The organism is Pseudomonas sp. P5_152, from assembly GCF_033989915.1.
Classification (GTDB): domain Bacteria; phylum Pseudomonadota; class Gammaproteobacteria; order Pseudomonadales; family Pseudomonadaceae; genus Aquipseudomonas.
In genome coordinates this window covers 1,152,908-1,210,578 of sequence record NZ_JASFAH010000002.1, presented here as the reverse complement: position 1 = coordinate 1,210,578, position 57,671 = coordinate 1,152,908, and the positions used below count along the sequence as shown (strand labels likewise).

At 61.9% G+C, this 57,671-nt stretch carries 40 protein-coding genes and 1 other RNA gene (2 of these 41 running past the window's edge); 27 read left to right on the top strand and 14 right to left on the bottom strand.

All coding sequences use genetic code 11. The features are described from left to right. The 4 genes from QMK50_RS05215 to QMK50_RS05200 form a co-directional block, all read right to left on the bottom strand. Window positions 1-1,116, bottom strand: partial view of a bifunctional protein-serine/threonine kinase/phosphatase gene (locus QMK50_RS05215; RefSeq protein ID WP_320332694.1) — the 5' portion only. 555 nt of this gene lie to the left of the window's left edge; the window shows 1,116 of its 1,671 coding nt (coding positions 1-1,116); the start codon lies at window positions 1,114-1,116; the stop codon falls past the left edge of the window. A 7-nt stretch (window positions 1,117-1,123) separates the two neighbouring features. Continuing rightward, window positions 1,124-2,335: a nitrate/nitrite transporter gene (locus QMK50_RS05210; RefSeq protein WP_320332693.1), complete on the bottom strand. Its 1,212-nt coding sequence runs from the start codon at window positions 2,333-2,335 to the stop codon at window positions 1,124-1,126. A gap of 485 nt (window positions 2,336-2,820) precedes the next feature. Then, window positions 2,821-3,396 carry an ANTAR domain-containing response regulator gene (locus tag QMK50_RS05205; RefSeq protein WP_095165467.1) on the bottom strand — a complete coding sequence of 192 codons (576 nt, stop codon included), beginning with the start codon at window positions 3,394-3,396 and terminating at the stop codon, window positions 2,821-2,823. Between the two features lie 15 nt (window positions 3,397-3,411). Further along, on the bottom strand, window positions 3,412-4,623 hold the full coding sequence (locus tag QMK50_RS05200) for a CmpA/NrtA family ABC transporter substrate-binding protein (RefSeq protein ID WP_320332692.1): 1,212 nt from the start codon (window positions 4,621-4,623) through the stop codon (window positions 3,412-3,414). Between the two features lie 231 nt (window positions 4,624-4,854). On the opposite strand from QMK50_RS05200, the gene QMK50_RS05195 reads away from it, so the two are divergent. Beyond that, window positions 4,855-5,874, top strand: a complete 1,020-nt coding sequence (locus QMK50_RS05195; RefSeq protein WP_095165464.1) for a quinone-dependent dihydroorotate dehydrogenase — start codon at window positions 4,855-4,857, stop codon at window positions 5,872-5,874. Window positions 5,875-6,023: 149 nt separating this feature from the next. Here QMK50_RS05195 and rmf read toward each other — a convergent pair whose 3' ends face one another. Further along, a complete protein-coding gene (gene rmf / locus QMK50_RS05190) occupies window positions 6,024-6,239 on the bottom strand; it encodes a ribosome modulation factor (protein WP_003223300.1) in 216 nt (71 codons plus the stop codon). A gap of 546 nt (window positions 6,240-6,785) precedes the next feature. On the opposite strand from rmf, the gene rlmKL reads away from it, so the two are divergent. Together rlmKL and QMK50_RS05180 are read left to right on the top strand one after the other, a co-directional pair. Beyond that, entirely contained in the window at window positions 6,786-9,056 is a 2,271-nt protein-coding gene (gene rlmKL / locus QMK50_RS05185; RefSeq protein WP_320332691.1) for a bifunctional 23S rRNA (guanine(2069)-N(7))-methyltransferase RlmK/23S rRNA (guanine(2445)-N(2))-methyltransferase RlmL, read from the top strand. 135 nt (window positions 9,057-9,191) lie between these two features. Beyond that, window positions 9,192-11,591 carry a diguanylate cyclase gene (locus QMK50_RS05180; protein WP_320332690.1) on the top strand — a complete coding sequence of 800 codons (2,400 nt, stop codon included), beginning with the start codon at window positions 9,192-9,194 and terminating at the stop codon, window positions 11,589-11,591. Window positions 11,592-11,637: 46 nt separating this feature from the next. Here QMK50_RS05180 and dacB read toward each other — a convergent pair whose 3' ends face one another. Together dacB and QMK50_RS05170 are read right to left on the bottom strand one after the other, a co-directional pair. Continuing rightward, window positions 11,638-13,098, bottom strand: a complete 1,461-nt coding sequence (dacB, locus tag QMK50_RS05175) for a D-alanyl-D-alanine carboxypeptidase/D-alanyl-D-alanine-endopeptidase (RefSeq protein WP_095165459.1) — start codon at window positions 13,096-13,098, stop codon at window positions 11,638-11,640. A gap of 326 nt (window positions 13,099-13,424) precedes the next feature. Beyond that, window positions 13,425-13,769, bottom strand: a complete 345-nt coding sequence (locus tag QMK50_RS05170; protein ID WP_095165457.1) for a YggL family protein — start codon at window positions 13,767-13,769, stop codon at window positions 13,425-13,427. Window positions 13,770-15,129: 1,360 nt separating this feature from the next. Here QMK50_RS05170 and QMK50_RS05165 point away from each other — a divergent pair. The 13 genes from QMK50_RS05165 to QMK50_RS05105 all read left to right on the top strand — a co-directional run bounded on the left by QMK50_RS05165 (window position 15,130) and on the right by QMK50_RS05105 (window position 32,443). Beyond that, window positions 15,130-16,440 carry a UDP-glucose/GDP-mannose dehydrogenase family protein gene (locus QMK50_RS05165; RefSeq protein ID WP_320332689.1) on the top strand — a complete coding sequence of 437 codons (1,311 nt, stop codon included), beginning with the start codon at window positions 15,130-15,132 and terminating at the stop codon, window positions 16,438-16,440. 89 nt (window positions 16,441-16,529) lie between these two features. After that, complete coding sequence (locus QMK50_RS05160) at window positions 16,530-18,011, top strand: glycosyltransferase family 2 protein (RefSeq protein ID WP_320332688.1); 1,482 nt, start codon at window positions 16,530-16,532, stop codon at window positions 18,009-18,011. Between the two features lie 64 nt (window positions 18,012-18,075). Further along, window positions 18,076-19,251 carry an alginate biosynthesis protein Alg44 gene (locus QMK50_RS05155; protein ID WP_320332687.1) on the top strand — a complete coding sequence of 392 codons (1,176 nt, stop codon included), beginning with the start codon at window positions 18,076-18,078 and terminating at the stop codon, window positions 19,249-19,251. After that, on the top strand, window positions 19,248-20,633 hold the full coding sequence (locus QMK50_RS05150; protein WP_320332686.1) for an alginate biosynthesis protein AlgK: 1,386 nt from the start codon (window positions 19,248-19,250) through the stop codon (window positions 20,631-20,633). Before QMK50_RS05155 ends, QMK50_RS05150 begins: the two co-directional genes overlap by 4 nt. Beyond that, window positions 20,630-22,063 (top strand): alginate export family protein, encoded by a 1,434-nt coding sequence (locus QMK50_RS05145; protein WP_413787290.1) that lies wholly within the window; start codon window positions 20,630-20,632, stop codon window positions 22,061-22,063. Before QMK50_RS05150 ends, QMK50_RS05145 begins: the two co-directional genes overlap by 4 nt. 36 nt (window positions 22,064-22,099) lie before the next feature. Beyond that, window positions 22,100-23,659, top strand: a complete 1,560-nt coding sequence (gene algG, locus QMK50_RS05140) for a mannuronan 5-epimerase AlgG (protein ID WP_095165645.1) — start codon at window positions 22,100-22,102, stop codon at window positions 23,657-23,659. 11 nt (window positions 23,660-23,670) lie between these two features. Next, on the top strand, window positions 23,671-25,083 hold the full coding sequence (locus tag QMK50_RS05135) for an alginate O-acetyltransferase (protein WP_320332685.1): 1,413 nt from the start codon (window positions 23,671-23,673) through the stop codon (window positions 25,081-25,083). Between the two features lie 82 nt (window positions 25,084-25,165). Continuing rightward, window positions 25,166-26,650, top strand: coding sequence for an MBOAT family protein (locus QMK50_RS05130; protein ID WP_320332684.1), 1,485 nt, complete (start codon window positions 25,166-25,168; stop codon window positions 26,648-26,650). Between the two features lie 12 nt (window positions 26,651-26,662). Continuing rightward, a complete protein-coding gene (locus QMK50_RS05125; RefSeq protein ID WP_320332683.1) occupies window positions 26,663-27,838 on the top strand; it encodes an alginate O-acetyltransferase in 1,176 nt (391 codons plus the stop codon). A gap of 10 nt (window positions 27,839-27,848) precedes the next feature. Further along, entirely contained in the window at window positions 27,849-28,496 is a 648-nt protein-coding gene (locus QMK50_RS05120) for an alginate O-acetyltransferase AlgF (protein ID WP_320332682.1), read from the top strand. Window positions 28,497-28,505: 9 nt separating this feature from the next. Further along, entirely contained in the window at window positions 28,506-29,612 is a 1,107-nt protein-coding gene (locus tag QMK50_RS05115; RefSeq protein WP_320332681.1) for a mannuronate-specific alginate lyase, read from the top strand. A gap of 94 nt (window positions 29,613-29,706) precedes the next feature. Next, entirely contained in the window at window positions 29,707-31,164 is a 1,458-nt protein-coding gene (locus QMK50_RS05110) for a mannose-1-phosphate guanylyltransferase/mannose-6-phosphate isomerase (RefSeq protein WP_320332680.1), read from the top strand. Between the two features lie 457 nt (window positions 31,165-31,621). Then, window positions 31,622-32,443, top strand: a complete 822-nt coding sequence (locus QMK50_RS05105; protein ID WP_159997092.1) for a MinD/ParA family protein — start codon at window positions 31,622-31,624, stop codon at window positions 32,441-32,443. A gap of 130 nt (window positions 32,444-32,573) precedes the next feature. Here the strand turns inward: QMK50_RS05105 and QMK50_RS05100 are convergent, their stop codons facing one another. Continuing rightward, window positions 32,574-33,764: a benzoate/H(+) symporter BenE family transporter gene (locus QMK50_RS05100; RefSeq protein WP_095165439.1), complete on the bottom strand. Its 1,191-nt coding sequence runs from the start codon at window positions 33,762-33,764 to the stop codon at window positions 32,574-32,576. A 246-nt stretch (window positions 33,765-34,010) separates the two neighbouring features. Between QMK50_RS05100 and QMK50_RS05095 the strand changes: the two genes are divergently transcribed. Then, the gene (locus tag QMK50_RS05095; RefSeq protein WP_095165437.1) at window positions 34,011-34,775 is read left to right on the top strand and encodes a GntR family transcriptional regulator; all 765 of its coding nucleotides are present in this window, start codon (window positions 34,011-34,013) and stop codon (window positions 34,773-34,775) included. A gap of 175 nt (window positions 34,776-34,950) precedes the next feature. Here the strand turns inward: QMK50_RS05095 and guaD are convergent, their stop codons facing one another. The 4 genes from guaD to xdhA all read right to left on the bottom strand — a co-directional run bounded on the left by guaD (window position 34,951) and on the right by xdhA (window position 41,088). Next, on the bottom strand, window positions 34,951-36,255 hold the full coding sequence (gene guaD, locus QMK50_RS05090; protein WP_095165436.1) for a guanine deaminase: 1,305 nt from the start codon (window positions 36,253-36,255) through the stop codon (window positions 34,951-34,953). Between the two features lie 8 nt (window positions 36,256-36,263). Beyond that, window positions 36,264-37,106, bottom strand: a complete 843-nt coding sequence (gene xdhC, locus QMK50_RS05085) for a xanthine dehydrogenase accessory protein XdhC (RefSeq protein WP_320332679.1) — start codon at window positions 37,104-37,106, stop codon at window positions 36,264-36,266. Between the two features lie 135 nt (window positions 37,107-37,241). Continuing rightward, window positions 37,242-39,641, bottom strand: coding sequence for a xanthine dehydrogenase molybdopterin binding subunit (gene xdhB, locus QMK50_RS05080; protein WP_320332678.1), 2,400 nt, complete (start codon window positions 39,639-39,641; stop codon window positions 37,242-37,244). Further along, a complete protein-coding gene (gene xdhA, locus QMK50_RS05075) occupies window positions 39,634-41,088 on the bottom strand; it encodes a xanthine dehydrogenase small subunit (RefSeq protein WP_159997088.1) in 1,455 nt (484 codons plus the stop codon). The genes xdhB and xdhA overlap by 8 nt, the downstream gene beginning before the upstream one ends. Window positions 41,089-41,355: 267 nt before the next feature. Between xdhA and QMK50_RS05070 the strand changes: the two genes are divergently transcribed. From QMK50_RS05070 to ffs, 6 genes are all read left to right on the top strand, one after another. Further along, window positions 41,356-42,015 (top strand): GntR family transcriptional regulator, encoded by a 660-nt coding sequence (locus QMK50_RS05070; protein ID WP_159997086.1) that lies wholly within the window; start codon window positions 41,356-41,358, stop codon window positions 42,013-42,015. Window positions 42,016-42,017: 2 nt separating this feature from the next. After that, window positions 42,018-45,506, top strand: coding sequence for a chromosome segregation protein SMC (gene smc / locus QMK50_RS05065; protein ID WP_159997084.1), 3,489 nt, complete (start codon window positions 42,018-42,020; stop codon window positions 45,504-45,506). A 256-nt stretch (window positions 45,507-45,762) separates the two neighbouring features. Further along, window positions 45,763-46,617, top strand: a complete 855-nt coding sequence (gene zipA, locus QMK50_RS05060) for a cell division protein ZipA (RefSeq protein ID WP_095165425.1) — start codon at window positions 45,763-45,765, stop codon at window positions 46,615-46,617. A gap of 128 nt (window positions 46,618-46,745) precedes the next feature. Beyond that, window positions 46,746-49,103: an NAD-dependent DNA ligase LigA gene (gene ligA, locus QMK50_RS05055; RefSeq protein ID WP_320332677.1), complete on the top strand. Its 2,358-nt coding sequence runs from the start codon at window positions 46,746-46,748 to the stop codon at window positions 49,101-49,103. Window positions 49,104-49,250: 147 nt separating this feature from the next. Next, the gene (locus QMK50_RS05050) at window positions 49,251-50,417 is read left to right on the top strand and encodes a putative zinc-binding peptidase (protein WP_320334494.1); all 1,167 of its coding nucleotides are present in this window, start codon (window positions 49,251-49,253) and stop codon (window positions 50,415-50,417) included. 293 nt (window positions 50,418-50,710) lie between these two features. After that, window positions 50,711-50,807, top strand: an RNA gene (gene ffs / locus QMK50_RS05045) — signal recognition particle sRNA small type. A gap of 236 nt (window positions 50,808-51,043) precedes the next feature. On the opposite strand, the gene QMK50_RS05040 is transcribed toward ffs, so the two are convergent. Then, window positions 51,044-51,358, bottom strand: a complete 315-nt coding sequence (locus QMK50_RS05040; RefSeq protein WP_095165396.1) for a helix-turn-helix domain-containing protein — start codon at window positions 51,356-51,358, stop codon at window positions 51,044-51,046. Window positions 51,359-51,845: 487 nt separating this feature from the next. On the opposite strand from QMK50_RS05040, the gene QMK50_RS05035 reads away from it, so the two are divergent. Next, window positions 51,846-53,546 carry a putative bifunctional diguanylate cyclase/phosphodiesterase gene (locus tag QMK50_RS05035; RefSeq protein WP_320332676.1) on the top strand — a complete coding sequence of 567 codons (1,701 nt, stop codon included), beginning with the start codon at window positions 51,846-51,848 and terminating at the stop codon, window positions 53,544-53,546. Window positions 53,547-53,548: 2 nt separating this feature from the next. Here QMK50_RS05035 and QMK50_RS05030 read toward each other — a convergent pair whose 3' ends face one another. Further along, window positions 53,549-54,298, bottom strand: a complete 750-nt coding sequence (locus QMK50_RS05030) for a transporter substrate-binding domain-containing protein (RefSeq protein WP_320332675.1) — start codon at window positions 54,296-54,298, stop codon at window positions 53,549-53,551. 145 nt (window positions 54,299-54,443) lie between these two features. Between QMK50_RS05030 and dnaX the strand changes: the two genes are divergently transcribed. The 3 genes from dnaX to QMK50_RS05015 form a co-directional block, all read left to right on the top strand. After that, on the top strand, window positions 54,444-56,519 hold the full coding sequence (dnaX, locus tag QMK50_RS05025; RefSeq protein ID WP_320332674.1) for a DNA polymerase III subunit gamma/tau: 2,076 nt from the start codon (window positions 54,444-54,446) through the stop codon (window positions 56,517-56,519). Between the two features lie 68 nt (window positions 56,520-56,587). Next, window positions 56,588-56,926, top strand: coding sequence for a YbaB/EbfC family nucleoid-associated protein (locus tag QMK50_RS05020; RefSeq protein ID WP_008028561.1), 339 nt, complete (start codon window positions 56,588-56,590; stop codon window positions 56,924-56,926). Between the two features lie 267 nt (window positions 56,927-57,193). After that, on the top strand, window positions 57,194-57,671 hold the 5' portion of the coding sequence (locus tag QMK50_RS05015) for an NADP-dependent oxidoreductase (RefSeq protein ID WP_320332673.1). The gene runs 557 nt beyond the window's last position; 478 of the gene's 1,035 nt are visible here — the first part of the coding sequence; the start codon lies at window positions 57,194-57,196; its stop codon lies off the right edge, out of view.

The window sequence follows — 57,671 nt, the reverse complement described above, 5'->3', positions numbered from 1 at the left end:
CAGGCCCACCGCGCGCAACAGGCGCTCTGCCAGTGCCTGCCATTGCGCCAGCGGCAGGGGACCGTTCTGGGCGAAGGCCTGGGCAAGGGTCTGCCCCGGGTATTCGCGCATCAGGTAATACAGGTGCTGACGCTGGGTAGCCGGATGGACCTCGGGAAAACTGCGCCCGGCGACGCGCTTGAGAAACCACTCCTCCGACAGCAGGGCCTGGGCGGCCTGGCTGTCGTCGCTCAACTGCGCCGGCAAGGTTTTCAGCAGCCATGGTTGCTGCTGGTTGTCGTGGACCCGATAGATCAGTGACTGTTGGCTTTGCCCCAGCAGCTTCTCGACCTGCCAGCCTTCGAAGCGCTGGCCGGGCTTGAGGGGAGGCGGCAAGGGCCATTGCTGCAGGTGGATCAGCGCGTCGCCGATGCTCGCCTCGCCGAGGGCGTCGACCCGCACCAACAGCGCGCTGGCATTGTCCTGGCTGCCGGCCAGGTGCGCGGCATTGACCAGGGTCTGTGCCGCGCTGTGCAGGTCCGGTTGATCGCGCAGAATCGCGGCAATCGTGGTGTCGCCCAAGGTTGCCCAGACGCCATCGCTAAGCAGCACGAAGCACTCGCCGGCGCGCAACTCGCCATCGAGAAAATCCAGCACCAGGTGTTGGTCCAGGCCCAGGGCGCGTTTGAGCACATGCTGCATGCCCGGTTGCTCCCAGACGTGGTCCTCGCTGATGCGTTGCAATTGCTCGGCGTGCCAGCGATACACCCGGCAATCGCCGACGTGGGCCAGGGTGAAGCGTTGTCCGCGCAGCACCAGCGCGCTGACGGTGGTGAGCAGCGGCAAGCCGCCACCGTTGGCCTGCAGCCAGCGGTTTTGCGCCAGTAGCAGGCGGTCCAGGGACTGCGCCACGCCCCAGGTCTGCGGGGTGGCGTAGTAGTCCAGCGCCAGCGCCTGCAAGGTGGTACGTGCCGCCAGACCGCCATCGGCGCATTGGCTGACGCCATCGGCGATGGCGAACAGACACCCCTTGCTCGCGGCCAGTTCTGCGGCGGGAGTGACCAGGCGCAGGGCGTCCTGGTTTTCCTCGCGCGGGCCGATGGCGCTGGCTTCGGCAAAGCTCAATTGCAGGCTCATCGACGCCTCAGACCCGCGCGGCGGTCACGGCTGCCGAACCCCAGGTGGTTCTCCAGCGGCGCTTGACCCCGTGCAGGCCGAACCACGCCAGGACGCCCAGGCTGGCGAACAGCCACAAGGCCAGTTGATAACTGCCGGTGCTCTGCTTGATCGCCCCCATGCCGGCGGCGAGGGCAAACCCGCCGATACCGCCCGCCATGCCGATCAACCCGGTCATCACGCCGATTTCCCGGCGAAAACGCTGGGGCACCAACTGGAACACCGCGCCATTACCGGCGCCAAGGCCAAGCATGGTGCAGACGAACAGCGCCAGTGCCGCGTACGAGCCGGGCAGGTTGAAGCCGACGGCGGCAATGCACACGATCGCGACGCCGTACATCAGCAGCAGGGTGCGGATCCCGCCGAAGCGATCGGCCAGGGCGCCACCCAGTGGGCGCATCAGGCTGCCGCCAAACACGCAGGCGGCGGTGTAGTAGCCGGCAGTCACCGGGCTCAGGCCGTACTGGTCGTTGAAGTAGCCGGGCAGGGCACTGGCCAGGCCGATGAAACCGCCAAAGGTCACGCAGTAGAAGAACATGAACCACCAGCTGTCGCGATCACCGAGGGCCTTGAAGTAGTCGCTCATGGATTTGGCCTTGGGCCGTTGCGGCGCGTTTTTCGCCAGCCAGGCGAAGACGATCAAGGTCAGGATCAGCGGGATCAGGGCGAAACCGAATACGTTGCTCCAGCCAAACGCGGCTGCCAGCACCGGCGCGATCAGCGCGGCGAGCACGGTGCCCGAGTTGCCCGCACCGGCAATGCCCATGGCTTTGCCCTGGTGCTGCGGCGGGTACCACTGCGAGGCCAGGGGCAGGGCGACGGCAAACGAAGCCCCGGCCATGCCCAGGAACACCCCTAGCAGCAGGGCTTGTTCGTAGCTGTGGATGCCCAGCTTCCAGGCGCCAAACAGCGCGCAGATGACGATGACCTGGCCGATCAGGCCGGCGGTCTTGGGCGACAGGCGGTCTGCGAGCAGGCCCATGACAAAACGCAGCAAGGCCCCGGCGAGGATCGGCGTGGCCACCACCAGCCCGCGCTGTTGGGTGGTCAGGTGCAGGTCGGCGGCAATTTGCACCGCCAGGGGGCCCAACAGGTACCAGACCATGAAGCTCAGGTCGAAATACAGGAATGCCGAGAACAGGGTCGGGGTATGACCGGATTTCCAGAAGCTTGAATTCATCGCGCACCTCAGCGGTTAAGAGTCTCGAAGGAAGTCGTGAGCTTGGCGGTGGCGCGCCGCGACGGCCGCACCACCGGCCCCGGGCTGTGGGGCCAAAACGAAAAAACGCCGCAACCCGCTGCGCTTGCGCGAAAGGGGTGTGCGACGTCGTTGTCGTAGGTGGGGCAACCGCCGTTGGTTACCTGTACCGATTACTTAGCGATATCTGTGCCAACAAGTACGAGCGAGGTAAACCACTGTAGGGGCGGGTGCCCGCTTGCGGCTTGCTCGCGATGGTCGTCAACGATGACGCGCCAAGCCTGATTCAGCGCGGCGTCCTTACGTCCTTCGCGAGCAAGCTCGCTCCTACAGGTTTTGGTGGGTGCATGGGGGATCTGCGAGCGAGGTAAGCCACTGTAGGGGCGGGTGCCCGCTTGCGGTGCCCGCTTGCGGCCTGCTCGCGATGGTCGTCAACGATGATGCGCCAAGCCTGACTCAGCGCGCGTTCATTCCAGCAGTTCACTCATGGCAATGATCTGCTCGGCCACCTGGATCAGTTTCTGCTGGCGGCTCATGGCCTGGCGGCGCATCAGGGTGTAGGCCTGTTCTTCGTTGCAGGCCTTCATTTTCATCAGTAGACCCTTGGCCAATTCGATGCGCTTGCGCTCGGCCAGTTGCTGGTCACGGGCAAACAGTTGGGCGCGCAGGGCCTGGTCGCTTTCAAAGCGCGCCATGGCCACATCCAGGATCGGCTGCAGGCGGGCGGCATGGATGCCTTCGACGATGTAGGCACTGACGCCGGACTTGATCGCCTGGCGCATCACGCCGGGGTCATGTTCGTCGGTGAACATCACGATGGGCCGTGGCTGGTCGCGGCTGACCAGCACCACTTGTTCCAGCACATCGCGGCTGGGTGACTCGGTATCGATCAGGATCACGTCCGGGCGCACCGTTTCGACGCGCGCGGGCAGGTCGATGGTCAGGCCGGATTCGTCGATCACCTCAAACCCGGCTTCAGTCAGGGCGGACTTCAGGCGCCCGACTTTTTTGGCGGTGTCGTTGATCAGCAGGATTCGCAACATGCTCATGCTCTCCTGTCAGGGCTGGGCGCGCAGGGTGGGGGCGTCGGTCATGGCGTGCAGGCTGAAACTGCGGGCATAGGCCGCCGGGTCCGCACCGTCCCAGATCTTGCCGTCGATCAGTTGGCTGCTGCGCATCTCATGGCTGTCCGCGGTCATGCCCAGGGCCCCGGCCGCGTCGCGGTACAGGCCCAGTTGCTGGACCTGGCGTGCCACGCCCAGGTAATCCGGATCGTCGCGCAGCAAGCCCCAGCGGCGGAATTGGGTCATGAACCACATGCCGTCGCTCAAGTAGGGCATGTTCACCTCGCCATGGCCGTGAAAACGCAACGGGTGCGGGTCCTGCCAGCGATTGCCGAGCCCGTCGGCGTAATCGCCCAGCAAGCGCGGTGCAATGTTGTCCACCGGGGTGTCGAGGTAGTCGGCGGCGCTGAGCAACTGTGCGGTGCTGCGGCGGTTTTCCGGGCTTTGTTCGATGAACCGGCTGGCTTCCAGGATCGCCATCACCAGCGCCCGGGCGGTATTGGGGTATTGCTCGACGAAGGCGCGAGTGCAGCCGAGGACTTTTTCCGGGTGGTCAGGCCAGATGGCCTGGCTCGTCGCCAGGGTAAAGCCGAGGTTCTGTTGCACCGCACTGGCGCTCCAGGGTTCGCCTACGCAAAACCCGTCGATCCGCCCGGCCTGCAGATGCGCGACCATCTGCGGCGGTGGCACCACCACGCTGGTGACATCCTGCAGCGGATGAATACCCTGGCTGGCCAGCCAGTAATACAACCACATGGCGTGGGTGCCGGTGGGGAAGGTCTGGGCGAAGGTGAGTTTTGGGCGAGTTTGGTGCACGTGCCGATCCAGCGCCTCAGGACTGGTCACGCCCAGGCTTTGCAGGCCGTGGGAAAGGTTGATGCTCTGCCCGTTCTGATTCAGCCCCATGAGTACGGCCATGTCGGTGGCGGCCACGCCGCCGATGCCCAGGTGTACCGCGTACACCAGGCCATAGAGGCTATGAGCGGCGTCCAGCTCTCCGCTGACCAGCTTGTCCCGCAGGTTGGCCCAGGACGATTGGCGCTTGAGGTTCAAGGTCAGGCCATAAGGCTGGGCAAAGCCCTGGGTGGCGGCAACGACCACCGAGGCGCAATCGCTCAGGGCCATGAAGCCCAGGTTGATCGAGGTCTTTTCCGGCGCGTCGCTGCCGTTGACCCAGGCCAGCGGGCCGACTGATGGTTCGTTCATCGAGAGTGCACCTTGCAAAAAAAAGCGTCGCCCCGGGCCCCTGTGCAAGCCAAGTCGGATGACGACGCCATGGTCTTTCGACTCATCCCGGCGCTGGCATGAGTATGGATAAGGTTCACGGTGCAAGGCATATGCCATTGCCGAGGGATTTGTACATGTACCTCGCCTGCGACCCCGATGCCCGGCTATAATCGCCGCCTTATTTCGCCGCCGACCGAGTCAAGCCCGCCCATGTATACCCTGGCCCGCCAACTGCTGTTCAAACTCTCCCCGGAAACCTCCCACGATCTGTCCCTGGACTTGATCGGCGCGGGCGGACGCCTGGGCCTGAACGGCTTGCTGTGCAAGGCACCGGCCCATGTGCCGGTGAATGTCATGGGCCTGGACTTCCCCAACCCGGTCGGCCTGGCTGCAGGCCTGGACAAGAACGGCGCGGCCATCGACGGTTTTGCCCAACTCGGTTTTGGTTTTGTCGAAATCGGCACGATCACCCCGCGCCCGCAACCGGGTAATCCAAAACCACGGATTTTCCGCTTGCCGCAAGCCGAAGCGATCATCAACCGCATGGGGTTCAACAACCTCGGCGTCGATCATTTGCTGGCCCGGGTCGCGGCGGCCAAGTACAAGGGCGTGCTGGGGATCAACATCGGCAAGAATTTCGATACCCCGGTCGAGCGTGCGGTCGACGATTACCTGATCTGCCTGGACAAGGTCTACGCCCACGCCAGCTATGTCACGGTCAACGTCAGCTCCCCCAATACCCCGGGGCTGCGCAGCCTGCAGTTTGGTGATTCGCTCAAGCAACTGCTCGCCGACCTGGCCACGCGCCGCGCCGAGTTGGCCCTGCGACACGGCAAGCATGTACCCCTGGCGATCAAGATCGCCCCGGACATGACGGACGAAGAAACCGCGCAGGTGGCGCAGGCGCTGATCGAGACCGGCATGGACGCGGTCATCGCCACCAACACCACCCTGAGCCGCGTGGGCGTCGAAGGCATGGAACACGGTGACGAGATGGGCGGCTTGTCGGGCGCTCCGGTGCGCGAGAAGAGCACCCACACGGTCAAGGTGCTGGCGGCGGAACTGGCTGGGCGCTTGCCGATCATCGCCGCGGGCGGGATTACCGAAGGACGGCACGCGGCTGAGAAAATCGCCGCGGGTGCCAGCCTGGTGCAGATCTACTCGGGCTTCATCTACAAGGGCCCGGCGCTGATCCGTGAATCGGTCGACGCCATCGCTGCTTTGCGCTAATACCGCGCCGAACGCAGGCTGTGCCAGTTGCAGAGCAATAAAAAAGGGCCCCTCAAGGGGGCCCCTGGGCCGAAGCCCGCCGTCCGGAGAGGACGTGCATGGTTAAGTCGTTACGTAATCAAGTTGTCGTGTCGGAGTGTGTGCCCTGTTTAGCCGACGGCGTGAAGTTCGTTGAGTCTATGGATTCCCGCAGTGCCGGTCATACCGTCCCAGTTGTCGCCGCGTCCTTCTCGCCAGCCGTTAATCCAGGCTTGGCGTACCGACGGTAGAGTAAATGGGCAAAGCTCACGGGATTTGCCACCAACGCCATATTGATATCCGCGCAAAAATGCTCTTTCCAACGGATCACGCTTAAGTCTTCTCATAGGGTGTTTCCCTCACTTGTTGACTGTATGTGTCGCGTCGACCTCTATCGAGGTCAGGCAGAAAACGCTCTGCCAATGGCGGCTCGCTGCCGGCGTGGCGAGCCAAGGTGTTGACGTCATTGCGGCGTCAACCTGTGTTGAGTTCTAACCAATGCGTCACATCGAGGGAATGATCGTTTTGTCATAAGGACGTAACGATAAAGATGTTAAGGCCATAAGAAACATCGAGGGTTTTGCCGGGTGGTTGGCCAAACCCCGCTATGATCAGGCTCTCAAAGAATGATGAGGCTAATGCTTCCAGCCTCATGTCCAACCGATGCACTCAGTTACTATTCGACGAAGGGTCGAGTTATGACATTTTGTTGCATCGAATTTTTTATCTGCCCGGGCATCTAAGCTCATTCCAGCCGGTTGGCTGGAATAGCCGCCAGGGTGGGACGGCACACCTTCGTGCCACGCGAGCGCTCTTTTAGAAAAGCGCTTGATTGAAAACCGAGCGGTCAATGCGTTGCCCGTTCACTTATTGCTAAAGGCCCTGGAATTCCCATGTCGGATCGTTACGAACTTTTCCTCACTTGCCCAAAAGGCCTTGAAGGCCTGCTCATCGAGGAAGCCGTCGGGCTTGGCCTTGAGGAAGCGCGCGAGCACACCTCGGCTGTGCGCGGCATGGCCACCATGGAAACCGCTTATCGCCTGTGCCTGTGGTCGCGCCTGGCAAACCGCGTGCTGTTTGTCCTCAAGCGCTTCCCGATGAAGGACGCCGAAGACCTCTACCACGGCGTGCTGGATATCGAGTGGCAAGACCACATGCTGGCGGATGGCACCCTGGCGGTGGAATTCAGCGGCCACGGTTCTGGCATCGACAATACCCACTTCGGCGCCCTGAAGGTCAAGGATGCGATTGTCGACAAACTGCGCACGCCAACGGGCGAACGTCCGTCGATCGACAAGCTCAACCCGGACCTGCGCATTCACCTGCGCCTGGACCGTGGCGAAGCGATCCTGTCCCTGGACCTGTCCGGGCACAGCCTGCACCAGCGCGGCTATCGCCTGCAGCAAGGTGCCGCCCCGCTGAAGGAAAACCTCGCGGCGGCGATCCTGATCCGTTCCGGCTGGCCACGCATTGCAGCCGAGGGCGGCGCCCTCGCTGACCCGATGTGCGGTGTCGGTACCTTCCTGGTCGAGGCGGCGATGATTGCCGCTGACATGGCACCCAACCTGCGTCGTGAGCAATGGGGCTTCACTGCCTGGCTCGGCCACGTGCCGGCGCTGTGGAAAAAACTCCATGAAGAAGCCAGCGCACGTGCCGCTGCCGGCCTGGCCAAGCCACCGCTGTGGATCCGCGGTTACGAAGCCGATCCGCGCCTGATCCAGCCAGGTCGCAACAACGTCGAGCGTGCGGGCCTGAGCGAGTGGATCAAGATCTACCAGGGCGAAGTGGCCACCTTCGAGCCGCGCCCGGACCAGAACCAGAAAGGCCTGGTGATCTGCAACCCTCCGTACGGCGAGCGCCTGGGCGACGAGGCGAGCCTGCTCTACCTCTACCAGAACCTCGGCGAGCGCCTGCGCCAGGCCTGCTTGAACTGGGAGGCGGCGGTGTTCACCGGCGCGCCTGACCTGGGCAAGCGCATGGGCATTCGCAGCCACAAGCAATATGCCTTCTGGAACGGCGCCTTGCCGTGCAAGCTGCTGCTGATCAAAGTGCTGCCCGACCAGTTCGTCACCGGCGAGCGCCGGACACCCGAGCAGCGTCAGGCCGAGCGGGAACAGGCGATCTACGATCAGGCACCGGTCGAGCCGCAAGAGCGCCAATACAACAAGAATGGCAATCCGATCAAACCCGCCCCGGCCCCGGCACCCGTGGTCGAGCAGGCGCGCCTGAGCGAGGGTGGGCAGATGTTTGCCAACCGTCTGCAGAAGAACCTCAAGGCCCTGGGCAAGTGGGTCAAGCGCGAAGGGATCGACTGCTACCGCGTGTACGATGCCGACATGCCTGAGTACTCGATGGCCATCGACCTGTACCACGACTGGGTGCATGTGCAGGAATACGCTGCACCGAAGTCGATCGACCCGGAAAAAGCCTCGGCGCGGATGTTCGATGCCCTGGCTGCCATTCCCCAGGCCTTGAACATCGACAAGAGCCGTGTGGTGGTCAAGCGTCGCGAGCGCCAGAGCGGGACCAAGCAGTACGAGCGCCAGAGTGCCCAGGGCAAATTTGTCGAAGTCAATGAAGGCGGGGTCAAACTGCTGGTCAACCTGACCGACTACCTCGACACCGGGCTGTTTCTCGATCACCGTCCAATGCGCATGCGCATCCAGAAAGAGGCGGCCGGCAAACGTTTCCTCAACCTGTACTGCTACACCGCGACCGCCAGCGTGCATGCGGCCAAGGGTGGCGCGCGCAGCACCACCAGCGTCGACCTGTCCAAGACCTACCTGGACTGGGCGCGCCGCAACCTGTCGCTCAACGGTTTCTCCGACAAGAACCGCCTGGAGCAGGGCGATGTCATGGCCTGGCTGGAAGCCAACCGTGATGAGTTCGACATGATCTTCATCGATCCGCCGACCTTCTCCAACTCCAAGCGCATGGAAGGCATTTTCGACGTCCAGCGTGACCACGTGCAGTTGCTCGACCTGGCCATGGCGCGCCTGGCGCCGGGCGGGGTGTTGTACTTCTCCAACAACTTCCGCAAGTTCCAGCTCGAAGACAACCTCACGGCGCGCTATGCCGTCGAGGAAATCACCGCGCAAACCATCGACCCGGACTTTGCCCGTAACGGCAAGATCCACCGCGCCTGGAAAATCATGGCGCGCTAAGGTTCGACGGGTCCCATAGAGCCTTGATGCGTCTCGGCTCTATGGGTGTTCGGCTGGCAAAGCTAATGGCGAATAGCTATAACTTCAGACAAGGCCCAGGTGACGCCGAAGCTCGCTGGCGTTTGAGTTTTGCTTATGCCGTTGCATGCCGCACGACCAAAAATCCTGGGCTTCATCAATGAAGATGTCTCGGCCTGGCTGGTAGCACTGCTGGCGTTGTTGGCCGGTGGCGTGCTCACGGGCCTGCTCGCCTGGACGGCCCTCAATGCCCACCAGCAACAGGTGGCGCAGCGTTTTCAGTTGCTGGCCAGTGAACGCAAGAGCCGGATCGCCGAGCGTTTCGCCGATCAGGAACAGCGCCTCGATAGCCTGCGACGTTTTTTCCTCAACTCCACTGCGGTTTCCCGCGAAGAGTTCGACGGCTACACCCATCCCTTGTTGCAACGCACCCTGGCCTATGGCTGGGCGCCGTTGATCGCCGGCGACCAGCGCGTGGCCTTCGAGCGCGAGGTACGACAGCAAGGCCTCGACGATTTTTCCATTCTCGACCTCGATCCTGCGGGCGGCACGCACGTGGCCCAGTGGCGCGCCCAGTACGCTCCGCTGTTGTACAAGCAGACTTCAGGCATCCAGGGCGCACCCCTGGGCGTGGACTTGCTGGCCCAGCCCGCACGCCAGGCAACCCTGGACAAGGCCCGCGAGCTGGGGGTGATGGTGGTGTCGCAACCGCTGCAGTTGCCAGGTGTCGCCGCCGAGTTCGCCAGCGGTGTGTTGCTGGCAGCGCCCGTCCTGCGCCAGGCCGCAACTGCCGATGGCAGTCCTGCGCTGCGCGGGTATGTGCTGGCGGTGCTCAGTATCGGGCAGTTGGTGGCCGACGGGTTTACCCAGCAGAACCAGGACAACCTGGTGGTGGAGATCGCGGGGCGCAGCCTCGACCAGCAACCAGAGCGGCTTTACCAATCGGCCAACGCGCCGGCGCACCAGCCGCTGTACGAGCGTTCGCTCTTGCGCCTGGGGGATCGCATCTACGATCTGGAGATCCGCACCAGCGCCGCCTTCGAGCAAGCCAACCGTTCGGCCATCACCAGTCTGGTGATCATGGGCGGGTTGTTGAGCCTGCTGCTCAGCGCCTTGCTCTATATCCTGGTCAGCCAGCGCCAGCGCGCCTTGTCCCTGGTGGAGCAGCGCACCCGGGAACTGCGGGACCGCGAGCAGGAATTGCGCGCAGCCCACGCGCAATTGCGCGGAGTGCTCGATGCCGCGACCGAGGTGGCGGTGATTGTCACCGACTTGCGTGGCGTGATCACCACCTTCAACGCCGGTGCCGAACACATGCTCGGTTATCCCGGCAGCGAGGTGCTGGGGCATGCCACCCTGGAAAGCCTGCATCTGCCCCGGGAACTGGAAGAGCGGGCGGCCGAGTTGAGCCTGCGCTATGGCAAGCCGGTGCCGGCGTGCCAGGCGATGCTGGTGCCGGACGCCAAGGAACTCGCACGTGAGCCCCGGGAGTGGACGCTGGTGCGCCGCGATGGCAGCCATCTGCTGGTGAACATGCTCGCCACCGCAGTGCTCGATGACCTGGGGTTGTGGGTCGGGCACCTGGCGATCTGCATTGACATCACCGAGCGCAAGCGTGTGCACGAAGCCCTGGCGGCACGCGACCTGTTGCTGAAAAAACTCAGCGCCCACGTACCGGGTGGCATCTATCAATTCAAGATGGCGGCGGACGGGCGCTTCAGTGTGATCTACGCCAGCGACGGCATTCGCGATATCTACGAGCTCGATCCGCAGGCGTTGCTGGAGAACGCCGAGGTGATTTTCGAGCGTATCCATCCGCTGGATGTGAGTCGGGTTCGGGCCTCGATCCGTACTTCCTCGCAACGGCTGAGCCCCTGGCGGGAAGAGTACCGGGTGCTGCTGCCAGTGCGTGGCCTGCGCTGGGTCAGGGGCGAAGCCACGCCGGAAGAATTGCCCGGTGGTGGGGTGCTGTGGCATGGCTACATCTCGGACGTTTCCGACATGAAGCGAGTCGAGGAGGAGTTGCGGGCCCTGTCGGTGACCGATGCCCTGACCGGGATCCACAACCGGCGCTACTTTCAGGAGCGCCTGACCCTGGAAATGGCCCGGGTGTCGCGGGGCAATGGTGAATTGGCGGTGATCATGCTGGACATCGATCACTTCAAGCGAATCAACGACCGCTACGGCCATGCCGCGGGCGACCGGGTGTTGCAGGCGGTGTGCCAGCGGATTGCCCACCGTCTGCGCTGTACCGATGTGTTCTGTCGCCTGGGGGGCGAGGAGTTCATGGTGCTGTGCCCGGACACCGACGGCCAGCATGCGTATCACTTGGCGGTCGAACTCTGGCAAAGCCTGCGCACCACACCCATCGACGGCCTGGGCACGGTGACCGGCAGTTTTGGGATTGCCAGTTGGCGCCCGGGGGAGGGCGCCGATGCCTTGCTGCTGCGCGCAGACTCGGGGGTGTATGCGGCCAAGCAGGCGGGCCGGGATCGGGTGGTCGAGGAGTTGCCGTAGTTGTCGACGGCTGCGCACCCTGCGGCGCGCAGCCTTGACTCGTGGCCTAGAGGACCGACGCGGTGGCTGCCAGTTTTGGCTGGCGATACAGGTCCAGCAACACTTGATCGAGTACCGACGAAGCACCAAAGGGCGCCTTGTCGTTGAGGATCGCGACCACGGCCCAGGTGTTGCCATTGTTGTCGCGGCTGAAGCCGGCAATCGCCCGGACGGTGTTCAGGGTGCCCGTCTTGACGTGGGCTTCACCGCGCATCGCCGTGGTTTTCAGGCGTTTGCGCATGGTGCCGTCCATGCCGGCAATTGGCATCGAGCTGACGAATTCGGCCGAGTACGGGCTTCTCCAGGCGGCCTGCAGCATGCTTGCCATCTCACGGGCGCTGACGCGCTCGGCACGGGACAGGCCGGAACCGTTCTCCATCACCAGATGCGGCGCAGTGATGCCTTTTTTCGCCAGCCACTGGCGTACGACCCGTTGGGCAGCCATGGCGTCGTCGCTGTCGGCGCCAGTGCGGAATTTCGCGCCCAGGCTGAGGAACAATTGCTGGGCCATGGTGTTGTTACTGTATTTGTTGATGTCGCGGATGATCTCCGCCAGGTCCGGAGAGAATGCCCGGGCCAGGACCTTGGCGTCCTTGGGCACCGCGCCTTGGCGATCCTTGCCCTGGATGCTGCCGCCCAGTTCCTGCCAGATCGCCCGTACGGCGCCGGCGGTGTAGGTGGCGTGGTCGAGTAGCGAAAGGTAGGTCTGCGAGCTGCAGCCGTCGCCCAGTTGGCCGGCCACGGTCACGGTGACGCTGCCGTCGGCCTGGGTTACCGGGTTGTAGCGCACGCCGCCGGCGCACTGTTTGGAGTTGACGGCCTTGACCTGGTTTTCGATGCGGATGCTGGCAATCGGCGGTTCGACCGATACCAGGACCCGGCCCGAATCATTACGGGCCACGAAGCGCAGGGCCTTGAGGTTGACCATGGCCGCGTCGGGCTTGACCAGGAACGGCTTGTTGTCGTCATTGCCGTCATCGTTGAACTGCGGCAATTGCGGTTGATTGAAGAAGCTGCGGTCCAGCACCAGGTCGCCGGTGACTTGCTGCACGCCATTGGCCCGCAGGTCGCGCATCAGCAACCAGAGTTTTTCCATGTTCAGTTTCGGGTCGCCACCGCCCTTGAGGTACAGGTTGCCGCGCAGGATGCCGCCGCTAAGGGTGCCGTCGGTGTAGAACTCGGTTTTCCACTGGTGGTTGGGGCCGAGCATTTCCAGGGCCGCGTAGGTCGTCACCAGTTTCATGGTGGACGCCGGGTTGACCGAGACGTCGGCGTTGAACACGGTCGGGGTGCCCGGGCCGTTCAGGGGGATCATCACCAGCGACAACGCACTGTCGGGCAGCTTGCTGGCCTTGAGGGCTTTTTCGACGTTGGGGGTGAGGGCGGTATTGACGGGTGCAGCAGAAACGGTAAAGGCCAGGGGGATAAGCAGGCCGGCCAGCAACAATGGACGCAAAGATCTGATCATATGAAATAAAACCCTACAGCCGAGGGGAAAAAAGATGAGGGCATGAAGATAAATTCCCTCAGTGGTCACGAAATTGTCGGCATTATGCCCAAGGTATAGCGCTTTGTGCCGCAAGCAGGTGACCTAATCGGCTATTTTTTTTAGCGGAACCAAGGCGGGCGCCCAGAGAGTTACTTATGAGGATCGTTCCCCATGCTTGATCACGGACAGTGAGGGGGCTGAATAGGGGAGAGATTTCGGGGCAGGGAGGACTCAAATCGACGATAAGGGTTCTTTTCTTGAACCAGAATCAAAAAGGGCCATCACGATGGATGGCCCTTTGAACATCAAGCTACCGGATTGATCGGCTTTTCCGGGTACCAGACGTCCAGCAACGGGCTGACGGTGACTTCAGTCAGTTCGCTGCGGCCTTTGAGCCAGGCTTCTACAGCAGCACGCTGCTCTTCGGAAACCGAGCCACGCTTCTGCAGGCAAACCAGACCGTAGTCGTCGCCGCCAACATAGCCCAGGCCGTTGGCTTCCATCGCTTCTTTCAAAAACGCGTCGAGGAATGCATCGATTGCCTCGTCAGCCAAATCTTCCTTGAAGTCCAGGTTCAGCTCGAAGCCCAATTCCTGGAACTCGTCTACACAGAGCTTTTTACGCAGACGCTGGGAGCGGTTAGTGGCCATGAAACAATCCTCTTGAGTAATAACGCCGCGCATCTTATCAGCTACGCGGCACCTCTGCCTGATTGAGTGAGGCGCTGGCCACGCGAAGCAGTTGCTCCCTCGCATTTTAGCTCCGCCATTTTCGAGGATGGCCGGTTGCTGGTGGCGCAGATGTTCATGGTCACCAGCACCAAGACCGCGTTGGCGAGGGCTTTCGAGATGAGTTATGGAGCGCAACTCAATTCGGTCCTGATTCTGTGCGTGCATTCGATTTAGCTCCCGCAAGGAATGCCGGGGGGAGAATACTCGATTCTGCGGTTTGTACTGTCCGCGGACTCACCTATCAACGTTGTCGATCGAAGTATCTGCGCCGATAGCGGCATTCCCACGTACCGCGAAAAAAACTGTCTGGAGTCTGGGCGGGAAACGATCCAAGGGATTTAGAGATGAGTGTAGATAATAAAAATCGTTTGGGAACAATGACATCTGTCTCGGAGGTTCGTAGCGTGCGCGAGCCTTCAATCGCTGCAGCACTTACCTATCTTTTAACAAAGTGCTTAATCAGCATCCTGGTCTGCATCGAAAGGCGTTAATTGCCCTGTCTGAATCGCCCCGCATTACCAGATACAGCTATTTACCGGTATTGGCTGAAAGTATCAAAGTTGCTGCCGATTAGTATGTCGCAAGCACGAGAGCATTCCAGCACCGATACAGAAGTCTGTGCCCGGACAATGAGCAGCCTGTAAGCCTCAGCCTCGTTGGCGGCTTGTCTCAGCCCTGCAGCGATGCGCATCAACTCGACAGCCGAGCATTTCACGTCGCAGGCGAGCCCTTGAAGGGTTGACGAAAGGGCGGCGCCATAAAAATAGCATCGAGCGTCATATTTTAGTCGTCATTAATATGGCGATAAACTTGCAGCGCTTAAACGGTTTATCTGCCGTAAATATATTGTCGTCATAAAGCTGACAACTAACTTTGTCTTATTATTCAACTCCCTTGCTGCCGTTGTTTTGGCGCCATTAAGTCAAAATCATTATTTGTGGTTTATTTTTAATTGCACTATTGCTTTGCGTTGTCCAAGTGCTCACCATGTGTCCGGCTTGGAGCTACGGACCAAGGGTTTCGTAGCTTTGGGAATGCTGTACTCACTGTTCTATCGTCTGTCTTGTGCTTGCTAGTGCCGTTGTTTGTTATGACGGCAAGTGGCTTTCGCGTGGGTTTTCGCAAGGGATATTGAAGTTTCTAAAGTTGATTTATATAGGGCGCTGCCAATAGCTGCCGCCCTACTGGTTACAGGTCGTGGATTCAAGTTGCCTGTAAGTGGATATGGGAATGTTATAGGGACATTCCATGACCTTAAGTTGCAAGGAGCGTTCGTAGCATGCGAATCAGCATATTTGGTCTGGGTTACGTCGGCGCGGTATGTGCCGGATGCTTGTCGGCAAGAGGGCATCAGATCATCGGGGTCGATGTTCAGGCTCTCAAGATCGATATGATCAACAGTGGCAAATCGCCCATTGTCGAGCCGGGTCTGGGCGAGTTGCTGCAGCAAGGGGTCGCCAGCGGCATGCTGCGTGGCACCCTGGATGTTCGCGAGGCCGTCCTCGAAACCGATATTTCCTTCCTCGCACCGCCGACGCCGAGCAAGCGCAACGGCGACCTCGATGTGTCCTACATCGAAGAGGTGTGCCGGCAGATCGGCCAGGTTCTACCGCTCAAGACCACCCGTCACACGGTAGTGGTACGCAGCACGGTGCTACCGGGCACTCTGCGCAATGTGGTGATTCCGACCCTGGAACAGTATTCCGGGCTCAAGGCCGGCGTCGACTTCGGCGTGGCGGTGAACCCCGAGTTTCTGCGCGAGAGCACCGCGATCAAGGACTACGACTTTCCGGCGATGACGGTGATCGGCGAGCTGGACAGCACCTCTGGCGACCTGCTGGAAGAGATCTACCGCGAGCTGGATGCGCCGGTCATCCGCAAGACCATCGAAATCGCGGAGATGATCAAGTACACCTGCAACGTCTGGCACGCGGCCAAGGTCACCTTCGCCAACGAGATCGGCAACATCGCCAAGGCGGTCGGCGTCGACGGCCGCGAGGTGATGGAGGTGATCTGCCAGGATCGCAAGCTCAACCTGTCCAGTTACTACATGCGCCCGGGCTTCGCCTTCGGCGGCTCCTGCCTGCCCAAGGATGTGCGCGCGTTGAGCTACCGCGCCGGTCAGTTGGACGTCGAGTCGCCGCTGATCGAGTCGCTGATGCGCAGCAACTCCGCGCAGGTGCGCAAAGCTTTCGACATCATCGCCAGTTACGACAAGCGCAAGGTCGCGCTGCTGGGGCTGTCCTTCAAGGCCGGTACCGACGACCTGCGTGAAAGCCCGCTGGTGGAGCTGGCCGAGATGCTCATCGGCAAGGGCTTCGACCTCAGCATCTACGACAGCAACGTCGAGTATGCCCGTGTTCACGGCGCCAACCGCGACTACATCGAGTCGAAGATTCCCCATGTTTCGTCGTTGCTGCGATCCAATTTCGACGAAGTGGTCGCCAATGCCGACGTGATCGTCCTGGGCAACGGCGATGAAGCCTTCGCGCCCCTGGTAGAACGGGCTTTCGCCGACAAGAAGGTCTTCGACCTGGTGGGGTTTATGCGCCAGTCCAGCGGTGGCGGGTTAGAGGGTATCTGCTGGTAGAGCCATTGCAGTGATGCTCGTGGGGCGCCCTGACAACAAGCACGGCGCTCCTGTTGCCATATTGTTGATAAGTCATACAGGTCCGAGACATGGATGTTTTTCAGAGTCGCCTGCGCACCGCCGCAGGGTGGTTACTGCTGGTAATCACGCTCATGGGGATGGCAATGCTGCTGCCGCGCAGCACATTCGACCCGGAGTCCGTCGATTTCATTCTTCTGCTGGGTGTTATTGGCATCTGGCGTTATTCCATGGGCGCCGTGCATTTCGTGCGGGGGATGATCTTCCTCTATCTGGTGTTCCCCTGGTATCGGCGCAAAATGCGACAGCTGGGTGAGCAAGCGGCCCCGTCCCACGTGTTCCTGTTGGTCACCAGCTTTCGCATCGAGGCGCTGACCACCGCTCAGGTCTACCAATCGGTGATCCGCGAGGCCATCGCCTGCGGCTACCCGACCACCGTGGTGTGTTCCATCGTCGAGCGTTCGGACGAGCTGTTGATCGAGAGCCTGTGGCGGCAGATGAACCCACCGCAGCGGGTCAGTCTGGACTTCGTGCGCATCGCCGGAACCGGCAAGCGCGATGGCCTGGCCCACGGTTTTCGCGCCATTTCCCGGCACCTGCCTGACGACGATTCGGTGGTGGCGGTGATCGATGGCGATACCGTACTGGAGCAGGGCGTAGTGAAGAAAACCGTGCCCTGGTTCAAGCTTTTCCCCAATGTCGGTGGCCTGACCACCAACGAGTTCTGCGAAGTGCGCGGCAGCTACATCATGAGCGAGTGGCACAAGCTGCGCTTCGCCCAGCGCCACCTCAACATGTGCTCCATGGCGCTCTCCAAGCGTGTGTTGACCATGACCGGGCGCATGTCGGTATTCCGCACCAGCGTGGTGACCAATCCCGGCTTCATCGCTGACGTCGAGACAGATCACCTGGAACACTGGCGCCTCGGACGCTTCCGCTTCCTCACTGGCGACGACAAGTCCAGTTGGTACAGCCTGATGCGCCTGGGCTACGACACTTTCTATGTGCCGGACGCGTCCATCAACACCGTTGAGCACCCGCCGGAAAAAAGCTTCATCAAGGCCAGTCGCAAGCTGATGTTCCGCTGGTACGGCAACAACCTGCGGCAGAACTCCCGCGCCCTGGGCCTTGGCCCGAATCGTTTGGGCTGGTTCACCTGCCTGGTGCTGGCCGACCAGCGCGTATCCATGTGGACCAGCCTGCTGGGGCCCACCGTGGCGATCATCGCCAGCCTCAAGTACGGCTTCGCCTTCCTGATGGTGTACCTGCTGTGGATCGGCCTCACTCGCCTGGCGCTGACGCTGCTGCTGCTGGCCTCCGGGCACAAGGTGGGGCCGGCCTATCCGCTGATCCTCTATTACAACCAGATCATGGGCGCGCTGGTGAAGGTGTACGTCTTCTTCCGCCTCGACCGGCAGTCCTGGACCCGCCAGGACACCAAGCTTAATCGCGACCTGGCGAGCTTTTCGCGCTGGTTCAACACCTGGTCTTCGCGCGCTATGACCTTCTCCGCGGGCAGCGTCTTTCTTGCCCTGCTGATGTTCGTGGTGTGATCGGCGAAAAGGACCCAAATACCTTGAAGCCAGGTTCAACTTACTAATTTGAAAGGAAAAAATTATGAGTGCAGTGATCAGCCCGGTGGGCAACGCCAATATGGTGCATGAGTCCGAGGCGCAGCGTCAGCATGCGCGCCTGAAGCTGCCGGCGAAGATCCGGTTCCAAGGCCAGCAGGGGGGCGTCCAGGAAGTCGAACTGATAGACCTGTCCGCTGGCGGTTTCAGCTTCGAGCAGGGCAGCCAGTCGGTCGTCGAGGGCAAGCTCTATCGCGGCAAGCTGATGTTCAAGGTGGAGGGCATCGGCTTCGCCATGGATGTCGAGTTCCAGGTGCGTTCCATCATCGGCGGCAAGCGCGTTGGCTGTGAATTTCACAACCTGCGTCCACGCGAGATGTCGGCGCTGCGCTACATCATCAGCTCCTTCATCGGCGGCGAGCTGGTGAATGTCGGTGGCCTGATCAGCATTCTCCAGCGCGAGAACTTCACCAAGGCCCGTGGCGGCAAGGGCAATGAAAGGCTCAGCCTGCTCGGCCGCCTGCGCGCCATGGGTTTAACCCTGGTGATGCTGCTCGTTGGCCTGGGCGCCTTCGCCTATGTGCTGTACCAGTTCTACGACATCTACTTCGTCACTCACGCTGACTCGGCCCAGGTCAGCGTGCCCGGCACGCAGGTCGCGATGCCGCGCGAAGGGACTGTGCAAAGCCTGGTCACCGTTGGTAGCACGGTCAGCAAGGGGGCACCGGTGGCGACCTTTACGGCGAACATGCTGGATGCCCTGAAGGGCGCCCTGCCGGAATCGGAGATGACCCCGGACAACCTGGAGCGCCTGTTCAACAAACGCTTCCAGGGCACCCTGACCAGCCCTTGTGACTGCAAAGTGGTCAGCCAACTGGTGGGTGATGGCCAGGTGGCACCCAAGGGCACTCCGGTGTTCATGCTGGCGCCGGTGGACAGCGTCGCGACCGTCGAAGCACGCTTCCCTTACCGCGCTTTCAACAAGCTGCAACCAGGCACTCCGTTGACCTTCCTGGTGGGTGGCGAAACCACTGAACGCAGCGGCCGGATCACCAGCATCGCCCTGCAGGACGGCGGCCTGGCTTCGGACATCCGCGTACACATCCAGCCAGACGAGCCGCTTGCCAGCGATCTGGCCAAGCGTCCGGTGGACGTGCGCATTCGCCCGTTGAACGGCGTCTTCGCCAATAACAGCCTGAACAGCCTGGTGTTCGAAAAATGAAGAGCACCGGACTAGCATGCGGGCTGCTGAGCTCGCTCAGCCTCGGTCTGCTGGCCGGTTGCGTGGCGTTGCCCGACCTGCAGTTGGCCAAGACGGCCAAGGGCAGTGGTGACCTCGCGACCGCGGAACAGAATTACCGCGTCCTCGCCAGCGAAGGTTACGTCGAGGCCCAGATCGGTCTCGCCGACCTGCTGATACGCAGTCCTTTGATCGAGCAGCGGATGCAGGGCGAGACGCTGTACCGCCAGGCCCTCGATCGCTCTCCGGCGGCGCCAGCGCGGCTGGGTAAATGGCTGGCGAGCAAGCCGCAGGCGAGTCCTGCGGAGCGCCGGGAGGCCGAGCAGCTGCTGCGCCAGAGCCTGGCGGCCGGCGACAACAGCGCATTGCTGCCACTGGTGCAGCTGCAACTGCAGGATCCGCAAAAGCTTGCCAGTGGCGAGCTGGAACGCGAGCTGGAGCAATGGCAGGCGCAAGGCATCAGCGAAGCCCGGCTCGGCAAGGTGCTCCTGTACCGTGTGCGCGGCAACTACGAGCAGAAGCTGGACGAGATCGAAGCAATCTGTGAGGGCTGGCTGGACCAGGCCAGCGAATGCTATGTCGAACTGGCCGAGATCTTCCAGCGGCGTGGCAACAAAGACCGCCAGCAGCAGTTGCTGGCGCGGCTGGACTCGGCCTACCAGGCCGGCCTGGTGTCGCCTGAACGTGTGATGAGCGTTGCCAAGGTCCTGGCCGACAGCAGCCTGGGCGAAGCTGATCCAAAGGCTGCCCAGGTGCTCTACACGCGTATTGCGCCGGCCTACCCGGATGCCTGGTGCGGTTTGGCCGAACTGGTCCTGCGCTTCCCCGACCTGGGGGATGGGGCCGTACTCACCGGATACCTGAACAAGGGTATCGAGGCGGGTTCCAGCCGCGCGGCACTGATGCTCGGGCAGCTGTACCTCAAGGGCCAAGTCGTACCGGCCGATCCGCGGGCGGCGGAGCAGTACCTACTGCAGGCCGCGCCCGGCCACCTCAAAGCGCACCTGCTGCTGGGCCGGTTGTACCGGGATGGCGCGCTGGGCGACATCGAGCCGGAAAAGGCGCTGGAGCATCTGCTGATTGCCGCCCGTGCGGGCGACCCAAGCGCCAACATCGCGCTGGCCCAGCTGTTTGGCGAGGGCAAGGGCGTGCGGATCAACGCCGTCTACAGCTACACCTTCGCCACGCTCGCGTCGCGTCAGGGCGTGGCCCAGGGGCAGATCCTGATGGAGCGCCTGGCGCCGAGGCTGCAGGCGCAGGACTACCAGCAGGTGGAGAGCCTGCTGGCCCGTGAAATCGAGGCTCGCGGTGGCCAGCAGGTCACCGCCAGGAATCAAGCTGATCAAGCGCAGGAAGTGCTATGACTTCGAAATACCGTCCAGTCACCACGCTGGCCTGCATGGCCGGATTGCTGGCCAGCTCCGTCGTCCTTGGGGCGCAGCCGCAACCCGGCTTGTCTTATGGCGCCAATCTCAAACTCACCGCGCAGTCGATCGATGACCTCGATCTGGGTACCCGCGACGGTGGCGACTTCAATGGCGTCGGTCTCAGCGTGCGGCCCTGGGTCTACAACCGTCAGGGCGACTGGAGCGCCTTCGCGCTCGGCGAGGCGTTCCTCGCCACCGACACCATCGAGTCGGACACCAGCGAATCCGACACCTTCGACCCCAACGACGCCCGCGAGCGAGAGGACCAGTTCCTCGCCATGCACGAGTTCTGGGTCGACTATGGCGGTCTGAGCGCTTATCCGGGAGAGTCCTTGCGACTCGGTCGGCAGAAGATCCGCAGTGCCGACGGCCTGTGGTGGGACAGCAATATCGAAGCCTTGCGCTGGAATTTCGAGACAACCCTGCTCAGTGCCCACGTCGGCATTGCCGAACGTTTCAGTGACTACCGCACGGACCTGGATGAACTGGCGCCCGAGGACGAGGATCGCCTGCACCTGCTCGCCGACCTGTCCTGGCAGTGGCAGCCGGGTCACTGGGCCGGAGTGAAGCTCCATCACAGCGATGATGGCGGCAACCTGCCGGGGGTGGGTGAGTCGGTGGACCAGATGAGCAAGACCACGACCGGCGACCTCACCTGGTTGGGGGCTGAACTCAATGGCGATTTCTACAACGAGCGCAGCAACCTGCCGCTCAATTACTGGGTCGCCGCCACGTGGCTGACCGGTAATGTCGACACCTTGCGCACCAACACCGTCAACGGCCGGCGCCAGGCCAACGGCCAGGTCAGCCAGGATGTCGATGCCTGGGCGGTCGACCTTGGCCTGCGCTGGAACATCGACCAGAACTGGCGCGTCGGTACCACCTACATGCGTGCCAGCGGCGGCTCCGACGGCGACGACTCCGAGCAGTTCCAACAGACCGGGCTGGAGAGCAACCGCTCCAAATTCACCGGCACCGGCAGTGCCATCAACCGCTTCGGCGAAGCCTATCGCGGTGAGATGAACAACCTGCAGGCGGCCAGCGTGTTCAGTGGCTGGCAGTTGGCCGAGGACTACGACGCCAGCCTGGTTTACCACCGCTTCTGGCGGGTGGATGACCAGGCCGACAGCAGCAGCGGCCTGAAGGCCCAGTTGGTGCCTGGCGAGAAGGATATCGGGCAAGAAGTCGACCTGGTGGTGACGCGCTACCTGAACCGTGGGCAGATACCGGCCGGGATGGAGTGGCTGAGGGCATCCTCCGCGCTGGTCCGCTTCCGGGGCGGGCTCTTCTTTCCGGGCGATGCCTTCGGCAAAGGCACGGATTCGAGTATGCACCGCGCATTCGTTGATTTTGTCTGGCGCTACTGAATGCCGCCTGCCGAGCTGACCATGGAGTTGGACGCTATGTATTTACACACAAGAAACAGGCACCGCTGGGTCGCCGGCATGGTCCTCGCGGCTAGCCTCGCGTGGGCGCTCGTGGCACCGGCCGGGGAAGACGCCGCACCCGCTTACCAGGTCTCGAGCATTCCCGTCGAGTCGCTGCTGATCGAGCCGCCGAAGCTGCCCGATCTGTCGCCCTATACGGCCGAGGCGGCCAATGCCCGGATCGTTCGCAAGCCCGCTGGCAACGTGGTGCTCAAGCGCATGATCGGCCCGAACCAATTGGTGGAGTTCACCGGTGGCGACGAGCGTCTGCGTGAGTGGGTCAAGCGCCAGGGTGAAATGCCCCAGGCGATTTTCATCGAGGGTGGTTATGTCACGCTGAAGGATCTCGCCCGCAGCCTGCCGAAGAAGTATTTCGAGGAAACCGAGCCGGGTATCTACATCGCTCGCCTGCCGATCGTCGTCAGCCAGGGCGCGACCCTGCACGTTGGTGCCGAAACCCGCGACTTGCGCCTATCCAGCGAGCGCGGCGCGTTCCTGATCAACGACGGCAAGCTGTTCATCATGTACACCCGCCTTACCGCCTGGAGCGAGACGGAAAACCAGCAGGACTGGTTCAAGAAGAAGGGCAAGTTCCGCCCCTTCCTCAACGCTTGGGGCGGTACCGAGACCTACATCGTCAACTCGGTGGTATCGAGTCTTGGCTACACCGCGAGCAAGTCCTACGGCGTATCCATCTCCCAGTACAGCCCGGCGATGCATCCGACCATGCAGCGCGACCATCCCAGCGGCTGGCTGATTGACTCGATGTTCGACGACATGTGGTACGGCTTCTACTGCTACGAAGCCTATGACGTGGTACTCAAGGGCAATACCTACCGCAACAACCTGGTCTACGGTATCGACCCGCACGACCGCTCGCGACGCTTGATCATCGCCGAGAACACCGCCTATGGCACCCGCGAGAAGCACGGCATCATCGTCTCCCGCGAGGTGAACGACAGCTGGATCTTCAACAACCGCTCCTACGAGAACACCCTCTCCGGGATCGTGGTCGACCGCTCCAGCGTCAATAACGTGCTGGCCAACAACGAGGTTTATCGCAACGGCTCCGATGGCATCACCATCTACGAGAGCGGCGACAACCTGTTGTGGGGCAACCGGGCGTTCAACAACGCGCGGCACGGCATTCGTGTGCGCAACAGCGCCAATGTCGGGCTCTATGAAAACCTCGCAGTGGCCAACGGCCTGCTCGGCATCTACGGGCACGTCAAAGACCTCGTCGGCACACCCCGCGACCTGATACTCGACCCCTTCGACATGAACCTCTCCATGACCGTGGTTGGCGGTCGCCTGATCGGTAACCAGTCGGGCGCCATCTCCGTCGTGTCGCCGCAAAGCGTGAAGCTCTACGGTGTGGAAATGCTGATGCCGACCCAGCCCAGTGGCATCGGCATATTCGGTGCGCTTGCCAAGGAGCAGAGCCGAATCATCGACCTGCTGGTGCGACAGAAGCAGGCCGTGCTGGTCCTGCCGCTCGACAAGTTGGCGCAACTTCAAGTGAGTGACAAACAATGAAACGGAGTTCAATGGGCCGCTTAGCCCAAGGGTGGCTGGCGTGCGCCTCGGTTGCGACGCTCTTCACCAGTTCCCTGAGCCTGGCCGCCGAGGCGCCCGTCTACGAGATCGAGCGCTGCTGCCAGATCTGCCCGCAGGCGCTGCAAGACAGCAGCTACACCGGTGATCTGGGCGATTTCAGCCGACTGGCGCAGGGGCAGGAAGATTGGCTGTTTCGCAGCAAGATCGACTTGATGACCAACATCGGCACCACGCCCGAAGGTTTCAAGTTGCTGGAAGATCTGCGTGATGCATTGAAAGCCAGGGGCGTGGAACTGGTGATGGTCTACCTGCCACCGCGGGGCCTGCTCGTCACTGAAATGCTCAACCCGCAGGAGCGCAGCAGCTTCAATGCCGAACTGTCGCGCAGCAATTACCTGGCGACCATCGAGCGCCTGCGCAGCCTGGGTATTCGCGTGCCGGATCTCACCGCACTGCTGGACCTGCCGGCCGACGTGCGCAGCAAATTTTTCTTCAAACGCGATAACCACTGGACGCCGCAAGGCGCTGAGTTGACCGCGCAATTGCTGGCCGCCGAGCTCAGGAAGTCGAAGGTCTTCGAGGGGATTGCGCGCAAGGAATTTGCCACGCGCATCGAGGGCAGCCTGTACAAGGCGGGCTCTCTCAACCAGGCATTCGGCAAAATCTGTGGCAGCGGGTACGCCAATGAATATTTCACCCGCGCCGTGACCGAGCCCAAAGAAGAGAGCACCGAGCTGTTTGGTGATACCGAGCGGCCCGACGTGGTGCTGGTCGGCACCAGTTTCAGTTCCGCACAGTACAACTTCGACGGCTTCCTCAAACAGTACGCCAACGTCGACGTGGATAACCGCTCGGTGACAGGCGGGGGCTTCCACAGTGCCATGCTGCAGTACCTCGGCACCCAGGACTTCCAGGACAAACCGCCCAAGGTACTGATCTGGGAGGTCAACAGCTATTACGACCTGGCCATGGCGACGTTCTATCGCCAGGCCATGCCCCTGCTGGATAACGGTTGCCGGAATGTAACGGCGCAAATAGACCAGAAGCTGACCCTGCGGCCAGGCAAGAACGAGGTGCTGGTCAACACTGGGGTCAAGCCGATCCGCAGTGAGGACGCCGTCGTCGAGATCCAGTTCAGCAAGCCCGAGATCAGCGATTTGCGCAGTACCGTCTGGTACATGAGCGGCTCGAGGGAAAACCTGTTGATCAGCCGGTCGCGGGAAGTCGAGTCGAACGGCCGCTTTGTTTTCCGCTTGCGTGAGGACGCCGAGTGGGCGGGGCAGACGCTGCTCTCCCTGGAAATCGATATGCCGGCAGACATGCCCCCGGGGCTGCAGGTCGAGGCGAAGATCTGCCGCAGGGCGGACAAACCCGCAAGCGTGATGCAAGCCAAGGCCGATTGACCTGATTGAGCCATGCGCCGGGCTGCACCTGGCGCATGGACTCCTTAGGGCAACGACGATAATTCAAAAGGAGATTGAGAGCGTGGTTTTTTCTTCCAACGTGTTCCTGTTCCTGTTCCTGCCGATTTTCCTCGGCTTGTACTACCTGGTCGGAACGCGCTATCGAAACCTGCTGTTGCTGGTCGCTAGCTACATCTTCTATGCCTGGTGGCGCATCGACTTCCTGGTCCTGTTCGCTGTCGTGACAGTGTTCAACTACTGGATTGGCCTGCGCATCGGCGCGGCCGGAGTGCGCACGAAAACTGCGCAGAAATGGCTGCTCCTCGGCGTGGTGGTGGACCTCGGCGTACTCGGCTATTTCAAGTACGCCAATTTCGGCGTCGACAGCCTCAACGCCATCATCACCTCGTTCGGCATGGAGCCCTTTGTGCTCACGCACATCCTGCTGCCGATCGGGATCTCTTTCTACATCTTCGAGTCCATCAGCTACATCATCGACGTCTACCGCGGCGACACCCCAGCCACCCATAACCTGGTGGACTTCGCCGCCTTTGTGGCGATCTTCCCGCACCTGATTGCCGGCCCGGTACTGCGTTTTCGCGACCTGGTGGACCAGTTCAACCACCGTACCCATACGGTGGACAAGTTCGCCGAGGGCTGTACGCGCTTCATGCAAGGCTTCATCAAGAAGGTCTTCATCGCAGACAGCATCGCGCCCATCGCCGACCATTGCTTCGCGCTTTCCGACCCCACCACTGGCGACGCCTGGCTGGGTGCGCTGGCCTATACCGCGCAACTGTATTTCGACTTTTCCGGCTACAGCGACATGGCCATCGGCCTGGGCCTGATGATGGGCTTCCGCTTCATGGAAAACTTCAAGCAGCCGTACATCAGCCAATCCATTACCGAGTTCTGGCGACGCTGGCACATCAGCCTTTCCACCTGGCTGCGCGACTACCTGTACATCAGCCTGGGCGGCAACCGCGGAACCGCTTTCCAGACCTACCGTAACCTGTTCCTGACCATGCTGTTGGGCGGTCTGTGGCATGGCGCCAACTTCACCTACATCCTCTGGGGCGCCTGGCACGGCGTCTGGTTGGCCATTGAGCGTTTCTGGGGCGTGAACGCCGCGCCACGGGTGCTCAACCCGCTGAAGTGGGCCTTCACCTTCATGCTGGTGGTGATCGGCTGGGTGATTTTCCGCGCCGAGAACCTCGACGTGGCCTGGCGCATGTACGTTGCCATGTTCAGCTTCGCCGACTGGCGGCTCTCCGAGCTCAACCACGCTCAGCTCACCAGCCTGCAGATCGCCACCCTGGTGCTGGCTTATGTCGTGCTGGCCATCTTCGGCATCCGTCAGTTCTACGCCCAGCCGCTGGCCGGTGGAGCCAAGGACCGCGCCAGCGAAGACCACGGCATGATGATCAACGCTAACGGCGCAGCCGCCGTGGCGCGCCTGCGGATAGGCGCCGTGGCCTTCCACGCTGCCGTGCTCCTGCTGTTCGCCGTCTCGGTGCTGAAGCTCTCGGCGCAAAGCTTTTCGCCCTTCCTGTACTTTCAGTTCTGAGGGGAACCGACTATGAACAGAACCCTGAACCTGCTCTACAGCGTGCTCTTCTGCAGCCTGCTGCTGGCGCTCTGCCTGTGGTCCCTGCGCGCGGTATTCGGCTTCTCCGCAGCCAGTGAAACCAGTGTGCTGGACGGCAAACTGGCGCTGGCCTTCGAGAAGCACTACGACGCCCAGTTCCCGGTCAAGCAACTGGGCACCAATCTCTGGGCGCTGGCGGACTACACGCTTTTCGGCGAAGGCCGCCAGGGCGTGGTCATCGGCCAGGACGGCTGGCTGTTCTCGGACGAGGAGTTCAAGCCGGCGAGCAAACCCGATCAGTTGCAGGACAATTGGCGGTTGGTGAACGCCGTACGGGCCGAGTTCGAGCGTCGTGGGGTGACGCTGGTGCTGGCGCTCCTGCCAGCCAAGGCTCGACTCTATCCGGAGCATCTGGATGACGAGCGACCCGTGCTGACTCAGCAGAGCCTGTACCCGAAGGTCCTCGACATGATGCGCCAAGCCGGGTTGAGCGGGCCGGATCTGTTGCCTGCGCTGCAGCAGGCGAAGGCGCAGGAGCCAGTGTTCCTGCGTACCGACAGCCACTGGACCCCCTTCGGCGCAGAGGTCGCGGCCAGGAGTCTGGCCGAGCATCTGGCGCGGCAGGGTATCTGGCAGCGTGGCGACCAGACCTTCGTCACCGAGGCTGTCGCCAGCCGGGAGCACAAAGGCGACCTGTTGAGCTTCCTGCCCCTGGAGCCGTACTTCGCCGACCTGCAACTACCGGCCGAGCACCTGCGCCCGCGTCTGACCCGGGCCGCCGAGGGACAGGAGGCGAGCGCCGAGGATCAGTTGTTCGTCGACGCCTTGCCATCGATCGCGCTGGTCGGGACCAGCTACAGCGCCAACCCGGACTGGAACTTCGCCGGTGCGCTGAAACAGGCCCTGGGCAGCGACCTGCTCAATTACGCCGAGGAGGGCAAGGGCCCACTGGTGCCCATGCTGAACCTGCTGCAGCAGGGGGATAAAGAGCTCGCCGGGCTGCGCCTGGTGATCTGGGAGTTCCCCGAGCGCTATCTGATGCTACCCAGCGATCTGTCCGGATTCGACGCGGCCTGGCTCGCCCGGCTGCACAACGGCGAGGAGCCGGTCAGCCGCGCGCTGCACACCGCCACCTCGACCTCCACTGAGCCCGTCCTGCAATTCTAGGAGTACCTGTATGCCCCTTTTTTCCTCGATGTCCTACACCCTGCGCTTGGGCAGCCTGCTGCTGGGCCTGTCCGCCCCGTGGGTGATGGCTGACGAAGCGGCGCTCTACGGTCCGGCGGCACCGCATGGCTCGGCTTTCGTACGCGGCTTCAACGCCGCTAACAGCAGTTTTGACGCCAACCTCGGCCCTGTCCGCATCAATGACCTGGGCGCCAAAAGCAGCAGCGATTTCGCCTTCCTGCCGGCCGGTAAATACACCGTCAGCGCAGATAGCAAGAGCCTGGCGGTGAAGCTCGACGCCGAGCGCTATTACACACTGGTGCAGATGCCGGATGGGGCGCTGGAGCTGGTGGAGGAGCCGCCGTTCAAGAATCGCCAGAAGTCCCTGCTGCGCCTGCAGAATCTATCCGACACCGCCCTGTCGATTAAAACCGCCGACGGTCGTACCGAGGTCATCCGCCCGGTCTCGGCTAACGCCCGTGGCGAGCGCGAGATCAACCCGGTCAAGGTGCGCCTGACGCTGTTCGCTGGCGACCGCAAGATTCGTGACCTCGACCCGCTGGTGCTGGAGCGTGGTGAGGTGGTCAGCCTGTTCGTCACCGGTTCCGCCGACAAGTTGTCTCCGGCCTGGGTCAAGCGTCCGGTTGCGACCAACTGAGGAATGGCTATGAAACCCTGGCAGATCTGTTCGCGGATGGCGCTCACCGGCCTGGCCCTGTTGCTGGCCGGCGGCTGCAGCAAGCCCCTGGAACGCAACGCCGGCGCCAGCCTCGTGCCGCCCAGCGGCTACTACCTGGCCGCTCCGTCCCCCAAGGACAAGGTGGCGGCCTGTCCCGAGGTACCCGCGCCCTATTCGGGCGACCTGCTGTTCCCGAGCAAGTACGAAGGTTCGGACTCGGCCAGGGACAAGCTCAACCCGCAGGCCGCCGCGCGCTACAAGCGGCTGACCGGCGATGTGCGTACGCTGGAAAGCGGGGTGAGCAAGCTGGTCGGCAAGTATCTGGAGGATGGCCGTCAGGAATACGCCGACTGCGCCCTGACCTGGTTGAGCACATGGGCCGAAGCCGACGCGCTGCTCAGCCGAACCTACAACCACACCGGCAAGTCGGTGCGCAAATGGGCGCTGGGCAGCCTGTCTTCCGCCTATCTACGGCTGCAGTTCTCCCGCTCAGAACCCTTGCGTGGACATGAGGCCGAAACTCGCGCCATCGAACAGTGGTTCGCCCAGCTCGCCGACCAGGTGGTGCACGATTGGAACGAGCAACCGCGTGAGCGGCGCAACAACCACCAGTACTGGGCTGCCTGGGCGGTGATGGCAAGCGCCGTGGTGCTCGACCGCCAGGACCTGTTCGACTGGGCGGTCGAGCAGTACCGCCATGGTATGGAGCAGGTCGACGCCGAAGGCTACCTGCCGCTGGAGCTGTCCCGGCAGACCCGGGCGCTTGCCTACCACAACTACAGCCTGGGGCCGCTGGTAATGATCGCGGCATTCGCCGAGGCCAACGGGCTGGATCTGCGTGGCGACAACGGTGGTGCCCTGCAGCGGCTCGCCCAGCGGGTCGAAAGTGGTGTGCACAACCCGCGCCTTTTCGAGGCCCGGTCCGGCTACCCGCAGGAACTGCAGGATATGCAGGAGGACGGCAAGTTCGCCTGGCTGGAGCCCTACTGCGCACTTTATCGCTGCTCGGCCGAGACCGATTCGTGGCGGCGCTCTCTGGAGCCGCTGGAAACCTATCGGCTAGGAGGGGATATCACCCAGTTGTTCAACCCTTGATCGCATCGATGCATTCACTCTCCCGGTAGTCCGAGGCAGGGCCTCGGCGGGGACAAGTATTAATTTGAAATGGAACTTTAATGAGGCTTCTCCCATGATTCCGGTAATTCTTTCTGGTGGTAGTGGTTCGCGCTTGTGGCCCCTTTCGCGCAAGCAGTATCCAAAGCAGTTCCTCGCCCTGACCGGCGAGCATTCGCTGTTCCAGCAGACCCTGCAGCGCCTGGACTTCGAAGGTATGCAGAGCCCGCTGATCGTGTGCAACCTTGAGCACCGCTTTATCGTCAACGAGCAACTGGAGCGGATCGGCGTCGAGGGGCACTCGACACTGCTCGAACCCTTCGGCCGCAATACCGCGCCGGCCGTGGCTATGGCCGCCTTGCAACTGCTGGCCGAGGGCCGCGACGAACTGATGCTGGTGCTGCCCGCTGACCATGTGATCGAGGACCAAGCGGCGCTGCGCGAGGCACTGGAAGTGGCGCGCGCGGTGGCCGAGGAAGGGGAGATGGTGTTGTTCGGCATCCCGGTCGAGCGTCCCGAGACCGGCTTCGGCTACATCAAGGCGACCCGTGCAGGTGACGCCGGCGGGATGCATCCCGGCGTCTACCGGGTCAGCCACTTCGTCGAGAAGCCCAATGCAGAACTGGCCCGCGAGCTCGTCCGCACGGGTGGCTATTACTGGAACAGCGGCATGTTCCTGTTCCGTGCCAGCCGTTATCTGGACGAGTTGCTCAAGCATGCGCCGGGCATCTACGACGCTTGTGCGCTGGCCCTGGAACGCAGCCACCGCACCGGCAATGTCATAACCATCGATAGCGGCACCTTCGAGTGCTGCCCGGACAACTCCATCGACTACGCGGTGATGGAGAAGACCACCCGCGCTTGCGTGGTGCCGCTCGCCGCCGGCTGGAGCGACGTGGGCAACTGGTCCTCTCTGTCGGACGTGCATGAGAAGGACGAGGCCGGCAACGTGCTCAAGGGCGATGTGATGATCCACGACAGCCGCAATAGCTTCGTCCACAGCAGCAGCAAGCTGGTGGCCTTGGTCGGTGTGGACGATCTGGTGGTAGTGGAAACCAAGGATGCGGTGATGATTACCCACAAGAACTCGGTTCAGGACGTCAAAGCACTGGTCAACAGCCTGGATCTGAAGGGCCGCTCGGAAACCCAGAGCCATTGTGCGGTCAATCGACCTTGGGGCTGCTACGACTCGGTGGATAACGGTACTCGCCATCAGGTCAAGCGCATCACCGTGAAGCCCGGCGCGCAGCTGTCGCTGCAGAAGCACCACCACCGCGCCGAGCACTGGATCGTGGTATCCGGCATCGCCCAGGTGACGTGTGACGATAAGGTCTTCCTGCTGGCCGAAAACCAGTCCACCTACATCCCGATCGCCTCGGTGCACCGCCTGGCCAACCCCGGGAAAATCCCGCTGGAGATTATCGAGGTGCAGTCCGGCAGCTACCTCGGTGAGGACGACATCGAGCGCCTGGAGGATGTCTATGGGCGGACTGGCGAGGCGCTGCCGGCACCCAAGCTGGTGGTCGGCGTTTGAGCCAAAGCACCCGGGTCAGCCGGTGGATCCCTGCACGCCGACCCCTTGGCTGATTACCGATGCACGTCAGGTGCTGCTCAAAGCAGCGCTTGAACGTTGCTTGGCATAGCGCAGTGCTATCACCTGGCGCATAATCAGGGCATGTCCGGGTGTGCTATCCCCGTTTCAGTTTTATACATCGATAACAGGGACGTTTACCGTTGTTAAAAAAGAAAATAGTGTCCGCTTTGATCTTGGTTGGTGCGTCGGTCTTTACAGTATTCAATTTTTTCAGTCTGTTTTTTTCTGGATATTAGCCATCCATTCGGCGATCAGGACGACTGATCGGCGAGCGCGAACTTATGTGCGGTGGTTGTGGCTGAGCAGTCGTTAATGGCTGATCCTGGAAGACTTGGAACTTGATGATTTAAGGAATTCAATTGCTTGTCAGCGTTAAATATGGAGTTGAAAAGTCAGTATGGATACCGAGCACGCTGTACAAGTTATCGCTATCGCCAGCGGTAAGGGCGGTGTAGGCAAAACTACTGTGGCGGTGAATCTATCATTGGCGCTGGCGGAGCTTGGGCGCCGCGTCGTTTTGCTGGATTCAAACCTTGAGTTCCCGAATGTCGACGTCCAATTGGGGCTTGTGCCACGGTATACGCTTGTCGATCTGATCGAGGGCCGCTGTGAATTATCCGATACCTTGATGGACGGGCCGGGAGGAGTGCGCGTAGTTGCATCTGGTTCAGGTGTACCGAGTATGGTGCGCCTGTCGCGGGCTCAGCATTCAGGCCTGATACAGGCATTCAGCGAGATAGCGGACAGCCTGGACGTGCTGGTGATCGACACCGCCACGGGTATTGGCGAACCGGTAGTCAGCTTCATTCGAGCTGCCCATGAAGTCTTGGTGATTGTATGCGATGAGCCGGCGTCCATCTCCGGGGCTTACGCGTTGATCAAAGTACTTAATCATGAGCACGGAATGAAGCGCTTCAGGGTGTTGGCCAACATGGAGATCAACCCTCTGGAAGGGCAGAATTTGTTTGCCAAGCTTATTAAACTCACGGACCACTTCCTGGATGTTTTCCTGGAGTATGCGGGAGCAATTCCTTACGACGAATATGTACGTAATGCGGCGCAGACACGGCGGGCGGTTTACGAGAGACATCCGCGATGCAAATGCAGCAAAGCCTTTCAGGAGGTAGCGCTCAAGGCTGACGCGTGGCCATTGCTGGGCGCTCCAAGAGGGCATGTAGAGTTTTTTGTCGAGCGACTTGTTAGCCACTCAAAAAGGTAATAACGCTCTGCTGCTTCGTGTGAATTTTTTTATTGCATTGGGTCAGAGTGTTTATACAGTTTTTATTCCCTGGAGCTACATGAATAAGTTGAAAAAAACGGCGACCCTCGGGTCGCCGTTTTTTTATCTATCAGGCTTTGCGCCAATTCAGAATCATCAGCGTCACCACCCCCGCGACAATCCCCCAGAACGCCGAGCCAATGGAAAACAGCGTCAGCCCCGATGCCGTGACCATGAAGGTGATCAGCGCCGCTTCACGCTCCCGGGTTTCACTCATGGCAATGCTCAGGCCATTGATGATGGAACCGAACAGCGCCAGTGCGGCAATCGACAGCACCAACTCCTTGGGCAAGGCCGCGAACAGCGCCGCCAACGTTGCCCCGAAGACCCCGGCAATGCCGTAGAAAATCCCGCACCAGACCGCCGCGGTGTAGCGCTTGTTGCGATCTTCATGGGCGTGCGGCCCGGTGCAGATTGCTGCGCTGATGGCCGCCAGGTTGATCCCGTGGGAGCCGAACGGCGCCAGTAGCAGCGAGGCAACGCCAGTGGCGGTGATGAGCGGCGAGGCCGGCACGTCATAGCCATCGGCGCGCAGCACCGCGATGCCGGGCATGTTCTGCGAGGTCATGGCCACCACAAACAGCGGGATGCCGATGCTGATGGTCGCGGCGAGGGAAAAGTGCGGTGTGGTCCATACCGGCGTCGCTACTTCGAGGTGGAAGCCGCTGAAGTCCAGCAGGCCCATGAACCCCGACAAGGCCGTGCCGATCAACAGCGCCGCCAGCACCGCGTAGCGCGGCGACAGGCGCTTGACCACCAGGTAGGTGAAAAACATCCCCAGGACCAGGCCGGTACGGTGTTGGGCAGCGACGAAGATCTCGCTGCCGATCTTGAACAGGATCCCGGCCAGCAAGGCTGCGGCCAGCGACGCCGGAATGCGTTTCACCAGGCGTTCGAAGCTGCCGGTCATGCCGCAGATCGTTACCAGCACCGCGCAGGTGATGTAGGCCCCAATCGCTTCGCCGTAGCTGACCCCCGACAGGCTGGTGATCAGCAGCGCAGCGCCCGGCGTCGACCAGGCAATGGTAATGGGGGTGCGATAACGCAGGGACAGGCCGATGGAGCACACCGCCATGCCGATCGAGATGGCCCAGATCCACGAGGAAATCTGCCCGCTGGTCAGGCCGGCGGCCTGTCCGGCCTGGAACATCAGCACCAGGGAGCTGGTATAGCCGGTCATCATTGCGATGAACCCGGCGACAATGGCCGAGGGTGAGGTATCGGCCAGCGGGCGGAGCTGGGTGCGGGTGGCGTCGTTCATGACAGCGCTGTTCCTTGTGTCTTGTAGGCCGCGAGTGAAGCGGGCAGGCGTTTTGCGGGTTCAAGCCTAAACTCAAACGTAACTGATCGTTGCAATACAGCCGGGGGCGTATATGGCCGTACAGTCGTGTTGCCACCTGCAGTTGTGTACAATATGCCGTGTTTTTTACGCGATACTTGCCAGCGACCCACTGTGACGTATTACAGTCACGGTCTCTTCGCCGCAGTTCTCCCGACTCGAGTGCCCATGAACGAACAGTTGCAGCCCCTCAAGAAACAACCGCGAGCAGGCAAAGCCGGCCGCAGCGGAACCCAGGACGATATTGTCTATGCGCATATCTTCGAGGCCATCCTCGAACAGCGCCTGGCGCCCGGTACCAAATTGAGCGAAGAGGCGCTGGGAGAGATTTTCGGGGTCAGCCGCACCATCATTCGCCGCGCCCTGTCGCGCCTGGCCCACGAAGGCGTGGTGCTGTTGCGCCCGAATCGTGGCGCCGTGGTTGCCAGCCCGAGTGTCGACGAAGCGCGCCAGGTGTTCATGGCCCGACGTCTGGTGGAGCGGGCGATTACTGAACTTGCGGTCGAACACGCCAGCGCCGAAGAGCTGAGCGAGTTGCGCCAGATGGTCAACGACGAGCGCGACAGCTTTTCCCGCGGTGACCGCGGTGCGGGTATCCGCCTTTCCGGGGAGTTTCACCTGAAGCTGGCCGAGGCAGCGAAAAACGCGCCATTGATCAGCTTCCAACGCAGCCTGGTGTCGCAGACTTCGTTGATCATTGCCCAGTACGAAAGTGGTAACCGCTCGCACTGCTCCTATGACGAACACACCCAGTTGATCGATGCCATCGAAGCCCGCGACGCGACGCTGGCGGTGAACCTGATGATGCATCACATGGATCACATCGACAGCAAGCTCAACCTCGACGAAGAAAGCGCCTCGGACGACCTGCACGCGGTGTTCTCCCATCTGCTGCAGACCAAGAAGCCAGGGCGCTCACCCGCCAAGCTCTGATCCGAAATTGTGTCGCGCCAATCGCGGGCAAGCCCGCTCCCACAAGGTCTGTGGTGTACTGGAATTTTGTAATCACCGAAGATCACTGTGGGAGCGGCCCGCGATAGCAATCTGACAGACAAGAAAAATCCCCCAGGCTGCAAAGCGCAGGGGGATTTTTTATGCCTGTGGAAACCTAGCGCTGATGCACCAGATTACCCGCTGCATAAGTCTGCAGCACCGTCCGGTCATCCCCCAGGGTCATCAGCACAAACAGGGTTTCGGCGATGTTGTTCGCCTGTTGCAGGCGGTAGCTGAGCAGCGGTGTGGCGTGATAATCGAGCACCAGGAAGTCGGCGTCGGTGCCCGGTTGCAGGGTCCCGATCCGGTCTTCCAGGCGTAGCGCGCGGGCGCCGCCGAGGGTCGCCAGGTACAGCGACTTGAACGGACTCAGGCGTGCGCCTTGCAGTTGCATGACTTTGTAGGCTTCGTTGAGGGTGTGCAGCAGCGAGAAGCTGGTGCCAGCGCCCACATCGGTACCGAGACCGACGAGGAGGTTGTGTTTCTCGGCCATCGGCAGGTTGAACAGGCCGCTGCCGAGGAAGAAGTTGGAAGTCGGGCAGAACGCCACCGCCGAGCCGGTCTCGGCCAGCCGTGCACATTCGTCGTCACACAGGTGCACGCCATGGGCGAACACCGAGCGCTCACCCAGCAACTGGTAATGGTCGTACACATCCAGGTAGCCCTTGCGCTCCGGGAACAGCTCCTTGACCCATTCGATCTCCTGCAGGTTTTCGCTGATGTGGGTCTGCATGTACAGGTCGGGGTACTCGCTGAGCAACTGGCCGGCGAGGGTCAGTTGCTCCGGGGTGCTGGTCGGCGCAAAGCGTGGGGTCACTGCGTAGTGCAGACGGCCCTTGCCGTGCCAGCGCTCGATCAGCACCTTGCTTTGCTCGTAGCTGGATTCAGCGGTGTCGGTCAGGTAGTCCGGCGCGTTGCGGTCCATCATCACCTTGCCGGCGATCATCCGTAGGTCGAGTTTTTGCGCCTGCTCGAAGAACGAGTCCACCGATTGCGGGTGCACGCTGCCGAACACCAGGGCAGTGGTGGTGCCGTTGCGCAGCAGTTCCTTGATGAAGATCCCGGCGACTTCTTCGGCGTGGGCCTTGTCGGCGAACTGGCTTTCGCAAGGGAAGGTGTAGGTGTTGAGCCAGTCCAGCAATTGTTCGCCATACGCACCGACCATGCCGGTTTGCGGCAGGTGGATGTGGGTGTCGATGAAGCCAGGGGTAATCAAGGCGTCTTTGTGGTGGACCACTTCAATGTCCGCCGGCAGGCTGGCCAGCAGCTCGCTGGCATGGCCGAGGGCGCTGATCCGGCCGTTTTCGGTGACCAGCAAGCCATCTTCGAAATACTGGTAAGAGGCTTCAATGCCGACCACGGCAGGGTCGGCGATGCTGTGCAGGATGGCGGCGCGGTAGGCTTTGCGAGTCGAAGGCATGGGGGTTCTCAGTTCGTGGCTTGACTGCGGCGTGAGGCGGGCAGCAGTTTGGCAATGGGTTCGGCGCGAGCGGTGCCCTGGCCGAAATTCGCGTTATAGGTGGCGATGATTTCGCCGGCGATGGAGATGGCAATTTCCACAGGCAACTTGCCTTTGACTTCGCCGATGCCCATCGGGCAACGCATGCGTTGCACGGTGCTGGTGTCGAATCCGCGATCGCGCAGGCGGTGTTCGAACTTCACGCGCTTGGTCTTCGAACCGATCAGGCCGAAATAGGCGAAGTCGTTGCGCTTGAGGATGGCGGCCGTGAGCTCCAGGTCGAGCTGGTGATTGTGGGTCATGACGATGCAGTAGCTGCCCGCCGGCAGGTCGTCGATTTCGTCCACCGGGTCTTCGCTGACGATTTTACGCACGCCATGGGGAATGTGTTGCGGGAACTCGGCATCCCGCGAGTCGATCCAGCGCACCCGGCAGGGCAGGCTGGCGAGCAGGGGCACCAGGGCGCGGCCGACATGACCGGCGCCAAATACGGCGATCTGTGCCTGCACCTGGCCCATGGGTTCGAACAACAGCACGGTGGCGCCGCCACAGCACTGCCCGAGGCTAGCGCCGAGGCTGAAGCGCTCCAGGTGGGTGTCCTGCTTGCCGCTGGACAGCATCTGCCGGGCGATCTGCATCGCCTTGTATTCCAGATGCCCGCCACCGATGGTGTCGTAGGTGTGCGTGGCGCTGATGACCATTTTCGAGCCAGCGTTGCGCGGCGTCGAGCCGAGCTCTTCGATGATGGTCACCAGGACGCAGGCTTCGCCCTGGGATTGCAGGTCGGCGAGGGCGTCGATCCAGTTGTACATGTTCACCTCGACATCTGTGTGTCTGTTAGTCCGCTATCGCGAGCAAGCTCGCTCCCACATTGGATTTGTACCGGTCCATCAGTCAGCACATGACCCTGTGGGAGCGGGCTTGCCCGCGAAGGGCGCGACGCGGTCTCAAAGCGGAGCCAACTCAGACTCAGTTTCGACTGGCTTCACCGCCTTCAACTGGCGCATCTGTTCACAGCCCCACAACACCCGCTCCGGGGTCGCCGGGGCGTCGATCTTTGGTTGATGCCGGTAGTCGCCCAGGCTCGCCACCGCGTCCTTGATCGCACACCAGGCGGCGATGCCGAGCATGAACGGCGGCTCGCCGACGGCCTTGGAGTGGAACACCGTGTCTTCCGGGTTCTTGCGGTTTTCCACCAGCTTGACCCGCAGGTCCAGCGGCATGTCGGCCACCGCCGGGATCTTGTAGCTGGCCGGGCCGTTGGTCATCAGCTTGCCCTTGTTGTTCCACACCAGCTCTTCCATGGTCAGCCAGCCCATGCCCTGGATGAAACCGCCTTCGACCTGGCCGATGTCGATGGCCGGGTTCAGCGAGGCGCCGACATCATGCAGGATGTCGGTGCGCAGCATTTTGTACTCGCCGGTCAGGGTGTCGATGAGCACTTCGCAGCAGGCCGCACCGAAGGCAAAGTAGTAGAACGGACGGCCGCGGGCCTGGCTGCGGTCGTAGAAGATTTTCGGAGTCTTGTAGAAGCCGGTGCTGGACAGCGAGACCTGGGCGAAATACGCCTGCTGGATCAGCGCTTCGAAGGTCAGGATGTGATCCCGAACCCGCACGTGGCCGTTGTGGAACTCCACGTCGGCTTCACTGACTTCATACTTGCGTGCGGCGAACTCCACGAGGCGCTGCTTGATGATTTCTGCGGCATTCTGCGCCGCCTTGCCATTGAGGTCGGCACCGCTGGAGGCTGCGGTCGGCGAGGTGTTCGGCACCTTGTCGGTGTTGGTCGCGGTGATTTGTACGCGATCGATTTCCACCTGGAACACTTCGGCCACCACCTGCGCGACCTTGATGTTCAGGCCCTGGCCCATCTCGGTGCCGCCATGGTTGAGGTGGATGCTGCCGTCGGTGTAGACGTGGATCAGTGCGCCCGCCTGGTTGAGGAAGCTGGCAGTGAAGGAAATGCCGAATTTCACCGGGGTCAGCGCCAGGCCCTTTTTCAGGATCGGGCTGTTGGCGTTGTAGCGGCGGATCGCTTCGCGACGCTCGGCGTACTGGCTGCTTTCTTCCAGTTCCGCGGTCATTTCCTCGAGCATGTTGTGCTCGACGGTCTGGTAGTAGTGGGTGACGTTGCGCTCGGTCTTGCCGTAGTAGTTGGCCTTGCGCACGGCCAGCGGGTCGAGCCCCAGGTGACGGGCAATGGCGTCCATCACTTCTTCGATGGCGACCATGCCCTGAGGGCCGCCGAAACCACGGTAGGCGGTGTTCGAGGCGGTGTTGGTCTTGCAGCGGTGACCATTGATGGTCGCATCGCCCAGGTAGTACGAGTTGTCGGAGTGGAACATCGCCCGGTCGACGATGGAGGCCGACAGGTCCGGCGAGCAACCGCAGTTGCCCGCCAGGTCGAGGGCGATACCGTGCAGGCGCCCGCTGTTGTCGAAGCCGACGTCGTACTCGACGTAGAACGGGTGGCGCTTGCCGGTCATCAGCATGTCTTCGACCCGCGGCAGGCGCATCTTGGTCGGTTGGCCCGTCAGGTGGGCGATCACCGCGCACAGGCACGCCGGGCTGGCGGCCTGGGTTTCCTTGCCGCCGAAACCGCCGCCCATGCGGCGCATGTCGACCACGATCTTGTTCATCGACACGTCGAGGACTTCGGCCACCAGCTTCTGCACTTCGGTGGGGTTCTGGGTCGAGCAGTAGACGATCATGCCGCCATCTTCCGTCGGCATCACCGAGGAAATCTGGGTTTCCAGGTAGAAGTGCTCCTGGCCGCCGATGTGCAGCGTGCCCTGGATGCGATGCTCGGCGGTGGCCAGCGCAGTGGCCGAGTCGCCGCGCTGGTGGGTGTGGCTGTCGAGTACGAAGTGGCGTTTGCGCAGGGCTTCGACCACGTCCAGCACCGGTTCCAGGTCTTCGTATTCGATGATCGCGGCCATGGCGGCCTTGCGCGCGGTTTCCAGGTCTTTCGCCGCGACGGCGAGCACCGGTTGACCGACGAATTGCACGTCATCGATCGCCAGCAGCGGATCGCCCGGCAACAGCGGTCCGATGTCTTTGAGGCCCGGCACGTCTGCATGGGTAATGGCAATGCGCACGCCTTCGAAGGCGTAGCAGGGCTGGGTGTCGATGCTGATGATTTTTGCGTGGGCGCGGTCCGACAGGCGTGCATAGACGTGCAACTGGTTAGGAAACTCCAGCCGGTCATCGATGTACTGGGCTTCACCGGACACGTGTTTGGCGGCGCTGTCGTGCTTGACGCTACGGCCGACCCCGGTGGTCAGGTCCTTGGCGAACAGTTCAGTCAGTTCGGCCTGGGTCTTCTCTACGGCGTGATGATTAGACATAAGCGGTCACCCGGGTCTCGATGTGCGGTGTTTGCAGCTCGATGAAATACTTGCGCAGCAGGTTCTGCGCGCTGAGCAGGCGGTATTCCTTGCTGGCGCGAAAGTCCGAGAGCGGGGTGAAATCTTCGGCCAGGGCCGCGCACGCGGCTTCGACGGTGGCATGGTTCCAGGTTGAACCGAGCAGTGCCGCTTCGCAGCTTTTGGCTCGTTTCGGGGTGGCGGCCATACCGCCGAAGGCGACGCGGGCGTCAGCGATCACGCCGTTGTCGATGCGCAGGTTAAAGGCGGCGCAGACCGCGGAAATATCATCGTCCAGGCGCTTGGACACTTTATAGGCGCGGAACTGCTGCACGGCACTGGCGCGCGGCACAATGATCTTCTCGATGAACTCGCTTTCCTGGCGCGCGGTGACCCGGTAATCGATGAAGTAGTCTTCCAGGGCCAGGGTGCGGCGGGTGTTGCCTTTGCACAGCACGATCTGTGCGCCCAGGGCGATCAGCAGCGGTGGCGAGTCGCCGATGGGCGAGGCATTGCCGATGTTGCCACCCAGGGTGCCCTGGTTGCGGATCTGCAGCGAGGCGAAGCGTTGCAGCAGTTCGCCGAAGTCCGGGTATTGGGCCTTGAGGGCCTCGTAGCAGTCGGAGAGGGCGGTGGCCGCGCCGATTTCCAGGCGATCGGCAAAGTGTTCGATGCGCTTCATTTCGGCGACATTTCCGACGTAGATCATCACTGGCAGGGTGCGGTGGAACTGGGTGACTTCCAGCGCCAGGTCAGTGCCGCCGGCCAACAGCCGGGCTTGCGGATAGGCGTCATAGAGGTCGGCCAGGTCAGCCACGGTCAACGGCACCAGGCAACGTTTGTCGCCGCAGTTGAGTTCACCGATGTCGGTGGGGGCGATGGCCTTCAGGCGGGCGATGGTCTCGGCTTCACGGGCATCGAACTGGTCGGGCTGTTTGCCGCAGCAGGACTGTTCGGCGGCTTCGAGAATCGGCCGGTAGCCGGTGCAGCGGCAGAGGTTGCCGGCGAGGGCTTCATGGGCCTTGTGGGCGTCGGGTTGGTCGCTGTTTTTCTGCAGGGCGAACAACGACATGACAAACCCCGGCGTGCAGAAGCCGCACTGCGAGCCGTGGCATTCGACCATGGCCTTCTGCACGCTGTGCAGTTGGCCCTGATGCTTGAGGTCTTCGACGCTGATCAACTGTTTGCCATGCAGCGAGGAGACAAACGTCAGGCACGAGTTGAGGCTGCGATAGCGAATATGTTCGCGGCCGGCGTCATCACTTTGCAGTTCACCGACCACCACAGTGCACGCGCCACAGTCACCGCTGGCGCAACCTTCTTTGGTGCCGGACTTGCCCAAGTGCTCGCGCAGGTAGTTGAGCACAGTCAGGTTGGGGTCCAGGGCGTGCTCGCTACGGAGTTCCTGGTTGAGTAAAAACTGGATCACGGAAGGCCTCGCAGACTCATTATTGTTGTTAACCGTTATGACCTGAATTTATCAGGTCTGACTTTTCGGTCAATGGTTTTCTGACTTAAAGGTCAGGAAATTACCTTTTGTCGATCAGCAACCTCATGCTTTGAGTATTGACCCTCTGGGCCCAGCTCGCTTTTTGCTTGAATCGTGCCAATTTCCACTGGCCGGGCCCTGCATCATCCACTACCAAGTGCGCTACACTGCGCCGCTTGTACAGATCGAAGAGTTTGAAGGAAAACCATGACGTTCAAGGCGCCGGACAGCCTCGCCGAGCAAATTGCTCAACACCTCGCCGAACGCATCATTCGCGGCGAAATGAAGCCAGGAGAGCGCATCCAGGAACAGAAGGTCACGCTGGCGCTCAATGTCAGCCGCGGTTCGGTCCGTGAAGCCTTGCTGATCCTCGAACGACGCCACCTGATCGCGATCCTGCCGCGACGCGGCGCCCATGTCACCGAGCTCACCGCGCACAAGGTGCAGAGCCTGTGCACCCTGATGAGCGAGCTGTACATCCTGCTGGGCAACGCCGTGGCCAATGGCTGGCGCGTCCAGGCCGACATGGCGCCCTTCGTGCAGATCCAGCAGCGCCTGAACGCCAGCTACGAACGCCAGGACATCCGCACCTTCGTCGACGACAGCTTCAATGTGATGCGCGCCGCGTACCCGTTCGCCAATAACCCCTACCTGCAGGAGACTGTCGAGAACCTGCAGCCGGCCATGAGTCGCGCGTATTTCCTGGCCCTGGAACAACGCAAGGCGGAAATGAGCGAGTTCCTCGAACTGTTCGAACGCCTGCTCGCCGCCGTGCTCGCCCGTGACCTGCCACAGATCCGCATCGTGCTCTCGGCCTACGCCCAGCGCAGTTGCGACCTGGTGCTGTCTGCCTTGCCGGCGGCCTGAGCGTGCGGCTCAAGTGCATCAAACTGGCGGGGTTCAAATCCTTCGTCGACCCGACCACGGTGAACTTCCCCAGTAACATGGCGGCGGTGGTCGGGCCCAATGGCTGCGGCAAGTCGAACATCATCGACGCCGTACGTTGGGTGATGGGCGAGAGCTCGGCGAAGAACCTGCGTGGCGAGTCGATGACCGACGTCATCTTCAATGGCTCCACCAGCCGCAAGCCGGTGAGCCAGGCCAGCATCGAACTGGTGTTCGACAACTCCGACGGTACCTTGCTCGGTGAATACGCCGCCTATGCGGAGATTTCGATTCGCCGCAAAGTCACCCGCGACAGCCAGACCACCTATTACCTCAACGGCACCAAGTGCCGGCGCCGCGACATCACCGACATTTTCCTCGGCACTGGCCTGGGTCCGCGCAGTTACTCGATCATCGAACAGGGGATGATCTCCAAGCTGATCGAGTCCAAGCCCGAAGACCTGCGCAACTTCATCGAGGAAGCGGCGGGGATCTCCAAATACAAGGAGCGTCGGCGTGAGACGGAAAACCGGATCCGCCGCACCCACGAAAACCTTGAGCGCCTGACCGACCTGCGCGAAGAGCTGACGCGTCAGCTCGAACGCTTGCACCGCCAGGCCGAGTCCGCCAAGAAGTATCAGGAATACAAGGCCGAAGAGCGTCAGCTCAAGGCCCAGCTGTCGGCGCTGCGTTGGCAGGCCTTGAACGAGCAGGTCGGCCAGCGTGAAGCGATCATCGGTAATCAGGAAGTCAGTTTCGAAGCCCTGGTGGCCGAGCAGCGCAATGCCGATGCGAGCATCGAACGCTTGCGTGACGGGCACCACGATCTCTCCGAACGCTTCAATCTGGTGCAGGGGCGCTTTTATTCGGTTGGCGGCGACATCGCCCGGGTCGAGCAGAGTATTCAGCACGGCCAGCAACGCTTGCGCCAACTGCAGGACGATCTCAAGGAAGCCGAGCGCGCGCGCCTGGAAACCGAATCCCACCTGGGCCATGACCGCACGCTGCTGCTGACCCTGGGCGAAGAGCTGGACATGCTGACCCCGGAGCAGGAAATCACCAGCGCCGCCGCCGAGGAAGCCGCGGCCGCGCTGGAAGAATCCGAAACCACCATGCATGGCTGGCAGGAGCAGTGGGACGCTTTCAACCTCAGTTCGGCCGAGCCCCGGCGCCAGGCCGAGGTGCAGCAGTCGCGCATTCAGCAGCTGGAAACCAGCGTCGAGCGCTTGGCCGAGCGCCAACGCCGCCTGGCCGAGGAGCGCGACCTGCTCGCGGCGGACCCGGAGGACGCGGCAATCATGGAGCTGGGCGAGCAACTCGCCGCCAGCGAAGCAACCCTCGAGGACTTGCAGGCCAGCGAGCAGGCCCAGGTCGAGCGCCTTGAACAGTTGCGCCAGGAGCTACAGCAGGCCTTGCACAATCAGCAGCAGGCCCAGGGCGACCTGCAACGACTCAATGGTCGCCTGGCGTCGCTGGAAGCCTTGCAGCAAGCCGCGCTCGACCCGGGTACCGGCACGGCGCAATGGTTGCGTGAGCAAGAACTGGCCGAGCGCCCGCGCCTGGCCGAGGGCCTGAGCGTGCAGGCGGGCTGGGAGCTGGCGGTGGAAACTGTGCTTGGCGCCGACTTGCAGGCAGTGCTGGTGGATGATTTTGCCGGCCTCGACCTGGCTGGGTTTGCCCAGGGCGATTTGCGCCTGCTCAGCCCGGGCATCGACGGTGTGCGGGTGGCAGGCAGCTTGCTGGACAAGGTCGAGGCGCAGATCGACCTGTCGCCGTGGCTGGGCCAGGTCAAGCCGGTGGAAACCCTTGAGCAGGGCTTGGCCTTGCGCGGCCAGTTGGCGGCCGGCGAAAGCCTGATCAGCCGCGACGGCTATTGGATCGGCCGGCACTTTTTGCGCGTGCGTCGCGCCAGCGAAGCCGAAAGCGGGGTGTTGGCCCGTGGCCAGGAAATCCAGGCCCTGGGCCTGGAGCGCGAGGAGCGTGAAGCCACGGTCGAACAGCTTGAAACCACCCTGCAGAACCTGCGCGCCCAGCAGCGGCAACAGGAAAACGGCCGCGAACACCTGCGCCGCCTGCTGCAGGACGAAGCGCGCCAGCAGGGCGAACTGAAGGCGCAATTGTCCGCGGGCAAGGCCAAGGCCGAGCAGTTGACCTTGCGCCGTACCCGGCTCGACGAAGAGTTGGTGGAGCTGGGCGAGCAGCGCGAGCTCGAACATGAACAGATCGGCGAGTCGCGCCTGCAATTGCAGGGCGCCCTCGACAGCATGGCCCTGGACACCGAGCAGCGCGAGTTGCTGTTGGCCCAGCGCGACAGCCTGCGCGAGCGCCTCGACCGGGTGCGCCAGGAAGCCCGGCAGCACAAGGATCATGCGCACCAGTTGGCGGTGCGCCTGGGTTCACTCAAGGCGCAACACGATTCCACCCGCCAGGCCCTGGAACGCCTGGAGCTGCAGTCCGAGCGCCTGACCGAAAAGCGTGAACAGCTGAGCCTCAACCTGGAGGAGGGTGAGGCGCCGCTGGAAGAATTGCGGCTCAAGCTCGAAGAGCTGCTCGACAAGCGCATGAGTGTCGATGAAGAACTGCGCACCGCCCAGGTCGCGCTGGAGGAGGCCGACCGTGAACTGCGCGAGGCCGAGAAGCGGCGCACCCAGGCGGAACAGCAGTCGCAGTTGATCCGCAGCCAGCTCGAGCAGCAGCGCATGGAATGGCAGGCCCTGACCGTGCGCCGCAAAACCCTGCAGGAACAATTGCTCGAAGACGGCTATGACCTGCACGGCGTGCTCGCGACCCTGGTGGCCGAGGCGAACGAGAACGACGCCGAAGAAGAACTTGAGCGCATCGCCGCACGGATTCAGCGCCTGGGGGCGATCAACCTGGCGGCCATCGACGAATATCAGCAACAGTCCGAGCGTAAACACTATCTCGACGCCCAGGACGCCGACCTAGTGGAAGCCCTCGATACCCTGGAAAACGTCATTCGCAAGATCGACAAGGAAACCCGCAATCGCTTCAAGGACACCTTTGATCAGATCAACGGTGGTTTGCAGGCCTTGTTTCCAAAAGTTTTCGGTGGCGGCAGCGCTTATTTGGAACTGACGGGCGAAGATCTACTCGATACAGGGGTGACAATCATGGCGCGTCCACCCGGGAAGAAGAACAGCACCATCCATTTGCTCTCCGGCGGCGAAAAAGCCCTGACTGCATTGGCCCTGGTATTTGCCATCTTCAAACTCAATCCTGCGCCGTTCTGTATGCTCGATGAAGTTGACGCCCCGCTGGATGACGCTAACGTTGGACGCTACGCAAGACTGGTCAAAGAGATGTCGCAGACGGTGCAGTTCATCTATATCACCCACAACAAGATCGCCATGGAAATGGCCGACCAGTTGATGGGGGTGACGATGCACGAGCCCGGTTGTTCGCGTCTGGTGGCTGTGGATGTCGAGGAGGCGATGGCGATGGTGGACGCCTGACGTCCTGGGTTTAAGCCATATGTTTATGGGAAGTAAGGATTTTTACCGGTACGGATTACTGGCCAATCGACATATTCGCTGAAGCCACTGTGACAGACGGTGTAAAGTTACCTTTGGTCGTGCTAGTTTAATGTCAATTTATCGTGTACGTGGGCAAAACGCCTGTCAGAACATAGAGTTGGCGCCACGTTTTAAAGCGGTTTACAGCTTGTAAACCCCTTATTTTTCAGCATTTTTTATAGAGGCACGGGATTACATGGAAATCGGTCTGCGCGAGTGGCTGATCGTCATCGGCATCATAGTCATTGCCGGTATTCTTTTTGATGGCTGGCGGCGCATGCGCGGCGGCAAGGGCAAACTCAAGTTTCGCCTGGACCGCAGCCTGTCCAATCTGCCGGACGAGGACAGCGGTGCCGAACTGCTGGGCCCGCCGCGGGTGCTCGATAACCACAAAGAGCCGCAACTGGACGAGCACGACCTGCCGTCGGTCAGCATGCCTGCCCGTGAGCCCCGCGAGTCGGGCTCCAAGCGTGGCAAGCGTGGCCACGGCGAGCCGGCGCAAGGCGACTTGAACCTTAATCTGGACCTGGACGGCGGCCCGAGCTTCAGCAGCCGTGACGGCGATTTCCCGGATGAAACCAAGGCCTCGAGCGGGGCGGCGAGCAAGGACCAACCACAAGCCGAAGAAGTGCTGGTGATCAGCGTGATCTGCCGTGATGCCGGTGGCTTCAAGGGCCCGGCGCTGTTGCAGAACATTCTCGAAAGTGGCCTGCGTTTCGGCGAGATGGATATTTTCCACCGCCACGAAAGCATGGCGGGCAACGGCGAAGTCCTGTTCTCCATGGCTAACGCGGTCAAGCCGGGTATTTTTGACCTGGACGACATCGACCACTTCAGCACCCCGGCGGTCAGCTTCTTCCTTGGCCTGCCGGGTCCGCGTCATCCGAAGCAGGCGTTCGATGTGATGGTCGCCGCTGCACGCAAGTTGTCCCAGGAGCTCAATGGCGAGCTCAAGGACGATCAGCGCAGCGTCCTGACGGCACAGACCATCGAACACTACCGTCAGCGCATCGTCGAATTCGAGCGTCGCGCCCTGACCCAGAAGCGCTGAAATTGGCAATGTGTGGGATACCTCCCGCACCTTGCAGGCGCTGAGCCAGCTCAGCGCCTGCAGTGAATTTGTCCGCATCAACAGATTGAGCAGCCTCGGCTGCTCTTTTGCTTTATGAGAGAACACCCATGAACGCCGCCGAAAAACGCATTCTAGAGCTTCGCGCTGAACTGGATCTGCACAACTACCGCTACCACGTGCTGGACGAGCCGAGCATTCCGGACGCCGAGTACGATCGGTTGTTCCATGAGCTCAAGGCGCTGGAGGCGGCCAACCCGCAACTGATCAGCAGCGACTCGCCGACCCAGCGCGTGGGCAGTGCGGCGCTCTCGGCATTTACCCAGGTGCGTCACGAAGTGCCGATGCTGAGCCTGGGCAACGCCTTCGAAGAAACCGATATGCGCGAGTTCGATCGCCGGGTCACCGAAGGCCTGGACTTGCCGGTCGGCGATCTGTTTGGCGGCGGCGCCGAAGTTGAATACAGCTGCGAGCCCAAGCTCGATGGCCTGGCGGTCAGCCTGCTGTATCAGGATGGCCTGCTGGTACGCGGCGCTACCCGCGGCGACGGCACCACGGGGGAAGACATCAGCGTCAATGTGCGCACGGTGCGCAATATTCCCCTCAAGCTGCAGGGCAGCGGCTGGCCAGCGACCCTGGAAGTGCGCGGCGAAGTCTATATGTCCAAGGCCGGTTTCGAGCGCCTGAATGCCACGCAACTGGAAGTGGGCGGCAAGACCTTCGCCAACCCGCGCAATGCCGCCGCCGGCAGCTTGCGCCAGTTGGATTCGAAAATCACCGCCAGCCGGCCGCTGGAGTTCTGCTGCTACGGCATCGGCCAGGTGTCGGCGGACATTGCCGACACGCATATCGGCAATCTGCAGCAACTCAAGGCCTGGGGCATGCCGGTCAGTCGTGAACTGAAACTGGCCAAGGGCATCGGCGAATGCCTGGACTACTACCGCGATATCGGTGAGCGGCGCAATGCACTGCCTTACGAGATCGATGGCGTGGTGTTCAAGGTCAACAGCATCGCCGCGCAGCGTGAGCTGGGCTTCCGTGCCCGTGAGCCGCGCTGGGCGATTGCCCATAAATTCCCGGCCATGGAAGAACTCACCGAACTGCTCGACGTGGAATTCCAGGTCGGCCGCACTGGCGCGGTGACGCCGGTGGCGCGCCTCAAGCCGGTGAAAGTGGCGGGTGTGACGGTGTCCAATGCGACGCTGCACAACATGGACGAAGTGGCGCGCCTGGGCCTGATGATCGGCGATACGGTGATCATTCGCCGGGCCGGTGATGTGATCCCGCAGGTGGTCCAGGTGGTCGCCGAGCGGCGCCCGGCCGATGCTCGGCCCGTGCAGATTCCCGAGAGTTGCCCGGTCTGTGGCTCCCACGTCGAGCGCACGCAGTTGATCAAGCGCAGCAAGGGGCGCGAAACCGTCAGCGAGGGCGCGGTGTACCGCTGCGTCGGACGCTTGGCCTGTGGGGCGCAGCTCAAGCAGGCGATCATCCATTTCGTTTCGCGACGGGCCATGGACATTGAAGGCCTGGGCGAAAAAAGCGTCGAGCAGTTGGTCGATGAAGGCCTGGTCAGCTCGCCGGCGGACCTGTATGGGCTGACGTTCGAGCAGATCGTCGACCTGGAAGGTTTTGCCGAGCTGTCGAGCAAGAACCTGCTGGCGGCCATTGCCGACAGCAAGCGCCAGAGCCTGGCGCGGTTTATCTATGCGCTGGGCATTCCGGATGTCGGCGAAGAGACCGCCAAGGTCCTGGCGCGCTCGCTGGGCTCGCTGGAGCGCGTGCAGCAGGCATTGCCGCAAGTGCTGACGTACTTGCCGGATGTCGGTCTGGAGGTCGCTCACGAGATCCACAGCTTCTTCACCGACAGCCACAACCAGCAGGTGATCAAGCAGCTATTGGCGCATGGCCTGGAGATTCAGGACCAGGGCGAGTTGGGCGCCGAGTTCGCGGCGAGCACCACCCTCGGTGGCCTGCTCGACAAGTTGCACATTCCTTCGGTCGGTCCGGGCGGGGCGCAGAAGCTGGCCGACAAGTTCGGTTCGCTGCAGGCGGTGATCGACGCGGACTGGCTGGATATGCGCCAGGCACTGCCGGAGAAGCAGGCCAACGCGGTGCGCGAGTTTTTTGCGATCGAGGACAATCGCCAGCAAGCCCTGGCGGCCGAACAGCAGTTGCGTGACTTCGGCATGCATTGGCAGAGCGAGAAGAAGGTCGTCGAAGGCTTGCCGCTGGCCGGGCAGACCTGGGTGCTCACCGGTTCCCTGGAGCTGATGAGTCGCGATGTTGCCAAGGATAAGCTGGAAAGCCTGGGCGCCAAGGTTGCGGGCTCGGTGTCGGCCAAGACGTTCTGTGTGGTGGCGGGGCCGGGCGCCGGCTCGAAACTGGTCAAGGCCAATGAGCTAGGGCTCAAGGTGTTGGATGAAGAGGCATTCGTCGGGTTCTTGGCTGGGCACGGTATTGCTGTGTGATCCCCTTCGCGGGCGAGTTGCTGTGGGAGTGGGCGCCCGCTTGCGGCTTGCCCGCGATTACGTGCTTGGCGACACCCGAATGCTCGGAGGGAACGATAGTCGCTGCGCCAGGATCTAGACTTGGCCAGCCCCCAGGAAGAGATCGCCATGTACCGTTTCTTCGAGCAACTCAGTGCGCGGATCGCTACGCCCTTCATCGGCGACAGTTCACGCAACAGCAAGGTCTGGCCGTGTCGGTGCGGGCAGTCGCTGTTTTTTCGCAACAGCCAGTGCCTGGCCTGTTCCGCAGCCCTGGGCTACCAACCTGAGCAAAGCCGCTTGTCTTCGCTGCAGCCCGGCCCGCAGCCGGACACCTGGCAGTTGGACGCCGACCCTGGGGCTGGGCTGTTCCGTCGCTGCGCCAACCTCGATACCCCGGCAGCCTGCAACTGGCTGCTGCCGGCCGATGATCCGCAGTTGCACTGCATTGCCTGCCGCCTGAACCGGACCATTCCCGACCTGTCCATCGCGCAGAATCACGAACACTGGCGCAAGGTGGAGATCGCCAAGCGCCGGCTGGTCGCGCAATTGCTCGACCTCGGGTTACAGGTTATCGACCGGTCCATCGACGAAGAGCGCGGACTGGCCTTCGACTTTGTCAGCATCGATCTCGAAGGCAAGTCGCCGATGACCGGGCACGCCAGCGGCCTGGTCACCCTGGATATCCGCGAGGCTGACGACGCGCACCGCGAACGGGTGCGGGTGCAGATGGGCGAGCCCTACCGCACCCTGTTGGGGCACTTGCGGCATGAGGTCGGACATTATTACTGGGATCGCCTGATAGCCAACGGTCCGTGGCTCGAGGGCTTTCGTCAGGTATTCGGCGATGAGCGCACCAGTTATGCCGAGGCGCTGGAGCGGCATTATCAGCAGGGCGCCCCGGCGGATTGGCAGCAAAGCCACGTCAGTGCCTATGCCACCATGCACCCCTGGGAAGACTGGGCGGAAACCTGGGCTCATTACCTGCACATGATGGATGCGGTGGACACGGCGCTGGGTTTGGGCATGAGCGCTCGGCAGATGGACTTCGACTACCCGGCATTTCCTTGCAGTGTGCTCTATGACCCGCAGCACCCTGGTGGCGCGGCGTTCCTGTCGTTCGTCAATGCCTGGATCGAACTGGCAGGCATGCTCAACGAACTGTCGCGCAGCATGGGCCAGCCGGACTTCTACCCCTTCGTCCTGCCGCCAGCGGTCATCGGCAAACTGCATTTCATTCACCTGGTGATCCAGCAAGAGGGCGGCCGCGCCGACCGGGCAGTGCAGAGCCTGTAGCCCGCGTTACAGGGGTACGCGCAATTTCCGTAGCAGCTGCCGAGCCCGCGAGGCTGCGTTCGGCCGCGCAGCGGCCGCCATGCGCTGAATCAGGTCCGTCAAGTGAGCAGGGGCGACGATGGCTAAGCCGCCGAACGCAGGCTGCGCCAGCGGATACACGTCCTAATCTTGCGGGGTTATCGCATGTCATTGAAGCGGCTCATTTTTTTTAATCCGCGGGAACGGTTGTAACTTCGTCTCAGATAGGTACAATGGCGCGGCTCGCCGACTGGTGAGTGTCGTTATGGTGACCCCATCGGTCCCCCCGCAACGATTACCCGTGAACCTGGTCAGATCCGGAAGGAAGCAGCCACAGCGGGAACATTGTGTGCCGGGGTGTGGCTGGTGGGGTTACCACCTTAACGCCTTGCTACAGCCTTGCTGGCAATCGCCAGTCCATCCGCGCTGTCAGCTTCTTCTCCTGAATCCTGCTGTTTGTTGCCCTCCGAGCGTTTCTCGGTCCAGGGTGTTTTCTGCTGTCTGCCCCCAGCGTCGTCGCTAACAGGTGCCGGGCTTTTTTGCGGGCGCGTGAACGACACAGCAGAGGCAGCGAAAAACGTTGCCTCTGCTGTTGGTTGTATGTGGCGCTAAGGCTTGGACAAGGCGTGATCAACCGCTGCGATCAGCTTTCCCAGATCCTTTGGGGGGGCTTTGTGTACGACACCAAACAGATAGGCTCGCTGTTCGTCTTCGTCGCCAAAGTCGGCGAAAAACACTTTGAGCTTCACTCCCAGTGCGCTGGCAAGCATGAACAGGGCTTCAACGCTGGGGGTATAGGTGCCGGTTTCGAAGCGGCTGATGGTTTTAGGGTCAAAACCGGTTCTTTCGCCGAGTTCAGCCTGAGTTAGCCCCGCTACCTTGCGATAACGTTTGATGGCTGGACCCAAACTTGAAATGTGCATCGCTCAATTCCCATTTAGAATCAAGAACTTAACGACAGATTTTGACATTGCACAACTGCATGATTCATCACCTTGCTTTCATATATGTGATGTATTTCGTAGAATTGGCGCTTGATACGAGCATTGGGTGGCTAAAGATCCGCAGTTGGGGCGATGTGAAACAGCCATCATTGTGCAGGTTTCCTCTGTACGGGAAGCGGCAAAAATGAACCAGATGGCTGGTTGAGTGTCGACCGTGCGGATTTTTGTCTGACTGGTTAGAAGCCTTTAAGGCTAGTTGGTCTTCGCCCGTTCGGGGGCCATCACCTGCTGTTCATGGAGTGTTAATGTGCATCTGAATATGCCAGCCCGCACGATTAAAAGGACTTTGCCTGCGCTGCCTCCCCGGCGGCGACCTGCCGAGCCATTCTGCTACGCCCCCCATACCTCTTCCAAGCGTTGCGCGCTGGTCGAGCGGTACTACCGCTAGCCACCACAGGCCGAACTCATGGACGAGAAATACCGCAGGGCGGTGGATGCAGCCGCCCTGTTTTCCGAAACCGACCTCAATGGTCGAATCACTTACGTCAACGACCAGTTCTGCGCGGTCTCCGGATACCGCCGGGAAGAGTTGCTGGGTGTTGATCACCGGCTGCTCAATTCCGGCCTGCACCCCGACGAGTTTTTCGCCACGCTGTGGCGCACTATCGCCCAGGGCAACGTCTGGAAGGGTGAGCTGTGCAATCGAGCCCGGGACGGCAGCCTGTATTGGGTCGAAAGTACCCTGCTGCCGGTGCTGGACAAGGCGACCGGGCGGGCGCACCGCTACGTGTCGATTGGCTTTAATACCAGCGAGCAGCGCCAGTTGCTGCATTCGCTGCAATGGCGGGTCGGGCATGACGTGTTGACCGGCTTGCCCAACCGGGCGTTCCTCTCCGACTTGCTGGACCAAGCCCTGGACTGTTCGCGCATCGAGGAGGTACCGCTGGCGGTGTGCATGCTCGACCTGGACGGTTTCAAGGCGGTCAACGACGGCTATGGCCACGCCAGTGGCGACCTGCTGCTGGTGGAAGTGGCCAAGCGCCTGCGCAGTATCGTACGTGGCGAGGATGTAGTGGCACGCCTGGCCGGGGACGAGTTTGTGCTGATCCTGCGCTATGTGCATGACGTCGCGGAGCTGCGTGCGGCGTTGAACCGGGTGTTGGGGGTGATCTCGGCGGCCTATTCAATCCAGGGCAAGGACATCCACGTCTACGCCAGTATCGGCGTGACCCTGTTCCCCCAGGACAACGAAGATGCCGAGACCTTGTTGCGGCATGCCGACCAGGCCATGTACGTGGCCAAGCAGAGCGGGCGCAACCGTTTTCACCTGTTTGATGTGGTACGCGACCGGGAGGTCAGGGCGACGCACCAGACCGTCGCCCGCGTGCGCCAGGCCTTGCTGGACAACGAGCTGTGCCTGCACTTCCAGCCCAAGGTGAATATGCGTGGCGGTGTTGTGGTCGGTTTCGAAGCCTTGTTGCGCTGGGAACACCCGGAGAAGGGCGTGGTGCCGCCCAGGGAGTTTTTGCCGCTGGTGGAAGAAACCGACCTGATCGTCGACATTGGCGAGTGGGTCATTGATCAGGTGCTGGCGCAGTTGTCACGGTGGCAGGCGGTCGGGCAGCAGTGGCCGGTCAGCGTCAACATCGCGGCCCGGCATTTCCAGCGCACGGACTTCTTCGACCGGCTCAAGCAGGTGCTGGAGCGTCACGCCCGGGTCGCCCCCCATCTGCTGGACCTGGAGATTGTCGAGTCGATGGCGATCGAAAACATCCAGCATGTCACCACCTGCCTGCAGGCCTGCCAGGCGCTGGGGGTGAGGTTCTCGCTGGGGGATTTCGGTACCGGGTATTCGTCCCTCAGTTACCTCAAGCGCCTCAACACGCAAACCATCAAGATCGATAAATCCTTTGTCCGCGATATCTTGCATGATCGCGACGACCTGGCCCTGACCACCGCAGTGATCGGCCTGGCCAGGGCGTTTGGTCGAGAGGTGATCGCCGAGGGAGTGCAAAGCCTGGAGCATGGCCAACTATTGCTGAGCCTGGGGTGCGAAGTGGCCCAGGGATATTTCATTGCCCGGCCGATGCCGGCCAGCGAGGTGCCGGGCTGGGTCGCCGATTTTGTCGCGCCCAGCCAGTGGCAGGCGCTGGATGAGGCCATCTGAGCCTAGGGTGACGGTTCTTGAGAGCCGGTATACAGGCGGATGATGTCATCGATCTCGCCGGACATCTTCATGCGCAGCAGGGTCCGCAGAATGCGCTGCACCGGCAGGTCCGGATCGTTGCGCACGTAGCAGCCGACGTGCAGCTCCTGCAGGACCGCGACGGCGCGCAATTGCCGCTCCGGCAATAGACGTTGATTGAACCAGTCCAGGGTCCACTGGTTGCTGACCCCATACTCATTGCGCCCGGCCAGCAGCTTTTGCAGGACCTGGTCCTGGTTGCGGGCGTCGTCGCGCTTGAGTTGCCCGCTATCGAACAGCGGCTGCAGGGTAGGGTAGTGGTAGCTCAACACCGTGCCGATGGTTTGTGGTGCGAGGTCGGCCGGGACTACCCCGGCATGGTGGTGCTGGTTGCTGATCAGCAGGTCGCGCTGGAACCACAGGGGAATGCTCCAGATGTAGTCGCCGGACTGGTTGGGTAGCCAGGATTGCGCGGCGTAGCAGCGGACGTCGATTTCCCCGTGCTCCATGGCGTTTTGCACGCGCGCGCGCGCCAGGACATGGAATTCGGCGGGCAAACCGACCTGGGTCGCCAGGCTCAGCATCACGTCATGCAGAATGCCCTGGGTCGGGCGACCGTGCTCGATTTGCACCATGGGCATGGCCCAGCTGTCGGTGATCGCGAAGCGTAAAGGGCTGGGCGCGGCAAGAGTGCTGGCGCTGACCAATAACAATGCCCCCAAGGCTGACCGCATAAACACTCCAGCAAATACCGCCCGACGCCGATTAAAACGTCCCCCGAACACCAGCTTAGCCAGATTAGCCGAGCACACCGGATGCAATTTTGCCCTTGCTCCGCTAGCATTACCCGCTTCCGCTTCCCAGTCGCGACGGTTTTCGATGAGTTATCAGGTTCTTGCACGTAAATGGCGTCCGCGCTCGTTCCGCGAAATGGTCGGCCAGACCCATGTGCTCAAGGCTCTGATCAATGCCTTGGACAGCCAGCGGCTGCACCACGCCTATTTGTTTACCGGCACTCGCGGGGTGGGCAAGACCACCATCGCGCGGATCATCGCCAAATGCCTGAACTGTGAAACAGGTATTACGTCGACGCCGTGTGGCACCTGTTCGGTGTGCCGCGAGATCGACGAAGGGCGCTTTGTCGACCTGATCGAGATCGACGCCGCGAGCCGGACCAAGGTCGAGGACACCCGCGAACTGCTGGACAACGTGCAGTACGCGCCGAGCCGTGGGCGCTTCAAGGTCTACCTGATCGACGAAGTGCACATGCTCTCCAGTCATTCCTTCAATGCGCTGTTGAAAACCCTCGAAGAGCCGCCGCCCTACGTCAAGTTCATCCTGGCGACCACTGACCCGCAGAAACTTCCAGCAACGATTTTGTCTCGATGCCTGCAGTTCTCCCTGAAAAACATGACGCCGGAGCGCGTGGTCGAGCATTTGACCCACGTCCTGGGTGTGGAGAACGTGCCGTTCGAAGACGACGCCCTGTGGTTGCTCGGGCGCGCCGCCGACGGTTCGATGCGCGATGCCATGAGCCTGACCGACCAGGCCATTGCTTTCGGTGAAGGCAAGGTCATGGCGGCGGACGTGCGGGCTATGCTCGGCACGCTCGACCATGGGCAGGTCTACGATGTCCTGCACGCGCTGATCGAAGGCGACGCCAAGGCGTTGCTCGAAGGTGTCCGGCACCTGGCCGAGCAAGGCCCGGACTGGAATGGCGTGCTCTCGGAAATCCTCAATGTGCTGCACCGCGTGGCGATTGCCCAGGCATTGCCGGACGGTGTCGACAACGGACAGGGCGACCGCGACCGGGTGTTGGCGCTGGCCCAGGCCCTGCCGGCCGAGGATGTGCAGTTCTATTACCAGATGGGGCTGATCGGTCGACGCGATTTGCCGCTGGCCCCCGATCCGCGGGGCGGCTTTGAAATGGTCCTGCTGCGGATGCTGGCTTTCCGCCCGGCAGACACCGCCGATGCGCCGAGGCAGCCGCTAAAGCCAGTGGGGATCAGCCAGGCCACAGTTGATTCCGCTCACTCAGTGGCTGGCGCGGTACCTGTTGCGCCGGTCGTGGCCGCTGCGCCGCCGGTTGCCGCGCCTGCACCAACCCCAGTGCCTGTTGCGCCTGTTGCGCCGGTGGTCGAGCCGGAGCCTGTGGTGCATGTGGCGCCTGAGCCGGCGGCCGCTGTCGAGGAGGTCGTCGATCTGCCCTGGAACGACCCGGTAGAGCCGGCGGCTGCGCTGCAACCGGCGGTCGAGCCGGTGCTCGAGACCGTCGCCGAACAGCCAGACCTGACACCGATGCCCGTACCGGTGCCCGACAGCGTGGTGCTGGATGCGCCGGAATGGGCCGCCGCGCCGATTCCCGAGCCTTCAGTGGCCCAGGTGGATGCCGCCACCCCAGGTATGGACCTGGATGACGAGCCGCCGCTGGACGAGGATTACATTGAGCCGGACATGGACTCGGCGTACAGCTACCTCGATGAGCTCGCCAGCGAGCACACCGCCGAGCCTGCGCCGGCACCGGAACCCGAGCCTGCGGCGATGCCAGCCACCGGCCTGGCGCTACAGTGGCTGGAACTGTTCCCGAAACTGCCGATTTCCGGCATGACCGGCAGCATCGCCGCCAACTGCACGCTGATCGCCGTGGAGGGCGACCAGTGGCTGTTGCACCTGGACCCGGCCCACAGCGCGCTGTTCAACGCCACCCAGCAACGGCGGCTCAACGATGCCCTGAACCAGTTGCTGCAGCGCACCCTGACAATCAGCATCGAGCTGATCAAGCCGGAGCAGGAAACCCCGGCCCAGGCATCGTCCCGGCGCCGCGCCAACCGTCAGCGCGAGGCCGAGGATTCGATCCACGGCGATCCGTTCATCCAGCAGATGATGCAACAGTTCGGCGCAGTGATCCGTAACGATACTATTGAACCTGTCGAGGCTCTGGTCAGCCAGGGCTAACAAACTGAAGGTGCTCGGCCCACTGGTCCGGGCGCCGTTTTGATCCACGTACTTTTGAGGTGATTCCCATGATGAAAGGTGGCATGGCCGGCCTGATGAAGCAGGCGCAGCAGATGCAGGAAAAAATGGCCAAGATGCAGGAAGAACTGGCCAACGCCGAAGTCACCGGTAAAGCCGGTGGCGATATGGTCACCGTGGTCATGACCGGTCGTCACGACGTCAAGCGCGTGACCATCGACCCAAGCCTGGTAGAAGGCCTGAGCGAAGATGACAAAGAGATGCTCGAGGCGGTGTTCGCGGCTGCGGTGAACGACGCCGTGCGCAAGATCGAGGCCAACAGCCAGGACAAGATGTCCGGCATGACCGCCGGCATGCAACTGCCACCGGGCATGAAACTGCCATTCTGATTCGCCTTCAGGCGGCAGATGAGTTACAAAAATGCCAGGCATAGCGCTTGGCATTTTTGTTTCTGGCTGACAGATATGTGTGGCTGACATGCCGCCATCGCGGGCAAGCCCGCTCCCACAGGATTCGCGGCGCTCGCAAAACCTGTGGGAGCGAGCTTGCTCGCGATGAAGTCACCCCGATGCAACTGAATAAACATCGAACGCCATACCGCCACAAAGGTCTGCTCCCTATATCACTGAACCTCAACGATCACAGGAGACGCTGCCATGTCCGACGCCATGACCCTCAACCAACGCATTGTCCTAGCTTCTCGCCCGGCGGGTGCGCCAACGCCGGAAAACTTCCGCATGGAACGGGTGGCGCTGCCCGATCTGGCCGAAGGCCAGGTGCTGCTCAAGACGCTGTACCTGTCGCTTGATCCCTACATGCGCGGGCGCATGAGCGACGCACCGTCCTACGCCGCCCCAGTGGCCATCGGCGAGGTCATGACCGGTGGCGCTGTCAGCCGGGTCGAGCGCTCGCTGAACCCGAAATTCCACGAAGGTGACCTGGTCGTCGGTGCCACCGGCTGGCAGAGCCACAGCATCAGCGACGGTCGGGCCCTGATCCCGGTGCCGTCCGGCTTGCCCAGTCCGTCCATGGCCCTGGGCGTGCTCGGCATGCCGGGCATGACCGCCTACATGGGGCTGATGGACATCGGCCAGCCCAAGGAAGGGGAGACCCTGGTCGTGGCGGCTGCGTCCG

What these genes read in the sequence shown, in the direction of transcription:
- guaD (WP_095165436.1), bottom strand. Translation starts at nt 36,255, where the DNA reads ATGCCTTCGACTCGCAAAGCCTACCGCGCCGCCATCCTGCACAGCATC.
- QMK50_RS05210 (WP_320332693.1), bottom strand. Translation starts at nt 2,335, where the DNA reads ATGAATTCAAGCTTCTGGAAATCCGGTCATACCCCGACCCTGTTCTCG.
- dacB (WP_095165459.1), bottom strand. Translation starts at nt 13,098, where the DNA reads ATGATCAGATCTTTGCGTCCATTGTTGCTGGCCGGCCTGCTTATCCCC.
- QMK50_RS05120 (WP_320332682.1), top strand. Translation starts at nt 27,849, where the DNA reads ATGCCCCTTTTTTCCTCGATGTCCTACACCCTGCGCTTGGGCAGCCTG.
- zipA (WP_095165425.1), top strand. Translation starts at nt 45,763, where the DNA reads ATGGAAATCGGTCTGCGCGAGTGGCTGATCGTCATCGGCATCATAGTC.
- QMK50_RS05195 (WP_095165464.1), top strand. Translation starts at nt 4,855, where the DNA reads ATGTATACCCTGGCCCGCCAACTGCTGTTCAAACTCTCCCCGGAAACC.
- QMK50_RS05110 (WP_320332680.1), top strand. Translation starts at nt 29,707, where the DNA reads ATGATTCCGGTAATTCTTTCTGGTGGTAGTGGTTCGCGCTTGTGGCCC.
- QMK50_RS05165 (WP_320332689.1), top strand. Translation starts at nt 15,130, where the DNA reads ATGCGAATCAGCATATTTGGTCTGGGTTACGTCGGCGCGGTATGTGCC.
- xdhB (WP_320332678.1), bottom strand. Translation starts at nt 39,641, where the DNA reads ATGTCTAATCATCACGCCGTAGAGAAGACCCAGGCCGAACTGACTGAA.
- QMK50_RS05135 (WP_320332685.1), top strand. Translation starts at nt 23,671, where the DNA reads ATGGGCCGCTTAGCCCAAGGGTGGCTGGCGTGCGCCTCGGTTGCGACG.
- QMK50_RS05030 (WP_320332675.1), bottom strand. Translation starts at nt 54,298, where the DNA reads ATGCGGTCAGCCTTGGGGGCATTGTTATTGGTCAGCGCCAGCACTCTT.
- QMK50_RS05125 (WP_320332683.1), top strand. Translation starts at nt 26,663, where the DNA reads ATGAACAGAACCCTGAACCTGCTCTACAGCGTGCTCTTCTGCAGCCTG.
- rlmKL (WP_320332691.1), top strand. Translation starts at nt 6,786, where the DNA reads ATGTCGGATCGTTACGAACTTTTCCTCACTTGCCCAAAAGGCCTTGAA.
- ligA (WP_320332677.1), top strand. Translation starts at nt 46,746, where the DNA reads ATGAACGCCGCCGAAAAACGCATTCTAGAGCTTCGCGCTGAACTGGAT.
- QMK50_RS05145 (WP_413787290.1), top strand. Translation starts at nt 20,630, where the DNA reads ATGACTTCGAAATACCGTCCAGTCACCACGCTGGCCTGCATGGCCGGA.
- xdhC (WP_320332679.1), bottom strand. Translation starts at nt 37,106, where the DNA reads ATGTACAACTGGATCGACGCCCTCGCCGACCTGCAATCCCAGGGCGAA.
- QMK50_RS05205 (WP_095165467.1), bottom strand. Translation starts at nt 3,396, where the DNA reads ATGTTGCGAATCCTGCTGATCAACGACACCGCCAAAAAAGTCGGGCGC.
- QMK50_RS05105 (WP_159997092.1), top strand. Translation starts at nt 31,622, where the DNA reads ATGGATACCGAGCACGCTGTACAAGTTATCGCTATCGCCAGCGGTAAG.
- QMK50_RS05150 (WP_320332686.1), top strand. Translation starts at nt 19,248, where the DNA reads ATGAAGAGCACCGGACTAGCATGCGGGCTGCTGAGCTCGCTCAGCCTC.
- QMK50_RS05050 (WP_320334494.1), top strand. Translation starts at nt 49,251, where the DNA reads ATGTACCGTTTCTTCGAGCAACTCAGTGCGCGGATCGCTACGCCCTTC.
- QMK50_RS05100 (WP_095165439.1), bottom strand. Translation starts at nt 33,764, where the DNA reads ATGAACGACGCCACCCGCACCCAGCTCCGCCCGCTGGCCGATACCTCA.
- QMK50_RS05070 (WP_159997086.1), top strand. Translation starts at nt 41,356, where the DNA reads ATGACGTTCAAGGCGCCGGACAGCCTCGCCGAGCAAATTGCTCAACAC.
- algG (WP_095165645.1), top strand. Translation starts at nt 22,100, where the DNA reads ATGTATTTACACACAAGAAACAGGCACCGCTGGGTCGCCGGCATGGTC.
- QMK50_RS05040 (WP_095165396.1), bottom strand. Translation starts at nt 51,358, where the DNA reads ATGCACATTTCAAGTTTGGGTCCAGCCATCAAACGTTATCGCAAGGTA.
- QMK50_RS05095 (WP_095165437.1), top strand. Translation starts at nt 34,011, where the DNA reads ATGAACGAACAGTTGCAGCCCCTCAAGAAACAACCGCGAGCAGGCAAA.
- QMK50_RS05160 (WP_320332688.1), top strand. Translation starts at nt 16,530, where the DNA reads ATGGATGTTTTTCAGAGTCGCCTGCGCACCGCCGCAGGGTGGTTACTG.
- QMK50_RS05020 (WP_008028561.1), top strand. Translation starts at nt 56,588, where the DNA reads ATGATGAAAGGTGGCATGGCCGGCCTGATGAAGCAGGCGCAGCAGATG.
- QMK50_RS05155 (WP_320332687.1), top strand. Translation starts at nt 18,076, where the DNA reads ATGAGTGCAGTGATCAGCCCGGTGGGCAACGCCAATATGGTGCATGAG.
- dnaX (WP_320332674.1), top strand. Translation starts at nt 54,444, where the DNA reads ATGAGTTATCAGGTTCTTGCACGTAAATGGCGTCCGCGCTCGTTCCGC.
- QMK50_RS05035 (WP_320332676.1), top strand. Translation starts at nt 51,846, where the DNA reads ATGGACGAGAAATACCGCAGGGCGGTGGATGCAGCCGCCCTGTTTTCC.
- QMK50_RS05115 (WP_320332681.1), top strand. Translation starts at nt 28,506, where the DNA reads ATGAAACCCTGGCAGATCTGTTCGCGGATGGCGCTCACCGGCCTGGCC.
- QMK50_RS05180 (WP_320332690.1), top strand. Translation starts at nt 9,192, where the DNA reads ATGCCGTTGCATGCCGCACGACCAAAAATCCTGGGCTTCATCAATGAA.
- QMK50_RS05170 (WP_095165457.1), bottom strand. Translation starts at nt 13,769, where the DNA reads ATGGCCACTAACCGCTCCCAGCGTCTGCGTAAAAAGCTCTGTGTAGAC.
- rmf (WP_003223300.1), bottom strand. Translation starts at nt 6,239, where the DNA reads ATGAGAAGACTTAAGCGTGATCCGTTGGAAAGAGCATTTTTGCGCGGA.
- QMK50_RS05200 (WP_320332692.1), bottom strand. Translation starts at nt 4,623, where the DNA reads ATGAACGAACCATCAGTCGGCCCGCTGGCCTGGGTCAACGGCAGCGAC.